This is a genomic window from Desulfobacter latus, assembly GCF_013389365.1.
Taxonomy (GTDB): Bacteria; Desulfobacterota; Desulfobacteria; order Desulfobacterales; family Desulfobacteraceae; genus Desulfobacter; species Desulfobacter latus.
In genome coordinates this window covers 1-51,421 of the sequence record NZ_JACADJ010000025.1, presented here as the reverse complement: position 1 = coordinate 51,421, position 51,421 = coordinate 1, and the positions used below count along the sequence as shown (strand labels likewise).

Here is a 51,421-nt window from a genome sequence, read left to right as displayed (position 1 = left end):
CTGTACATTGGTAGGATCGAGTTCTATTTTATGAGCCAATTGGATTATCATTACTCGGACGCCTCAATCATTGTTTTGATCTTTTTTTTATATTTACGAAGCCCGTACAATCTACAACTGAATGTATCGATAATTGCCATTAAATCCTCCACCATTTCCTGTTGCGGAGATAAAGATTCTTGATTTACCACCTTAATTTCACAGCCATGTTCCGTCGCCATATACTCAAAAAAATCAAATCCGAATCGACATAAACGATCTTTGTGAGCCACAAGCAGACTCTTAATTTCACCGGCAGATATTCTTGACATCAAAGACAGAAATTTTTTTCTTTTGAAGTTCATTCCACCGCCGATTTCCTGAATCCATTCATCTACTGGAATCCCGCCATTTAAACAAAATTGCTCCATGGCTGTTATTTGAGATTGAAGATCATCTTTTTGGTTGTGGGACGACACCCGGCAGTAAACAACAGTTTTTCTTTCAATATCTTTGATGCCAAATATCTTACGAACATCTGATTCATCATAATACCGCTGACCTGTCGGCGTTCGCTTGGCAACTAATCGGCCTTCAGCATCCCAGCGTCGCAATGTCGATGCAGATTTCCCTATTCTTTTTGCAAATTCGTTTATTCTGTAAATATTACTCATAATGAGTTAATATAGATAATAATAGATATAAAATCAATAACTGTTTACATCTCCTTGTTCTTCACATCATAACTCGCTTAAGGCTCATATTGGGCCCGGATACGGTCCAGCACCCCGTTGATGAACGATCCGGAATCCCGGGTACCGAATTTTTTGCCGATTTCGACCGCCTCATTGATGGATACCGATGACGGAATATCCGACAAATTAAGCATCTCAAACACTGCAATACGCATGACATTTCTGTCCACTGCCGGCATACGGGAGATTTTCCAGTTCTTGGCCCATTGCGCCAAAAGTGCATCTATTTTTTCACGATGCGCCAACACCCCCTCTATGAGCGTTTGAAAAAAAAGACGTGAGGGCTTGCTTAAATTTTCCCCGTGCTGTTCAAGAAAGTCATCCATTTGCGGTTGGGGATCAGCTTTATTCAGATCCAAGGCAAACAGCGCTTGCAGGGCCAATTCCCGGGATTTGCGCCTGTCACTCATGGTCTATTCCATCGTTGCGCACAGGTTTGCCATTTCAATGGCACCCATGGCCACATCAAAACCCTTGTTACCGGATTTTGTCCCGGCACGTTCAATGGCCTGTTCAATGGTTTCAGTGGTGAGAATACCAAACATCACCGGTACTTTAGCCTCAAGGCTGACGGAAGCAATACCCTTGGACACTTCAGCACACACATAATCATAATGCGTCGTGGCCCCCCGGATCACGGCGCCTAAACAGATAATCGCGTCATATTTGTTTAAGGCCGCCATTTTAGCTGCGGCCAAAGGAATTTCAAACGCCCCGGGCACCTTAACAATAGCAATATCCTGATCCTGTGCACCGCTTCTGATCAAACTATCCAACGCACCGGATACAAGCTTGTCCACAATAAAATCATTGAACCTGGCGGCAACAATGCCGAATTTTTTGCCCTTGGCATTTAAATTGGCTTCAATTATCTGAGGCATATTTATTATCCTTATTTAATATGTAATAGATGACCCATTTTTGCTTGTTTACACTTCAAATATCCCTGGTTGTAGGCATTGGGCGCCACTTCAATGGGCACTTGTTCCACAACACTCAGGCCGTAACCTTGAAGTCCCACCATCTTCTTCGGGTTATTGGTGAGCAGGCGCATTTTACGTACGCCCAGATCCACCAGCATCTGGGCACCGACACCATAATCACGCAAGTCAGCGGAAAATCCAAGTGCCTCATTGGCCTGAACCGTATCCAGTCCCTGGCGCTGGTATTCATAGGCTTTTAATTTGTTTACAAGGCCGATACCCCGGCCCTCCTGTCGTAAATACAGAATAACGCCGCAGCCTTCCTCATCCACCATTTTCATGGCCCGGTGAAGCTGATCCTGGCAGTCGCAGCGCAGCGAACAAAAGATATCTCCGGTCATGCATTCGGAATGCACCCGCACCAGAATTTCCTTTTCCGAATCGATTTCACCTTTAACCAAGGCAATGTGCGTCAGATTGTCAAGATCATTCTCATAGGCAATGATCCTGAATTCACCGCCTACCCGGGTCGGGATAACGGTTTCGGCAGCCCGCTTTACAAAACTTTCTGTTTTTAAGCGGTATTTAACAAGATCCGCCACCGTGCAGATGCCGATGCCGTGCTTTTCGGAAAATTTTTCAAGGGAAGGCATCCGGGCCATGGTACCGTCATCGTCCATGATTTCACAAATAACACCGGCGGGCTTCAAACCGGCAAGGCGTGCAAGATCCACAGAGCCTTCGGTCTGGCCGATGCGCACCATAACCCCACCGTCCCGGGCCCGTAAAGGAAAAATATGGCCGGGTCGTGCAATATCCCGGGGTCCGGTCTCATCATCCACTGCCGTTAAAATAGTGGTGGCACGATCTGCAGCCGAGATGCCCGTGGTTACCCCCCGTTTGGCCTCAATGGAAACCGTGAACCCGGTACCGTACTGGGACGTGTTCTGCTCAACCATCATGGGAAGATCAAGTTTGTCTGCAATACTTGAATCAAGGGACAGACAGATAAGCCCCCGGCCGTGGGTGGCCATAAAGTTAATGGCTTCCGGGGTTACGGCCTGGGCCGCCATGGTCAGATCCCCTTCGTTCTCCCGGTCCTCGTCATCCACCAGGATGACCATTTTTCCTTTTTTTATATCTTCAATCGCCTGCTCAATGCTTAAATGGGGCATGTTGTTATCCTTTACAAGAATCCGTTCCGGGCAAGAAATGACATACTGATGTCCAGGTCGGCATCAGCACCGGCATCATTGGCGCTTTTTGCACGTTTCCCCTGCCCTGATAAAAATTTTTTCACATATTTTCCCAGCATATCCGTCTCAATATTGACGCGATCTCCCACGGTTTTAAATCCGATGGTTGTAATTTTTGCGGTATGGGGAATAATACTTACCGAAAAACCGTTTTCCCAACATTGGTTGATGGTCAGGCTGATCCCGTCAATGGCAACAGAGCCTTTTTCTATCATCTCATCCGCCAGGTTCTCCGGCACCTGGATGTCATATATGATGGCATTACTCCGGGTCTCAATTTTTGAGACCGTACCGGTGCCGTCTATGTGGCCTGATACCAGATGCCCGTCTATGCGGTCCGACAACTTCAGCGCCCGTTCAATATTGACCCGGGCCCCGGGTCCAATAGCGTCAAATGTCGTACGGAACACGGTTTCCGGTGCCATGTCTACTTTAAACTGCCCTTTGCCAAGGCTTACAGCGGTCAGGCAGGCCCCGTTCACGGCAATCGAATCCCCGATGCCTGTACCGGAAAGATCCAGGTCACAGGCAATCACCAGAATTTTGCCCTCTCCATGGGTTTCCATACGCCGTATGGTCCCCAGGCTTTCTATGATCCCAGTAAACAAAAATTATCTCCCGCCGTTAATCAATCTATTCTATGCTTCAATATAGCCTGTGACCAGCATATCGGAATCAAAGTGTCGGGTAGTGACCCGGACCAGTTCAACCACGTCTTTTATCTTTTCCGGCCCGGATCCGTTAAACACCGGGATGCCGTCATTTCCGCCCATCATTTTAGGGGCAAGAAAATAACAGACCTTGTTTACAATACCTGCGGCCAGAGCCGATGCCGCCACACATCCCCCGCCTTCAATCAGAAGGCTTGTGATGGACAGCTTCCTTAACCTAATCATCAGGTCATTTAAATCAAGCAAATTTCCACAAACCCGGCATTCAAGAATCTGTGCGCCCTTGTCTTTGAGGCGCTGGATTTTGCCGGGATCACAGTCCGGGCCTGTCACAATGATGGTGGGGGCACTTGATTTTTGAACCACAACCTTGGCATTTTCCTGGATGGTCAAACGGGTATCCAGAATGATGCGGGCAGGATCCCGGGTCTGTTTCCCCGCTATTCTGGCGGTCAAGGAGGGATCATCCCCATGCAGGGTGCCGGCGCCAATCAGAATGGCATCATTTTGGTGACGCAGTTCATGGCCGAAATTTCGGGATGCGCTGGAGGTGATCCATTGGGAATCCCCGGTTCTGGTGGCAATATATCCGTCAAGGGTGGCAGCACATTTTAAGGTGACAAACGGCGTATGGTGGTTTTGTACATTCCAGACAAAATCTTCGATCAGGGTCAAAGCCGCTTGTTCCATAACCCCTGATACAACCGCAAGGCCTTTTCCCCTTAAAAAATCAATCCCGCCCCCTGCAACAGGGTTGGGATCTTTGCAGGCCACGACAACCCGGCCGATACCTGCGTTGAGAATTTTATGCGTGCAAGGCGGGGTTTTTCCGAAATGGTTGCAGGGTTCCAGGGTAACGTAGATCGTGGCATCGGCCAATTTTTCAGGGGCTTTTGCTGCGGCATCATCAATGGCCACCACTTCCGCATGGGGGCCACCGGCTTTGGCGTGAAAGCCCTGACCAATGATCTGACCGTTCTTTACCACCACGGCACCCACACAAGGATTGGGAGAGGTATACCCTTTTCCCCGGGCTGCAAGCGCCAAAGCCCTTGCCATATAGTCCGAATCAGTCATCCGTATCGACAGGGCCTTGCATACCGGAGTCGCCATCTTCGGCCCCATGCTCCTTATGAATCAGACTTTCAAGTTCCTGGATAAAATCCGTCACATCCGTAAACTCCCGGTACACGGAAGCAAACCGGACATAAGCCACATCATCCAGCTTCTTGAGGGCATTCATGATTTTTTCGCCCACCACTTTGGTAGACACTTCCCGTTCCCGGCTTTCCCGCAGGTCCAGTTCAATCTCATCTACAATCTGTTCGATCTGGTTGATGCTGATGGCCCGTTTTTCACAGGCTTTCTGAATGCCGCGCATCACTTTTTCCCTGTCAAACGCCTCCCGGCGGTTGTCTTTTTTAACGATCATGACAGGGACCTGCTCCACTCGTTCATAGGTCGTGAAGCGCCAGCCGCACGCCTGGCACTCTCTTCTGCGTCGGACCTCGAGCTCGATTTTGCCCGGCCGTGAATCCACCACTCTGGTATTCGGGTTATCACAATAGGGGCACTTCATATCAATCTCTTTTAATTATTCAGTCAAGCCGGATCAGTTCAACCCCAGCCTGGGCAAACATTTCCAGGGAAAGGGGGTCTTCGTATCCCGTCTTAAAGAACACTCTTTTAATCCCCGCGTTGATGATCATCTTGGCGCAGATGGAACAGGGCCGGGTGGTGCAGTACAGATCAGCACCGGCAACAGATATTCCGTGATAGGCCGCCTGGATGATCACATTCTGTTCCGCATGAACGCCCCGGCAAAGCTCGTGCTTTTCCCCGGAAGGCACCTTGCGCTGCTTCCGCAGGCAGCCGGTCTCGCTACAATGGGGGACCTGGGACGGCGCACCGTTATAGCCCGAGCATAAAATGCGTTTATCCTTGACCAGCACTGCCCCCACTTTTCGCCGAAGACAGGTAGACCGGGAGGACACAAGGTCTGTGATGGCCATAAAATATGCATTCCAGGAAGGACGGTCATCACCCGCAGCGCTTGCTGAATCCGGTGAAACAGGGGGCATCATCAACAGGCCGCGTCTCCATATAAAGGATACCGGGTGCATAGGTCTTTGACCTTGACGGCCACGTCCGGCACATTGGCCTCGTCATCCAGCACATCGCAAATAAATCCGGCGATAGCCCCTACAGCCGCTTCATCCATCCCCCGGGAAGTAACCAGCGGCACGCCGATACGGACACCCGAGGTAACAAAGGGGCTTCGTTTTTCATTGGGTACGGTATTTTTGTTCACCGTAATATTCGCCCTGCCCAGGCGATCTTCCGCATCTTTTCCAGTGATATCCAATCCGGAAAAATCCACCAGGACCATGTGGTTGTCCGTCCCATTGGAGACCAGTTTATACCCCCGTTCCATGAGGACGTCTGCCAGCACAGCGGCATTTTTAACCACCTGTTTCTGATACTCCGTGAACCCGGGCGACAACGCCTCTTTAAAGGCCACGGCTTTGGCTGTAATAACATGCATCAAAGGACCGCCCTGGATACCGGGAAAAATCTGGGAATTAATTTTCTTGCCCAGTTCAGCGCTGGAGAGGATCAGCCCCCCCCTGGGACCACGCAGGGTTTTATGGGTGGTGGAAGTAATAATATCTGCGTACCCCACCGGTGTGGGGTGTACACCGGCAGCGACAAGCCCTGCAATATGGGCCATATCCACCAGAAAAATTGCGCCGCAGGCCTTGGCAATTTCGGAAAAACCTTTAAAGTCAATGGTTCTGGGATAAGCCGACGCCCCTGCCACAATCATTTTAGGCTTATTGGCCCGGGCCAGGTCTTCCACCTGGTTCAAATCAATGGTCTCGGTTTCCGGATTTAAACCATAATGGGAAAAATTGAACAAACGCCCGGAAAAGCTCACCCCTGCGCCGTGGGTTAAATGACCGCCATGGGAGAGATCCATGGCCAGAATTCCGTCTCCGGGGGAGAGCACGGAAAGATAAGCCGCCATATTCGCCTGGGATCCGGAATGGGGCTGAACATTCGCAAATTCCACACCAAATAGTTTTTTTACCCGCTCAATGGCCAAATTTTCCGCCTGGTCCATGTATTGACACCCGCCATAATACCGTTTTGCCGGATATCCTTCAGCATATTTATTGGTCATGATGGAACCCTGGGCTTCCATGACTGCCCGGCTCACTGTATTTTCCGACGCGATGAGATTCAGCCCGTATTCCTGCCGACTATATTCACTATCAATAACTGAGGCAATCTCAGGATCACAAGATTTGATAAATTGTATATTTTCCATAATTCAATCGCGCGTTGGTGTTTGCCAACACGGCCCTTCTTATTTCTATTTCAAAATATGTCAGCCGGTATTCTCATCTCTACTTATCGATTTCACCCAATGTCATCCAACGAACGGATACGGTCCAGATGACGCCCCCCCTCAAAGGGGGTGGCAAGCCATTCCCTGACCAGTTCAAAGGCGAGAATATCACCGACCATACGACCACCCATGACCAGGATATTTGCATCATTATGCTGCCGGCTCAGCCGGGCGGAGAAAATATCCGAGCACAGCGCTGCGCGTACGCCTTTAAAGCGGTTGGCCTGCATAGACATGCCAATGCCGGTACCACACAAAAGGATACCCCGGTCGAATATACCGTTGGAAACCGCCCCGGCCACTTTTTTACCGAAATCAGGATAATTTACAGACGCAGTGCTGTGGGTGCCCACATCCTCAACTTCATAGCCAAGGCCGGTGAGCAGCTCCTTAATTTTTTCCTTTAGTTCAAACGCAGCATGGTCACTGCCGATGATGATTTGTTTACCCTTATCCATATCTACCCAGCCCTTATATTTATTATTTATGATTTCGATGCAATGAAATCATAAATATCCTGGACGGTTGACATTTTTTCAGCCTGATCATCCTCAATTTCAATTTCAAAAATTTCTTCCATTGACATAATAAGCTCAACGATGGTCAAGGAATCCGCACCAAGATCTTCGATCAAAGACGCCTGGGGAACCACATCCTCAACATCAATGCCGGGAATTTTTTCAGCAATAATTTTTCTTACTTTGGTTTCAATGGTCATGTCCTGACTGTTCCTTTCCTTGACGTGTCGTACGACCAAATTAATCGTCTGCATCCTTTTCAAGGATTACATTTCTGCCTTTGTATGCACCGCATTCAGGACATGCCGTATGGGGCAATTTAGGCTCCTGGCACTCGGGACACAGGGTTACCGTGGGAGCGCTGGTTTTATAATGGGTACGCCTTTTTCTGCCTCTTGCTTTGGAAATTTTCTGCTTGGGTACGGCCATGACTCTCTCCTAACTACATTATTTTATTTGGTTTTTATTTAATACCTGCCAAAATTTAAAACATATTTAATTACCCTATTTTTTATATGAAGTCAACCAAAGAATCCCGGCAAAAATTGCTGATTGCTTTAACCCCCGTAAATATGATAGATAAACCGTCGGTTTTATGCCTTTTTATACTTTTGGAGACCTTAATGGATACAATAATTACACGCTTTCCGCCCTCCCCCACCGGCTATCTGCATATCGGTGGTGCCAGGACGGCACTTTTCAACTGGCTGTGGGCCAGAAAAAACGCAGGGCGGTTTGTGCTACGTATAGAAGACACGGATGAAGCCCGTTCAACAAAAGCGTCTGTGGACGCCATCCTGGAATCCATGCAATGGCTGGGAATTGACTGGGATGACGGTCCCTATTTCCAGACCCGGCGTCATGATATTTACAGTGAACACATTGACCGTCTGGTTGAACAGGGCCATGCCTACTATTGCGACTGCACGCCCGAAGCGGTTGATGCCATGCGCGAAGAAGCCAAGGCCAAGGGGCTGAAGCCCATGTATAACGGCAAGTGCCGGAACCGCGGGCTTAAAAAAGGGGAAAACACCGTGGTGCGGTTAAAAACCCCGGACACCGGCGTCACCATTGTGGACGACATTGTCAAGGGCAGTACCGCGTTTCAGAATGCGGAAATTGATGACTTCATCATCCAGAGAAGTTCAGGTATGGCCATGTACAACCTTGCGGTGGTGGTGGATGACATGACCATGGGCATCAATACCATTATCCGGGGGGATGACCACCTGGTAAATACCCCTAAACAGATTCTGATTTACCAGGCATTGGGCGCGCCGTTGCCGGTGTTCGGCCATGTTCCCATGGTGCTGGGATCAGATAAGGCCCGGCTGAGTAAACGCCATGGCGCCATGTCCGTGGGTGAATATAAAAAGATGGGATTTCTGGCTGATGCACTGATCAATTATCTGGTGAGACTGGGATGGTCCCATGGCGACCAGGAATTTTTTGAACGCCAAGAGCTTATTGAAAAGTTCGACCTTGAACACCTTGGCCGGTCTGCCGGCATGTTTGACATGGACAAGCTGTATGCCCTGAACGCCAAACACATCCAGAAAAAGAAACCCATAGAATTGGGGGACGACCTTTTACCTCACCTGGCAGACCTTGGCATTGGCGCCCAGAATGATGCCTTTACCCAGGGGGTGATCGAAACGCTTCAACCCCGAAGCAAAACCCTTGTGGAAATGGCCCAGGGCGCGGCTTTTTATTATAAGGATGACATAGAATTTGAGGCGAAGGCAGCCAAAAAATTTCTGAAGCCCGAAACCCAGGATCTTTTAAACAAATGCGCCGATGCCTTTGACAGTCTTGGGGACGACTTCAGCCAGGCAGCCCAGGAAGAGGTCTTTAAACAGATCATGGAACAGACAGGGCTTGGATTTGGAAAAATTGCCCAACCCCTGCGGGTGGCGGTCACCGGCACAACGGTGAGCCCCGGCATATTTGAAATGTTTATCGCCCTTGGAAAAGAAAAAACCGTCCAGCGCATCAGAAAGGCGGCACAATTCTGTGCGGCCCAGGGCTGATAGAAACGAAGCGTGGTAGGATGGGCACGCTTTTTGTGCCCACCGGTTGTTCTTGAACCCATTTGATCTATTGTTCAGGTACAAAATTATACATAAAATGGTGGGCAACGCTGCGCTTTTGCCCACCCTACCTGATTACTCCTGGATTAAAGCCAGCAGTTCTTCGGCAGACATCTTCCCGCTTAAGTCGCTCCCCGTGAGAAGACTGTCCGCAAGTTTTCGTTTCCGGCGATGCATCTGCACAATTTTTTCTTCCACCGTTCCCCGGGTAATCAGGCGATAAATAGTCACAGGCCGGCGCTGACCAATACGATGGGCACGGTCCGAAGCCTGATCCTCCACCGCCGGATTCCACCATGGGTCCATGTGGATCACATAATCCGCTGCTGTAAGGTTCAACCCCACGCCCCCGGCTTTGAGACTGATCAAAAACACATCTCCCTGCCCGGATTGAAAGCCATGAATGGCCTTCTGCCGCTGGGCAGCCGGTGTACTGCCGTCCAGGTACTGGTATTTAATGCCGGCGTCATCCAGATATTTCCGGACAATGGTAAGATGCCCCACAAATTGACTGAAGACAAGCGCTTTATGTCCATTGGTGATCAGTTCATCCAGAACTTCAGAAAAAACCGCCAGTTTACTGCTGTCAATGGAAATTTCCTTGTTGACAAGTTCACTGTGGCAGCATGCCTGGCGCAGTTTTGTGATTTCCGCCAGTATTTTGATATGCTTTTGGCCGCCATGGCTCTCATCATCGCTTGTGAGTCGTTCCAGGGCCTGTTGACGCAGGGCTTCGTAAAATGCCATTTCTTCTTTGCTCAAATCGATATCCAGCACAATCTCTGTACGGGCGGGCAGTTCTTCCAGGACCTGGGCTTTGGTACGGCGCAGGATAAACGGCTGGAGCAGTCGCTTGAGATCTTTTCGTGCCTGGGCATCGCCTTGTTTTTCAATGGGAATGGCAAAGGTGTTGTTAAATTGCTCCAGGGTTCCTAAAAGTCCGGGATTGATAAACTGAAAAAGATTCCACAGCTCACCCAGGTGGTTTTCAATGGGCGTCCCGGTGAGAATCACCTTGAATACGGCCGTCAGCTCCATGACGGACCGGGATCTCTGGGTGGCGAAATTTTTGATTGCCTGGGCTTCATCCAGAACCACCATCTGCCAGGAGACAGCAGACAATAAGTCGGCCGTCTTTTTTTGCTGCATCAGGCCGTAACTGCATATCAACACATCAAAGCTGCCGGCATCGTCCAGACTTTTTTCCCGGTTCCTCCCGCCAAATAAAATCAGATTCAGACAAGGTGCAAAGCGGGCGGCTTCGGCAACCCAGCCGGCACAGACCGACGTGGGGGCAACCACCAGTGAAGGGCCTTGGGGGGCATGCTTGATGAGCATGGCCAGGGTCTGCATGGTTTTACCAATTCCCATATCATCGGCCAGACACGCGCCCACCCCCCAGTCTGACAGACAATTCAGCCAGTTGATCCCCTCTAGCTGATAATCACGCAACTCGGCATGCAGCGTGGAAGGCGCCGCCAGGAGTGGATCTGTCTGGGTTTGAAGCTTTGCAATGTGCGCTTTCCATGCCTTGTTGGAACGTAAGGTACCTACTTCCTGAAAAAAACCCTCCAGGGCCAGGGCGGCCAAGGGGTGAAACTTTACGCCTTTCCCATCTCTGACGGAGTATCTGTCAAGCGCCTGGAGCCTTTTTTGAAAAGCGCGTGTTAATTTAACGAATTGACCCGGCTTAATCTCCAGGAATCGGGTGCTGCTTTTTTCAAGATATTCCAAAAGCATTCCCATCTCCAGGGTCAGGTGTTCATCCACCAACACCTGACCGGTCATGGCAAACCAATCTTCTCCCCCTTTGATGTTGAGCCGGCAATTGGTGAACGAGACATCTCCCAGCAGTTCAAAGGATTTGCCTTCGGGCCACTCCAGCACAATTCCGTCCGCCGCTTCCTGTATCTCCAGTTCCTCCAGAAGCGCCAGGGACTCTTCCATCCCTGGAAAATGCCACTCCCCCTGATTCTCTTCTGCGGTGGCAAGGGTTGGACATCCATCAATCAACCGCGCTGCCAGCTCTTTTTCAATGTTCAGCTCCCTCGTGGTTTTCATCTGGATGCCATTCACCCGGGCAATGACATTTTTTCCTTTGCTGCCGGGGAAATAAGCCGGTCCCTCTTCACCCAGAGGACGGACAACCATGGAGAGTTTCAGCCCCTGTCCCAGGGGAGAGAGTTGAACATGGAGGGTTGAATCCGCTTTTGCCTCGGAAACAATGTCACTCCCTCCTTCTATATCCGAATGGATGGTGATATCCCCTGCCAGTGCATCCATGACCTGGACAATTTTATCTTTCGCAGATATCGGAAATGAAGCCTCTTTGCCGAGAATATCGGCAATGGCATGATATTTTGCGTCCAGCGATACTAATTTGATGCGAGTCGGGGTCTCCTCTACCACCACATGTTCCGCCTTAAAATGACGCCGGGGCCTGGGAGACAGAACAAAGGTAAATTGATCTTTTTCCTCTTTTGAAATTGTGAGTTCAGGCTTTCCATGGACCAGCTCCATCCGGGTGATGCCATCGCTTGAAAAGAGCAAGGGATGGCCAACGACATCAGGCATATACATGTCATCAAAAATATATTCCACCTTGGTGTACCACCCGTCTTTGTAACTGTTGGCATAGATATGGCCACAAATCTTTTTATCCTGTTCCGTCAGATAGGAAAATGTTCTTTTTTCACTGCACAGCCGTTTCAAGGCAACGGGGCGCCCTTTTGTCCAGACGCCTTTTGCATTTCTCTTCTGCTCCCTGGGGCTGATACTGCACTCACCGTTATTGTCGTAGTCAAGGAACCAGGCCATACGTTGATCGCTCTCTTGTTCCTGCTTTTTCCCCCGTGGTTTTGCCGGGGATGTTTCTGGGTTCAAAGCGAGCAGCGCATTTAAGGTCTGCTCCCAGATGTTGCTTTCACTGATCAGTCCAACCAGGACGGAAGGATTCTGCTTTTTACCGGTTTTGGGTCCCGGCCCGGATAGACTTTGGATAAGACCTTCAAGCTCTCCGGCAAACCAGGTATATTGCCTCTCTACTGCAAATTTATGAAGTTGTTTTATCTCTTCAAGTTTGTTTTTTGCCTCTGCCTTGTCCACCCAGTAGTAAGCAAACAAGGTGAAACAATCAATGGCCGGATGTGAGGGCGTACCCCATGAGCTAACCCAGACGTAGTGACGAAGAATACGATCCGCGCTTCTGGAATTGCCTTGCAGATAATCCAGAAGCCCACTTAACAAGCCCCATATTTTTTCAAAATCTACGCCCGCAGCCAGACACGCTCTGGCCCGGAGAAAGCTCTCATCACTGCCCTCTTTGATCAGGGCCAGAATATAAAAGAGCCCCATGAACCGGTTGAAAAAGACTTTCTTTTTCCCCTTTGTCCTTTTATTCAGAAGCGCCAATGCGTTGTCATACAATGAGATGGATTTTTCCGGCTTGCCTTTACAAAAAGCGATCCACCCCTGAAGACACAAACTGTTCTCAAGGTGTTCGCTTTTATTTCCATAATTTTTAAGCCAGGCGTCCAGACAATCCTGTTGACCGGTGAGCATCCATTTTTCCAATACCGCGGCCTCAAGTTCTGATTCACATTTTTCAGACCCCTGCATGACAAGCGATTCCAGGTAATCGGCATAGGCATCGTTCCGGTCCCAGCATTCTACTATCCTGAGATAAGACTCTTTTAAAAAACTTGTGTGGACATCCGGCGGCAAACGGCGGAACCAGTCCGGATCAAAGGGACGACAGCAGATATGTTCCCACACCATGAGAAGCGGCTCTCTGTCTAACACACGTTGGTCTTTAAATTTTTCATAAAGCTCAGCAGCCTGGGCCGTCTTTCCCTGATAAAAAAGAATCCGTATACCGGCCGTCAATTTCGCCATGGACAGAGGCTCTTCCTGTGCCAACCCCGCTTCCGTCAGATGAAGTGTATGTTGAAGGGTATTGATTAGGGTTGTGAACGTCTTCTCAGCAACAATGTGCCTGGTCAAAACCTCGATATAATCCCGGTTGATAAACAGAACACTGCGGGTTTTTCCATGCAATATATCTGTGCTGAGAAGGGCATCCAGCGGATTACGGAGTCGCTTGAACCTGGCGTTCTTTGCTCCGGAATCAAAGGATTTACCGTCTTCCGCTTTGATACCCAGAGCGACAAGACAGGCAATTAACTCGGTTTGAGTCAACTTGGCGTAGGAGATGGAAAGAATCTGCAGAATCTTTTTTTCGAGAACAGGCAAATTATGATATTTTTCCATAAAAGTCTGGCTTTCTAACGACATAGGGGTTTTTCCCTTCTAATTTTTTACACATCTTATGATTCAATTTTACTTATCGTGATAACTATATCACAGAGGGGCTCATGCCTTCTCATCTTATCTGTAATTTATCGGTCATTATCCACATATTTCTGCTGATAATACCATGAGTACTGACCTGAGCCAGTCAAGACGAAACATAAGAATTATTCACTTTGAAAATTTATATTGAACACCCTTCCTTCAGCGTTATTTTTTTACCCTGGCTGTAATCTCTGAGTGAAAAATAAATAGAGCTATGTTATTTGGGAGGAGAGTGAATAATAAAATTTTTTGGTTGATATTTCTAATTTAGGCTTGAATGATAGTGCAGTGAAAGTACAAGAATCGATAATTCAATTAAAGAAGAAATAATCAAGTTATTGAAGGCCCGTTCCTTAGTCAACTATGTGGCAAATTGAAAAAATTTTGCAAGCATTCTAAAGAGATAAGGAGAAAACTGAGTATGAATAACAGCGAAACCTCATTGAAAATTGGCGATTCGGTCAGGGTAAAACCGGATGTACTTGATCCTGATACCGAAGCATTCAGCCTTGAAGGATGGCAGGGGAGAATTCTTGACATCAGACCCCAGGAAGATGGGGCAACGATCATCGATATTGAGTGGGATAGTATCACGCTTCGAGAGATGCCGATATCATCCCTTGAAACCTGTGAGGAAGAGGGATTAGACTGGACTCAAATGGGATTGTATCCTCATAACGTGGAGGTGACAACAGCAAGAGATACTGAACAAGACGTGAAGTATGCCCAAAATGAGCTTAAGCTGGTTTTGGACCAAAGCTATAGCTGGTTAGGTGACGTAGGCAAACGGATTCAGCAGATTTTACGCGGAGTTGATCATGGAAACGAGATGGCGATGATGAAACGATGGGGAGCCTATCTTGAAGAGCATTTGACCTTCCCATTTGACGCTGAGGTTGATGAATGGCAGGAACGAGGACCATTGCGGTCAGGGGATCGGGTGAGCGTCAAAAAAATTTCGTTAATTGATGACTTGTATGGTGTTATTGCGACACTGCGGTTGGGTCGCAGAAAATATGAGTGTCCGCTCTGTGACTTAGCGGTAATTAACAAGCAATCAGCCAATGCTCAACTTATCCAGGATTATCGGGTGTGGTTTGCGAACCGCTGAGAAAATCCACTGAATTTCATTTTGAACAGGAACACATGGACAACATCGAACAAATCGAAAGACGACTGTGGGAAGCCGCCGACCAGCTGCGGGCAAACTCAAAACTGACCTCTACTGAATACGCCTTGCCCATATTGGGGCTGATTTTTTTGCGACATGCCTACAATCGTTATCTGATCGTTGAGAAAGAGATCAAGAAAAATCTGCCGTCCCGTGGCGGCAAAACACGTCCGCTTACCAAAGATGACTTCGTTCAAAGAAGCGCGTTGTATCTTCAGGAAGAGGCTCAGTTCAAGTATCTGCTTGAGCTGCCTTCAGGTGAGGACATTGCCCGGAGGATTATCCATGCGATGACACTTATTGAGTCCGACTATACGGGACTCCAGGATATCCTGCCCAGGGAATACCACATCTTTGATAACGAACTGCTGAGCAAGATGCTGCGGATCTTTGATGATGAGGCCCTGCGTAACGGCAATGGGGATCTCTTTGGCCGGATCTATGAGTACTTTCTCATGAAGTTTGCCATGGCCGGTGCCCAGGATTCCGGGGAGTTCTTTACGCCGATCTCTCTGGTTCAGACCATTGTGAATGTCATTGAGCCGGACCATGGAACCGTGCTGGACCCGGCCTGTGGCTCCGGCGGCATGTTCGTTCAGACGTCCCATTTCCTCAATCAGATCGGCAAGGCAACCCAGGAGGCCGTCACGTTTTATGGGCAGGAAAAGACCGCGCTGACCATTCGTCTTGCCAAAATGAACCTTGCCGTCCACGGTCTTGAAGGTCGGATTCTCGAAGGCAACACCTTTTACGAAGACAATCATGAGCTCAGGGAAAAGGCTGATTTTGTGATGGCCAATCCGCCGTTCAATGTAGATAAGGTGGACGCCGAAAAAATCAAGGCTGATCCCCGGCTGCCATTTGGGTTGCCCGGTGTGAATAAAAACAAAGAGGTCAGCAACGGCAATTACCTGTGGATATCCTACTTTTACAGCTATCTGAATGAGACGGGCCGGGCAGGCTTTGTCATGAGCTCCCAGGCGTCAAGCGCCGGTAACAAAGAGGCTGCCGTCCGGGAGAAGCTCATCAGAACCGGCCATATTGACGTCATGATCGGTATCCGGTCCAACTTCTTTTATACGCGGTCCGTACCCTGTGAGCTGTGGTTTTTCGATAAGTCCAAACCCGAGGCCATGACCGATAAGGTGCTTATGCTGGATGCCCGGAATGTCTATCGGAAGGTTACCCGGAAGATATATGACTTCACGCCGGAACAGTTGAAGAATCTCACGGCAATCATCTGGCTGTACCGTGGTCGGACAGACCGATTCCTGGGGCTCATCAAGGCGTATCTGGAGACCCTGGTCACTGAAAGTATGACAATCGAGGATGCGCTCAAACATTTTATCGATGGTCATGAACCGCTGCTGGCACAGCTCAAGGTCTTCCAGAAGGGTGTTCAGGACAGTGGGTTGACCGAATCAATCAATGAGACATCCGAGCGGGTCGCGCAGTACAAGGCCCATGGTGAGAACCTGGTGTCCGACATTAAGGCGTTCAAAGCCGAATACGCCGAGATACCCGGCACGAATGCCCGCCAACACCAGGCCCGTGAGGACTTTGGGTCGATCCGCGCACAACTGAAGGCATTGACCCGACAGATTGACCTTTTGTTTAAACAGACGGTACGGGGAGTTGACATCGCCGAAAAGGACCTGGACGCTAAGGCCGATGATGCGTGGGATCATCGCGGGGTCAACCGTCTCAGAAAGGAACTGGATCTCCTTCGGAAAGAGGCGATCGGGCAGTTGAAGAGACCGGGGTATTACTATCGGCAGATTGACTGGCTGCAATCCCGTTTCCCTGACGCCCGGCTTGTTGATGTTGAAGGTCTGGTAAAGCTGGTCGATCAGTCGGAACTTGAGGCCAATGACTGGAGTCTGACACCGGGGAGGTACGCTGGGGTTGCTCCGCCCGTTGAAGATGAAGATTTTAACTTTGAGGAGACCATTCGGGAGATCCATCTTGAGCTTGAGGGGTTGAACCAGGAGGCGAGTGAGTTAGCAGGAATTATTCAAAGCAACTTTGAGGGGCTTAGGATATGAGGCATGAAAAACGACCAATCAAAGCATTTGCGGTTGGTATATATGATGGCCCTCATGCGACACCTAAAGAAGCCAGTGAAGGTCCTATTTTTTTAGGCATAAAGAATGTGACCCCCGGAGGACGGCTTGATCTCGAAAATGTTAAGCATATTTCACCGGGAGACTTTCCTAAATGGACCAAACGAGTTCAGCCACAGGAAAATGACATTGTCTTCTCATACGAGGCAACTCTTCACCGATACGCTTTGATCCCGAACGGTTTTCTGGGATGTTTGGGACGTAGGATGGCGTTAGTGAGGCCGGACACTACGAAAGTCAATCCCAAGTATCTTCACTACTATTTCTTGTCATCCGAGTGGAGGGCAACCGTTGAATCTAATGTTATCGTTGGTGCAACCGTTGAGAGAGTTCCAATCAAAAGATTTCCCGACTTTGAGGTTTACATCCCTCCTCTCGACACCCAAAACAAGATAGCCTCCATCCTCTCCGCCTACGACGACCTCATCGAAAACAACAACCGCCGGATAGCCCTCCTTGAGGAATCCGCACGTCTCCTTTACCGTGAGTGGTTCGTGAGGTTGCGGTTCCCTGGGCATGAGAACACAAGGATTACCGATGGTGTGCCTGATGGGTGGGAGATTAAGCAATTGAAAGATGTTGCTGCATTGACAATGGGGCAGAGCCCGAAATCCGAGTACTATAATTCATCGGGCGAAGGGTTACCATTCCATCAAGGAGTAACCGACTTCGGGTTTCGTTTTGTTTCACATAAAAAATTTAGCACTGCCGGTAATCGTATCGCTGAACCTGGAGATATCCTTTGTAGTGTTCGAGCACCCGTCGGTAGGCTTAATCGAACTGTTGATAAAATCATACTTGGGCGTGGGTTGGCTTCAATACGAAGCAAGGCAGGGTATCAATCGCATCTTTATTACCAATTAAGGAACCATTTTTTTCAGGAGGATATCATTGGGGGAGGGGCCATATTCGCCTCTGTAACCAAAAAGCTCTTATCAGAACAGGGGTTACTTACACCACCTGAGAATATTATTAAGCAGTACGAAGATATATCCGCTCCAATTGATCAACAAATTTTAAATCTTACATTGCAAAACCAAAAGTTAAAAACCGCCCGTGACCTCCTGTTACCCAAACTCATAAACGGAGAAATCCCCGTATGACAGGAGCAATGACCGAAGACCGGCTCGTCCAGCAGACCACTGCCGAGTACTTTGAGACGGAACTGGGCTGGGACTCAGTGTATGCCTATCATGCTGAGGACTTCGGTCAGGACTCATTGCTGGGCCGCAACGATGACACCGAGGTGGTGCTGGTGCGTTATCTGCTGGCGGCCCTGAAGCGATATAACCCCGATTTACCCGACGTTGCCTATGACTCAGCCCTGACAACAATTACCGCTGCCGGCGTCAGCAAGTCGCCCCTCCAGGCGAACCGGGAGAAATACGGGCTGTTCAAAAGCGGCGTTCCCGTCAAGTTCAAGAACGATAAGGGTGTCATCGAGGAGCGGCATCTCAAGGTTTTTGACTTTGAAGATCCGCTGAACAATGATTTCCGGGTGGTCCGGGAACTGTGGATCAAAAAAGTGCCGTATCGGCGGCGTCCGGACATCATCGGGTTTGTCAACGGCATTCCCCTGTTGTTCATCGAACTCAAGAACGTCCACAAGGATATACGCCGGGCTTATAACGAGAACCTGAAGGACTACAAGGACACCATCCCCCATTTGTTTGATCACAATGCCTTTATCATGCTGTCCAACGGGGATCAGGCCAGGATGGGGTCGCTGTCGGCCAGGTACGGCCATTTTAAAGAGTGGAAACGATTGGATGAGGAAGCACCCGGGGTGGTTGACTTTGAGACCATGCTCAAGGGCGTGTGCGCCAGGTCGAATTTTATGGATCTCTTTGAAAACTTCATCCTGTTTGACCAGGGCGCCGGAACCCTTGCCAAGATCGTTGCCCGGAACCATCAGTATCTTGGGGTAAACCGGGCCATTCGATCCGTGGCGGATCGTGATACCCTTGGGGGACAGCTGGGGGTGTTCTGGCATACCCAGGGATCAGGCAAGTCCTATTCCATGGTGTTTTTCTCCCAAAAGGTACACCGTAAGCTGACCGGGAATTTTACCTTTCTGATTGTCACGGATCGTGAGGATCTGGACACCCAGCTCTACAAGACCTTTGCCGGATGCGGCATTGTCGATAACGATAAAGATCCCTGCCGGGCATCAAGTGGTGCCCACCTTCGGAAACTGTTCTCTTCGACCAAAGCGTATATCTTCACAATGATCCACAAATTCAACCAGGACGTTATGGGACCCGAAGATATCTACTCTGATCGGTCCGACATCATTGTCATCTCTGATGAGGCCCATCGTACCCAGTATGGCCGGCTCGCCCTGAATATGCGCAATGCCCTGCCCAACGCCCATTACATCGGGTTTACCGGGACCCCGCTGTTCAAGGATGATGAGATCACCAAAAAGATATTCGGGGGGTATGTATCGACCTATGACTTCCAGCGGGCCGTTGAGGATGATGCAACGGTTCCGCTCTTCTATGACAGCCGTGGGGAAAAACTCAAACTGTCCACCACGGACATCAATATGCAACTGGCTGAGAAACTGGAAGCCATCGAGCTTGATGCCGACCAGGAGGCCCTCCTGGAAAGGGATCTGTCCAGGGCCTATCATGTGATTACAGCGGCCGGGCGGCTTACGGCCATTGCCCGGGACTTTGTTACCCATTACGCAACCGCCTGGGAAACCGGTAAGGCCATGTTTGTCAGCATCGACAAGATCACCGCCGTACGGATGTATAAACTGGTTCAGTTTTTCTGGCAGGAGCATATTAAGAAAACCGAAGCTGACCTCGAAGCGGCCTGCGACGAACAGGAAACCATGGAGCTGCGGCGTAAAATTGAATGGCTTAAAGAAACCCGGATGGCGGTTGTCGTCAGTGAGGAACAGGGGGAGATCGAGAAGTTCGAACGGTGGGATCTGGATATTGTCCCGCACCGGACCCTCATGAAAGCCGGCTTTGAGACGCCCGATGGCAAGACCCTTGAAATGGACGCCGCATTCAAGCGGGAGGATCACCCGTTTCGTGTCGTCTTTGTCTGTGCCATGTGGCTGACGGGTTTCGATGTCCCAAGTCTGTCAACCCTTTATCTTGACAAACCCCTCAAGGCGCACACGCTGATGCAGGCCATCGCCCGGGCCAACCGGATTAACGAGGGTAAAAACAACGGCTTGATCGTTGACTATTGCGGTATCCTGAAGAATTTGCGGGAAGCACTGGCCACATTTGCCACCGGCGGCGGGGCGGGAACGGACGGCAGCCCGGAACCGCCGGTTAAACCCGATGAAGAACTGCTTGGGGAACTGGCCGAGGCCATTGATCATACCAGGACCTTTCTGAAGGAGCGAGGGTTTGCACTTGAGACGGTAACCGTGAACACAGGATTCGACAAAATCGCAGCCATAAAGGATGCCAAGGATGTGATCCATCAGAGTGAAGAGACCCGGAAGCGGTTCGAGATCCAGGCACGGATGGTTTTCAAGAAATTTAAGGCCTGTTTGAACATCAAAGCCGTTAACGACTTCAAGGCGCCTCACGACGCCATCAACATTATTTATAAGAAGCTGCAGGGAGATCGGGAGACCGCCGACATCAGCAGGATCATCCAGGAACTTCATAAGGTTGTGGACCAGGCCGTAGAAGTAAGGGAGGCCGGTGCGGGCGACGATGATTACCTTTATGATATAAGCAAGATTGACTTTGGGCTGTTGCAGGAAGAGTTTGCCAAAAAGAAACATAAAAACACAACGGTCTACTGCCTGAAGGAGGCCATCGAAAAGAAGCTGGCACGGATGCTGAAACGCAATCCCCTGCGGACCGACTTCAACAGGCGCTATCAGGAGATCATCAAGGAATACAACGCGGAGAAGAACCGGACTACCATTGAAAAGACCTTTGAGGAACTGATGACGTATTACCGGCACCTATCCGAGGAAGAGAAGCGGGCCGCGCGTGAAGGCCTCACCGAGGAGAAACTGGCGGTCTTTGATTTATTGTTGAAACCGCAGATATCCAAGGCGGATCGGGACAAGGTAAAGCAGATTGCCGGAGAACTCCTTGAGGGTCTGAAAGCCGAAAAGCTGAAGGTTGAGAACTGGCGGGAGAAAGAGGTAACCAAGGCCGCGGTTAAGACCTTTATTTACAACTACCTGTATGATGAGAACACAGGATTGCCCGATCCCTTCTACAGCATTGATGACGTTGAACAAAAGACCGGTGTCGTGTTTGATCACGTTTTTATGCAGTACCAGAATGATGTTCATAGTGTTTATGCGGCGTCTTGACTCCTGAGCCTTAGCAGGCAAATATGAATCAAGTCCTGCCCGGGTCAATTGCCCGGATAAATTCAAGGACAAGGGCATATGAGATACGCTCCTGCTCCAGTCTTAGATTTTGGGCGTATATATTCCGGCAAAGGGCATTATAGACGTTTGCTTCATCAGGTGTTAACAACGGCAGATCCCGCTGCGTCGGCGAGGGCTCATTCCCCCAGAAAGCGTTATGGGCCAGAAGTGTGTCTTCGTCCATGAGAAAGGAACGGGTTTGGGGCAGATAGTGTCGAATACGGTCCAGCATGGCAAAACCGTGGGTATCCAGATCCCCCCAGTACCAGACATGACGTCTGTTGATCCAGGGCACATGGGAAAGCACGGACAGCCCGTATCCAAGACCGATGATCATCACCCCATCAGGAAAAGGGGGAAAGGCAAGACCGGTGATTTCATTTTCCACCACAAAGACAGTATCCGGTTTTAAATTCAACTCCCGGAACTGATCTTCCGGGACTTCGAGATCGGTGAGCCCCATGACGGAAAGGGCGGGATCAAGGATTCGCAAACGAATCCGGGCAGGTTTGCAGCGAAAACCAAAGCGCTGTTCAAAGGCGTGTTTTCCTTTTACTCCCTGGTTAACGGCGTCGGGCGATAGCACGGCGGTCAGCAGCCGGGTTAAAATATCTTTGTGGGTTTCTATAAATTTGGTGTCTATCCCGGCAATTTCCAGCTGACGAAGATAAATTTGTGGCCTTGGGTGGACTTTCATCCAGGATACAACCGCCAGCAGTTTGTCCCATACCGATTCGTGGGCAAGGACCAGCATGGGCTTTTTCAACAAAGGGGCTTTAAGTTCCGGAAGCCTGGCCACAATTTTATGGAATAATGCTTCAAACCGGCGGGCCTGATCCTTTTTGCCAAGATAGGAAATAACATCTTCCAAGGCGTAAAACACCACAGCTTTGGGGATTTTATTTTTACCCAGAACCCGGTGGTTTATCGTCTGCCATTCAATGGAAAAGCCGGGCTTATTCTCCCCTGCCCCATGGCGAACCAGATGCGCCATCCACTCCCGGGCTGCCTCAAATTCGCAAGTCAGTTCACCGGCATTGGGCCGTTTCAACGGCATACGAAAGGGATCAAAAGGGTCGGCTTCCACAACCTTTACAAGAAACTGCCCCTTGTCCCACCTTTTTTCAAGGTTACGTTTTATATCTTTATTTCGGGTCCAGGGTTTCATGGTGTATTCCGTTCTTTGGATTGCCTGTATTCTTCCACACTCATATTGCGCAGCCTTGCCGTTTGTCCGTCCCGGCTGTAGACCAGACCTACGCTGGATACATAGGGCTCAATGATGTGAATCTTCTGTAACGGTGTGACAATGAGCAATTGCAAATTCAATTTTTTGAACAGTTCCAGGCTGAACCGGGTGGAGTCGTCCGATCCCCTGCCGAATGCTTCGTCAATGGCCACAAACCGGAAGGTCCGGGAGCGGACACTGTTCCATTCCAGGCCGAACTGGTAGGCCAGGCTTGCCGCCAGCACGGTATAGGCAAGTTTCTCCTTCTGGCCGCCTGATTTTCCGCCGGAATCGGCATAATGCTCATATTCGGTGTGGTCTTCGCACCAGCGTTCCGAAGCGGCGAATACAAACCAGTTGCGGACATCAGTGACCTTTTTCGTCCATCTGCGATCCAGGTCGATTGTGCCTTCCCGTCCCCTGAATCGCTGGATCAGTGTCCGCACCTGTAAAAATTTGCCCTCGGAGTAATGATCTTCATCAGATCCTGTTAACGCCCCTTCGGTGCAGGCTTTAAGCTGCTGCAGAAAGTCCCGGATCTCCATATCCGCATTGAGCTGGGCCTCAAGCAGGATATACCGTCCCGGGTTATACTTGATATCGGACAAAGAGTGGTTGATCCGGTCAATCCGTTCTTTGATGGTTTCCCGCTCCCTGGCAAGCTGTGACTGGAAATTGGCCACCTCCCGGATGGTGTTCTCATTGAGCAAGGCCTTGAACCGGGACTCAAACCGGGGCAGATTGTCGCTCTGAAGCTGGTCCAGCATGGACTTATATTCCGGTCCCGAGGCCACAGCATCGTCGATCTCCATGGTTTCCGACCGAAAATCCCGGCGAAACCCGTTCATATTTTTGATGATTCTTTCTTCCAGCCTGCGGATCCGTTTATCCAGATTATTAATCTGTCCCTGAATGATATCCCTCAATTCCTTTTCCCGGTTGGCACAGGATTCAACCGTGAGAACATGGGTGCCAAACTGCTTCCGGCGCATGTCTTCCAGCTCTTTGAACAGAAATTGACTCTTTTCAGGGTCCATGTCCGGAGCAGGTTTCATGTCTGATTCACAGAGTTTTTTACCGGCATGGGCCTGGTCCTGTTTTTCCAGATTTCTCGCCAGCTCATCCCGGATACCTCTTTGTTGAATTTCTGTCTCTTTGATCCTTTTTTCCAAGTCTTTGAGTTGACGGTTCAATGTGGAAAGGATATTGGAGGCGGCTTCCAGCTCTTTTTGTTCCTGGGCCAGCCGGGAAATGTTCAAGGCAACAGACTGCCAGTCCAGATCGGAAAACGCTCTATATTCACCCAGTCGATCCAGGTTGGATAACTGTGCTCTCACATTGCTCTGACGGGAATCAAGGGATGCAATTTTATCTGCAGCCGTCTGCATCTGTTTTTCCAGGGAACGGGCCTGGTGTTTCAACGCCCGGATCTTGGCCTCGTTGGTCCAGCCCAGGATATACTGGGAGCGGTCGTTGATACGTTTTCGATCATTTTTTTCATGACGGATGCCTCCTGTTTTGATCTGGCCGGCACGGGTAACGGCCATGAGCTCTTTGCGAAACCGCTGCATCTCATCACAACAGACATAGTTAAACCGCCGGACAAGCTCGCGCTCCACCCATAAATAGAAATCAGATTTGCTTTGCAGTTCCAGTTTGTTTACCAGGGATTCGGGCGGAAGATGAATTGACGTATCTTTGATATCTGTTTTAACCAGGTAATAGACGAGCCTGCCATTAAGTGAGGTCGCGTCCACCCATGCGGCCACATTCGGGTAAAGGGCATCTGTTACCAGCAAAGAGAGCCCAAAATTATGAAGCAGTCTTTCCACGGCCCCTTCCCAGTCGCTTTGATCATCCCGGACCCGGATCAGCTCCCCGGCAAAGGGCAGCTGTCTCTCATCCACGCCCAGATGGGTGCAAAGACGGTTCCTGATTTCAATCTGCCGGACATGGATATTACTCTTTCTGCCGGAAAGGGATTCAAGCTCTTTTTCAAGTTCCTGGTAGGCGGATTTCAGATCCCTGAATTCAACCTCGGTATCGGTACGCTCGTTTCTTAAGTCGGCTGCTTCCTGTTTCAGCTTTTTTCGACGCGCCTTGATCTTTTGGGCATTGTCGTGGAAATCATCCCGGGTTTCGACCACTGCCAGGTCAAGATCCCGGGCCAGCTCCCCATATCTTTGGGCTTTGCCTTGCCTGTTCTGTTTTTCCTGAGCCAGGCGGTCCAGATCCGCCCTGATCCGCTCCAGCCGGTCTCCCCCATTTTCGCTAATGGCCTGTTTCAGCCCGTCCCGATCACCTAAAAGCCCACTATGGTCCAAGTCCAGGGCATGGATTTTATTTTCCAACCGCTCCTGCTCATCTGCCAGATTTTTCAACCGCTTCCGGAACAAGGTCCATTTATGGGTGGCAAAAAAGGGGGTCAACGCATTTCGGCAGTCGCGCAGCAGCCCCTGCTGGTCCAGCACCTCCTGATGGGTTTGACAGTCCTTGACCAGAGGCACAAGTCGTTCAATCTGATGTTTAGCCTTTAATACCGCCTCATGGGCCCGGTTCAGATCGTCAAAATGGTGGATCAGGGCATCAATGCGCGGCCCTGTATCAAAGGGTTCCAGCATATGCTGCCGGACAAAATCGTTGAGATTGCCCACGGATTTCATGGAAACGGTCTGGTGAAACAGGGCCAGGGCCTGCTCATTTTCAATACCGAACCTGCGCCTGAAAGCGGCCCCATATTTGGGAAAGGCGTCAAAAACCGTTACTTTATCCTGTTTTTTCAGCCGTTTTTTCAACAGACCGATATCTGTACCGAATTCACTAAAATCTTTTGTGATGGACAGTTTGCTGTCCGCCACAACATAAAACCGATCGGGCTGCCCTTTAATCTCCTTTGTCCAGAACACCTGGGCCAGGGTGACTTCCTGGGTAAAACCCTGGTTTTTAAATACCCCTAAAATCACAGAAAAACTGTTGTGCTCCCTCAAGGCCACGGATTTTGAGGCATGCCCCATGTCGCTGCGCTCGGACTTGTAATACCCCTGGACGTATGAACGCAGGCTGCGCTCTCTTGTATCTGCGCCGGCAGCCTTGTTGTAGGCGATGCGCTGGGCCGGGACCAGCAACGTGGTCACCGCATCCACCAGGGTGGATTTTCCCGAGCCGATGTCCCCTGTGAGCAGGCCGTTTCTGCTGTTAAGGTCCAGGCGCCAGACCTCTTTGTGAAAGGTGCCCCAGTTGTAAACCTCCAGAGCGTCAAGGCGGAAACCGGCAAGGGCATCGCTTTGGACAAACTCCAGCATTCCCTGTTCCATATTATCCGGTTTCACTTAATCCTCATTTTCGTTTTCATTTTTCTTCTGATATTCCTTCAACCGCTCATCAAATTCATGGAGCCACTGGGCATCCACAAAGGCTTTTATGATTCGGATCACCTCAATTTTGTCCCTGTGTCCTTTAAGCCGGCGGATAAACCCAAGTTCTGCTATTTTATTTAAATGGCTTTCGATGCGGTCCAAAAATTTGGCCTCATTGCTGCCCGAAGCAAAAAAGATCCGGACCATGTCTGCAATCTCGTCCACGGAAAGAATCAACCTTGGATCTTGTCCTGCGGCATCATTTTCCGCAAGTTTTTTGCGCAACAGCGCAATGATCAGGCTTACCGGGTAAGAGAGTTTTCTGCGGCCCACAATCCGGGGCAAAGGCTCTTGTCCTTCAACCGGTTCCATAGTTTTAAGCCAGGCATACCCTTCGGATTCGTCCAGTACCAGTTCAAGGCCCAGCACCCGCACATACTCGCGAACGGCAATCTGCCCCTCTTCCAGATCCTGCCACAGGGACGGGTCCTTTTCCCGGAACACCACCCCCTTCATCAGGGCAATGAGCGGCTTGCTGATATTTACAGGATAAAAATCAGGGGTTTCCATATTGTTTACCGGTTAAAAATAACTTTACAAAATTCGGCCCGCCGGGGCGTACCTGAAGTATCGGTCCAGAAGGCCTGCTGGATGTCGCTGTCGTCGAAGACGGCTTTTTCATCCTCTCCGGCAATGCTCAGATAGGCCACAAGTTCGGCCAGACCTTTTTCCAGGGGATGGTTATCAAGGATCTCCCCTAAGCTGATCTGATCCTTTGCCTGGAGAAGGGCCCGGATACGTCGTTTCAACTTGAGCCGGTCCACAAACACCCCGGAATGGAGGATGTCCGAAGGAATATCCGATCCATCCCCAAGGGCAACGGTCTCCCGGATCACAGGTTTGATGGGAAAGGTATACATGGGGCGCTCCATGGGCAGGGAGACCCCGGGCGCGGCGTCATCAATGCTGATGAAATCATTTCCCGGCGGATCATCCTTCACCTGAACGCTTCGGGTCTCAATGGACTGGATCACCTGCATGATCCGCTTGTTTTCCAGAAACGCCTGGTCATCCAGATACCGCCGAAGCTGTCCGGACAGCTTGGCCACGGTGCGCTGGGTATGTTCTCCGGCAAAAAGCCAGTCGTAATGAATCCGTTTCAGACGCGGGTCGGGAGACAGGGATCGGACAGCGTCAAGCTCAAACACCCGGAAGAGCAGATCCGTGAGCTCCTCCTGCCTGGCCGGAGACATGAGTAGGTCCCAGAAGGAGGTAAAGCTTTTGCCCTGGTCTGATTCGGCGATCATGTCCCGTTCCCCGAAAAAATCCTCCAGCAACTCACCTTTACTGCCCTCCCACAGGGTGATCCGTTCCCGTATTTTCTGATCCAGATCCCGGAAATTGTACTCCACCTCCCTGAAATCACTGAGCAGTTCCCGGGCGGTTTTATTGACTTGAAGAAACCGGTCCTTAAGCGCCGTGTCGTCCAGCATATCTAAATGACCCTGCCGGGCCAGTTCAAGCTTGGCCTCAATATCGGCCTTTTGTTTTTCAAGGCTTTTAATTCTTTGGGCCGCATCCGCCTGGGTTCCCCTGACCATCTGCTCCAGCAGTTCAAAAATAGTCATAAGCCGGGATTCGGTCCCGATAAAGGCCCTGGAAACAAGGCTCTCAAGCCAGGTCACCGCCTTTTCCACCCAAGGCATAAGATCATAGTGGACCTCATCCGAATCCTGGGGATAAAATTTTCTAAGCCACCCTTTCTCATCAGCGGCCCAGTCATCCAGATAGGTTTCGGCATTTTTGGGAAAGGCATCCTGTCCCTGGGTTTCCCTCAGGACAAATAGATAGTCCTCCAGGGCTGAAGCCAAATCTGCCCGGCTCATGCTCCGGTGGTTTGGCAGGATAAAGGCCCTGTGAAGAAAAGAGACAATCAGCGGGGCATGATCGGCGGCCAGCAGCTTCCATGCCGGGTGGTTCTTTCTTAACGCCTTGAGGGTGTGGTAATCAAATGCCATTTACAAAATTTCTTCTTCCAAAACGCTATGTACCAAAAATCATACCGCAATATCCCACAAAATCGGCGTTGGGGTCTAACGGATCAAAACTTGAGGCGTAGTCAAGGCAGACGCCTTTGACTGCGCCCATTTTCTTTGCGGCAGCGACAGCCGCACAGGCCGCCCCGGAACAGCACATGTTATGGCGGGACAATCCCTGATGAATAATCTGCTTTTCATCCATGGCTGTTAATGCGTTAATGGCAGCCGCGTCATTTTCCTTTGCCACCCAGTCAAATGCAGCCCTGCCTGACCCAGCCGGTTCAAATCCGAATCGCGGCCCGTAATGGGTCATGTCGGTGGAACCCACCACCGCCAGGGAGCGGTTCAACTCTTCTGCCGCCACAACTGCGGCCACTCCCAACGCCTGCGCCGCATCCGAAGGCGGTACGGCGCACACCACAATCCGGGCTTTGGGGAAAAAATATTTTATAAAAGGATATTGCAGTTCCAGGGTATTTTCTTCGGGGAAGCGCCTGGGCGTCAACTGTTTTATGTCAACACCTGCGCCTGTGCCCTGCTGAACCAGGGCATCTGTAAGTGCCCGGTCAATCTCAATGCTCCCTAAAGGGGTCTCTACAGCAGTGCCGTCTAAAACAAAGGCCGGGGAATCGGCATGCATGTGAACCCCGAAAAGAACGATGGTATCCACGAGCCGATTGCCATGGGTCAATGCGGCAAATACCCGGCAGGCCAATTTCCCGGAGTAAATCCATCCTGCATGTGGAACAATGCCCGCCACTGGGTTATCCGGGATTTTTGTATCGTCTTCTGTCCTAAAATCATCGGTAAACTGTTTAATAGCAGACCGGCACTGGTCAGCTGAGCCCGGATACCAGGATCCGGCAAATGCTATTTTCTTTACAGCCATAATTTATCTCCCAATTTTAATTTTCTGGTCGAGAAGTCTCCTTCCGAATCTTTGATTCGGAAGGAGACTTCTCGACCCATTGGCTGATAATTGTTTGATTTTTGCATATCAGTGATACCTCCCGCAAATTGACCTGCTTGTATTTTTTCATTGGATTTTTGATATAATTGCCTTTGATATCTACAATATAGCATGACGATGAGCCTGTGAATCCGGAGATAAAACCGACTTTCCCTTTGTACTGCACCGTATCCCAGCGACTGAAACCTTTCAGGGTAAATACATTCTTGTTATTCCGCTTCTGGGTTCGATTCGGTGTTTTCCTGCCTTTTCTTGCGGTTGCTTCATGCAGGCTTCTTTTCCGTGACTGCACATGTTTTGTCTGTATATACCGGTCCAAAGGATCTGCCTGTTTATCTGCAATAACAACCGCATCATTGACGTGGGATTTTTGGATTCCCGCCTTATTTCGATAGTGAGCAGTGATATACCCGAATGTCATCCGTAACGGCACGATCCGGGACAATTCCGCTTGCAGATAGTTTTTACCTTGTTGAACATGCGCGGCTGAAATGTAAAAAGTGCTTTCCTGCCTGGGAAGTTTCAGACCGTCTTTATGGTGCCTTTCATGGCAACCTTCACATAATGTCATCAGGTTCGACAACTTGTCCGTGCCGCCGTTGGCTTTTGGCTTTATATGATGGCATTGCAGTCTTGATTCTGCGCCGCAGACACGGCATTTAAATTTGTCACGCACCAGACATGCCTGCTTGAAATTCTTGTGATACAATAACTCTCCATGCTGATATTGCCTGCCTGAAATATCGGGATTCTCCATTGCCTGAAAATCAAAACAGGCATCCTCAAGGATAATCCGGGAAACCGGTAACGGAATTTGCTTTACCGCCCGGATTATCGCCTCTTTCTTTGCCTTGATTGACGGGGGGATTTTGAATACTTTCTTTGGGATTCCCGCATATTTTTGATGAATACCCTTTACTTTTCTCAGACAGACCCGGCAGATCACCTGGGATGCCGGCGCATTACCGCCACAGACTTTGCATATGGGAATGGACGACTTTCTGTTCAGGAATCTTGACTTTCGATATCGAGTCTTCCGGTTCCTCCGGGATCTCCGGTATTGCCTTCGAGTGTCTAACTTTAATTTGATATCCGATCTCAGAGTGATTTCTTGTTGAAACAGAGACTTCCCCTTAGATACCGCAGAGATACCGACTTGAATCCCCCCGTCATCTATGCCGACAGTAACCGGCTGTACATGCTCTGTCGTCTCATAAAGCAGTTGAATGGCAAACGGTGTTCTCTGAATCACTTTTGCCTCTCCCTGCTTCAGCAAAATTCTTGCATTTGCCGGATTTGTCGGCATCAGCCATTTGCCGGATTGTGATCTGACATACACTTTCATAAAAAACCTTTCGGTTATGCACACCCTCCGAAGAGGGGTAAGGTTCACTTCGCCAATGTTCAGCAGGCTTTATAATGCGGTTGACCGCCCCTACCTCACAGGGCTTTTACAGGGCCGCGACAGGGCAACGGACTAGTGAATACATCCGAGGGTGTCTATTTCCTGCCGAACGTAGTCCCCAATAAAGAGACTCAGGCTAGTCAACTTGGGCTTTTACAAGCCCCTTCTGAATCTTTGATTCAGGAGGGGTAGTTGACCCTTAGTGCGCAACCAAAAGAGCCAGGGTTCAATGCCCTCCCCGGTCTTGGCGGACAGCTCAAACACCGGCATACCCGGATGGACCTTGTCCATATTTTCCACCGCCAGGGCCGCATCAAAATCCAAGTAAGGCAACAGATCTATTTTATTTAAAATAGCAGCATCCGCCACCTGGAACATGAGCGGATATTTTAAAGGCTTGTCCTCGCCTTCAGTGACACTTAACACCACGGCCCTTGCATCCTCGCCAATATCAAATTCCGCAGGGCAAACCAGATTACCGATGTTTTCCACGATAAGCAGGTCAAGGTCATCGCACCCCAGAGCCCTGGCCGATGATTCAATCAGATGGGCTGCCAGATGACAGTCTCCGCCGAACTGGTCCGTGTTGATCTGGGTCACCTTGGCCCCTGTTACGGAAAGCCGGTCCGCATCATTGGTGGTGCAGATATCGCCGACAATCACCCCCACCCGGATATCGGGCATCAGATTTTCCAGGGTCCGGCACAGGACCTCGGTCTTGCCGGATCCCGGCGATGACATCATGTTCAGGACAAACACCTGTTTTTCTTTAAAAAAGGCCCTGTTTCGATCCGCATCGGATTCGTTTTTTGCCAATACCCGTTTTTGTATATTTACTTCCATATTCCTCTTTTATATGAAAACGTTTAACCACGGAAATCACTGAAGACACTGAAAATAAAATTCTGTGATTTCTGTGTGTTCTGTGGTTAAAATGTTTTTCAGTTATCTGCCAGTTCGATGGATGTGATCTCAATCTCCCGTCCCGAAATCATGGTCACCTGCCCGTTGTTGCATGCAGGGCACCCAAAGGCCGGGATCTCGGTCTGCCATTCATGGTTGCAACGTTCGCAGCGCAGGCACACCGGCACCTCGTCGATGATCAGTTCAGCGCCTTCAAGGGGGGTGTCCTTGGTCATTACCTCCAGGCAGAAGGAAAGACTGTGTTCCACCACGGCAGCCAGTTTGCCGATCCGTAAATTCAGTTTTTCCACCCTGGGGTTTTCAATGTCATCGGGGATGGCATCCAGGGCGATGGTTACCATCTGTTGGGCAATACCCATCTCATGCATGCTTATTATTCCTGCCTAGCCTTAAAAAATTGCTCTCTAAATTCAGGAAATCGATCCTCTTGTATTGCATGACGCATTTTAGCCATAAGGTCAAGATAATAATAGAGATTATGAATGGTGTTCAGACGATAGGACAACAGTTCCCGGGATTTATACAGATGGCGCAGATAGGCCCGGGAGTAATTGCGGCAGGTGTAGCAGCCACAGGTTTCATCAATGGGGCGCTCGTCTGTCTTGTATTTGGCATTGGGAATATTAACGGTACCGGTATGGGTAAAAAGCTGGCCGTTTCTGGCATTTCTGGAGGGCATCACACAGTCAAACATGTCGCAGCCCATGCCCACCAGGGTCACCAGATTTTCAGGCGTACCCACCCCCATAATGTACCGTGGTTTTTGTGACGGCAAAAGCGGCAGGGTGTGGTCCGCCATCTCATACATCACGTCGGTAGGCTCTCCCACGGAAAGACCGCCAATGGCAAATCCGGGAAAATCAATGGCGGTGATCTGTTCTGCGGATAAAGCGCGCAATTCTTTAACCATACCGCCCTGGACAATACCGAACAGGTTATTGACCGCACCGTTTTCCTGCCAGAAATCAAAGCCTCTTTTGGCCCAGGCCGTGGTCTTATTCAAGGCGTCAGCCACCTGCTGGTCCGTGGCCGGATACCCCTGGCACCAGTCCAGGGACATCATGATATCCGAGCCCAGAATCATCTGGATCTCAACGGCCCGCTCCGGGGAAAAAAAGTGCCGGGAGCCGTCAATATGAGATTGAAAATGCACCCCTTCATCGGTGAACCTGGCCAGTTTTGCCAAAGAGAAAAACTGGAACCCCCCGGAATCGGTGAGCATGGGCTTTTCCCAGGCCGTAAAGGTGTGAAGCCCTTTCATGGTTTTAATGACGTCGACGCCCGGCCGCAAATATAAATGGTAGGTATTGCCAAGAATAATCTGGGCCCCGCAATGTGCCAGATCCTCCTTTGACACGGCTTTCACCGATCCCAGCGTACCCACGGGCATAAAAATAGGGGTGTCAACAATACCGTGATCCGTGGTGATCCGCCCCAACCGGGAGCGATCCCGGGCGTCATCTTTTTTACGATTATCTTTTATCAGGTCAAATGTAAGCATCTTTGATTCTCACTCTATAAACATGGCATCGCCATAACTGAAAAACCGGTATTTCTCAGCCACGGCCACCTTGTAGGCATTTAAAATCCGTTCCCGGTCATAAAAGGCCGAAATCAGCATAAGCAGCGTGGATTCAGGCAAGTGGAAATTGGTGAGCATGGCATCCACGCATTTGAACCGGTAGCCTGGATAGATAAACAGATCACAGCGGCCCTGACCGGCCGACATCCGCCCCCCAGGGTCGGTACAAAACTCCAGGGTGCGCACCGCAGTGGTGCCCACGGCAACAACCCTGCGCCCGGCCCCACGGGCCTGGTTAATCGTTTCAGCCGTCTGTTCATCTACAATAAAATATTCCGAGTGAATCTGATGATCCCGGATATCCTTAACCCGCACCGGGACAAAGGTGCCATACCCCACATGCAGGGTGATTTGGACCACCTCCACACCCTTGTCGGAAAGCGTTGCAAGCAAATCGTTTGTAAAATGAAGCCCGGCCGTGGGTGCAGCCACGGCCCCTTCGGCGTTTGCATAAACTGTCTGGTAATCGTGCCGGTCATTCTGCTCATCCATTTGCGCCGGTGTGCCGCTCCCCTGCCCCGGATTCTGATCCCGTTTTATATAGGGCGGCAAGGGCATTTTACCTGCTTTTTTTAACCGGGATAAAAAATCAGTGCCCCCGTCAAAACAGACCACAGAGATCCGGTCCCGGTGTTCAATCACAGTGGCCTTGATACCCTCGCCCAGATCAAGCACCGTGCCCGCTCCCGGTCTGCGTGAGGCCCGGATCAGGCAATCACACTGAAACCCTCCGGTATCGGCCAGGTGTTTCATGCCGGCCGCATAGTCAATAATGAGGACCTCTACCCGTCCCCCCGTGGATTTATGCCCCAAAAGCCTTGCCGGCACGACCCGGGTATCATTGACCACCAGCAGATCACCGGGGCGCAGCAGATCAGCGATATCAAGAAACCTGCGATGGCTGATGCCATGGCGCCTGCGGTCCAGGTGCATGAGCCGGGACAGACTTCTGTGTTCACAGGGTGTCTGGGCAATCAAGGATTCGGGCAAATGATAGTGGTAATCCTCCAGATTGTACATCAACCGGCCCCCATGGCAAGGTATACGACCGCCAGACCCGCAAGCATCATAAAGAAGCCGAATCGCCTTAAGCTGCCTTCGGGCATTTGCTGAATCAGCATTACCATCTGCTGCATTTTATGCGGCGCGATGAAATAGGGCAACCCTTCCACAATCATGACCATGCCCATCACACAGAAAAAAAACTTCATTGAAATGATTTCCTTCTATTCTATTTAGGAGATATTCTTGATAATTAAAAACATCAAGGTTATAAAGGAAGGCTGTTAAGAACTCAACCCCCGGGTGTGATGCCGTCATGCGCCGGGCACCCAAAGGAACCAAATATCACATGGCATTTGAACCCGTTATCGGACTAGAGGTCCACGCCCAGCTTAAAACCAAGACTAAAATTTTCTGCAGCTGCTCAACCGCCTTCGGCAAGTCCCCCAACGCCAATACCTGCCCGGTATGCACCGGTATGCCGGGGGTTTTACCGGTACTGAATAAACAAGCCGTCACCTTTGCGATCAAAGCCGGTCTTGCCACCAACTGCACCATCAACCGGGAAAGCCGGTTTGACAGAAAAAATTATTTTTACCCGGATCTTCCCAAGGGGTACCAGATCTCCCAGTTTGCCATGCCCATTGCCGAACACGGCTTTCTGGATATTGAAGCAGATGGAACGGAAAAACGCATCGGCATCACCCGCATTCACATGGAAGAAGATGCCGGAAAGCTGATCCACGATCCCCTGCGCGGGAAAAGCATGGTAGACCTGAACAGAACAGGGGTACCCCTTATCGAAATTGTCAGTGAACCCGACCTTCGCACGGCATCCCAGGCCGGTGCATACCTGAGAAAACTGCACGCCATTTTAAAATACATTGATGTCTGCGACGGCAACATGGAACAAGGCTCATTCAGATGTGACGCCAATGTTTCCCTGCGGCCCGTGGGGCAGGAAAAATTCGGCACCCGCACCGAGCTTAAAAATCTGAACTCCTTTAAAAATGTGGAAAAAGCTATCCTGTATGAAATCCAGCGCCAGACCTATGTATTGGAAGAGGGCGGAGAGGTTATCCAGGAGACCCGCCTGTGGGATCCGACCAAAAACCGCAGCGCATCCATGCGGGGCAAGGAAGAGGCCCACGATTACAGATATTTCCCTGATCCCGACCTTGTACCGCTGATTGTGGACGATGCCTGGATCCAGGACGTTCGTGCCGGCATGCCGGAACTGCCTGAGGAAAAAAAGCAACGGTTTATCACGGCATACAATCTGTCTGAGTATGATGCCGCTGTGTTAACCGCGGACCTGGACATGGCCAATTTTTTTGAACAGACCATTACGCCGCTGAAAAACATCAAGCAGGCCGCCAACTGGATCATGACCACCCTCATGGGCATGCTTAACGCCAAGGCCATTGAAATCAGCGAGTCACCTGTTTCTGCTCATGAATTTTCAAAGCTCCTTGGACTTCTGGAATCCTCCCGAATTAATGCCAATGCCGCCAAAACCGTTTTTGAACAAATGATTGAAACCGGCCAAGATCCTGAATCCATCGTCAAGGAGAAAGGCCTTGAACAGGTATCGGATCAAGGCGAACTTGAAGGCATGGTGGATGAAATCATCCAGGAAAACCCAGACGAAGTTCAAGCATACAGGGACGGAAAAACCAAGCTGTTCAGCTTTTTCATGGGTCAGGTCATGAAAAAAACCCGGGGCAAGGCAGACCCCAAAGTGGTCACGCCCATGCTTAAATCAAAACTGTAACGGAAAAAATAAATGAATAAACCACATACCGTTATTAAAGTGATTTTGTCCGTCTTCATCCTCGGCGGATTGATCTTTTCATGTACGGCTGTTGCCGCTACGCCTGAAACCCTTGCCGTGCTTTCCTTTAACATCAATGCCGATAAAAATCTGGACTACATTAAAAAAGGGATCTCAACCATGCTCTATTCCAGGCTCACCTGGCCTGAAAAAGTCGTTGTTGTGCCGCCCAGAAAAATGGCCTCCCTTCAGGCTGGGTTAAAAGAATTTTCCGGTAATAAACTGGTCCATAAAACGGCCGAAAAAACCGGATCCAGGTATGTGCTTCACGGCACCATCACCAGCCTTGCAGGTGCCTTCAGCATTGATGCCAAAGTATTTGACACCGCTGAAAAAAAGTATATGGCTTTTTTTGAACAATCCAAGAACAGTGACGACCTGATAAAAAAGGTGGACCGCATTGCCGCTGCCATAAACCATAAAGTATTCAACCGTACCACCGTCACCTGGGAAGAGATGGAACAGGAAAAGCAGAAAAAACGCAATGCGTTAAAAAATCAGAACCCGGAAAACCTCATGCAGATGCCGACCGGATGGCAACCCGAAGAAAAAATCGGCTGGAAAGTCTGGAAATACCTGTTCTAAAATTAACCACGGAAGACACGGAAAGGCACGGAAATGAGATTGAGCGCTTTGCGCGCTAACTTTCATTGCTTTCCGTGTTTTCCGTGGTTCACAAAGACGAGTCTCTGTACCATTTTAGCGTGTTCCTCAGAAGAGTCTGTACCATTTTACGACAGCACTAAAAATAGTCCTTGATCGAAAACAAAATTCAGATTATTTTCAATGCAAATAAAAAAATAGGATATTGCCTGGGCAAAATTTTTACACACTGCCTTTAATTGGGGTTTGGTCATAACATCGGCCACAGCGTAGGTTGGGTTGAACGAAGTGAAACCCAACAACTTATTGGCGTTGGGTTTCGTTCCTCAACCCAACCTACCGGAAATCCGTATGGCCTAAAATATGACCAAGGCCTTTAATTGTATAGCTGTTTAGCAGGAGTCTCTTCATGCAAAGAATTTACAATGACCTGATCAGGGAACACCTTGTTCAAAACAGGCAAATGGCATTTGTCAGTGGACCAAGACAGGTGGGAAAGACGACATCTGCACAAATGATTGATGAAAATGCATTGTATATTAACTGGGATAACCAGGGGGATCGGCTGAATATAACCAAAGGGCCAGATAACCTGGTCCGGGTTTACAACCTTGACGCCCTGGGTAAAAAAGACAGTTTAATTATTCTGGACGAAATCCATAAATACGGCAAATGGAAACAATTTTTAAAAGGTTTTTTTGACAGTTACGGCACCGATTTCAAAATTCTGGTGACGGGCAGTGCCCGGCTCAATATTTATAAAAAGTCCGGTGACAGCCTTATGGGCAGATATTTTAACTATCGCCTTCACCCGCTATCCGTTGCTGAAACAATTCATTCAGATTTAATTGAAAAAGAGATAAGAGAACCACAAAATTTTCCAGACCAGACCATGAAAGATCTGCTGGAATACGGTGGTTTTCCGGAACCTTTTTTAAAAGCGGACAAACGATTTTATAATAGATGGCGCAGGCTGCGCACGGAACAGTTTTTTTATGAAGATGTAAGAGATCTGACCAATGTACAGGAAATCTCTTTAATAGAAACTTTAGCGGAAATTCTAAAACATCAAACCGGCCAGCTCACCAACTACAGCTCACTTGCACAAGATCTTAACATTTCAGTTGATACGGTAAAAAGATGGCTGGTGATTCTCGAAAGACTTTATTATTGTTATTCGATCCGGCCCTATTTCGTGAATATCCCTAAGTCGTTGAGAAAGCAACCTAAATACTTTTTGTGGGATTGGTCGCTCATACCGGACAAAGGCGCACGACATGAAAACATTGTGGCGTCACACTTGCTGAAAGCCGTCCATTACTGGTCAGATGCCGGCTTTGGAGACTACGGACTTTTTTATCTGAGAGATAAAATGAAAAGAGAAGTTGATTTTCTTATAACCAGGGACAATACCCCTTGGATTCTTGTTGAAGTTAAGTCATCTTCGTCGAAGAGAATCTCTCCCCATCTTGAATATTTCAGTCATATTCTAAAAACGGACCACACATTCCAAATTGAGTTAAATGCAGATTATGTTGATGAAGATTGTTTCTCTGTCAAAAGACCGGTGAAGGTACCTGCAAAAACCCTTCTTTCCCAACTTGTATAAAACGGTTGACTCCAATTATCAATCAAGCCCCTCATTTCCGTGCCCTTCCGTGTCTTCCGTGGTTCAAAAAAAAATCATCCCATATAATCCACCAGGCTCATCCCCATCACAGAGGATGTCGAACTTAACGCCGCCTGATAAACGGTCTGGGCGGATTTAAGATTCATAATGGCCTCCACGGTATCTGCATCCCGGACCGTAGAGCGCTGGGTGGTCAATGTTAAATCCGTATCCAGAATAGTGGCTTCGGTGGTGGTTGTGCTGCTGTAAATCCGGCCCACCGTTGACATGCTTGATGTAAGACTTTCATAATGATTGTCCAGCCAGTTCATTGCCCGCTGAATGCCGTCCACATCATTATTTTCCAGGGCGTTTTTAAGATTAAAAACAGTATCCCATACACTCCAGGTGGCTTCTTCGCCCTCCAGGGGTTTTGAAGAGACATCCTCGGCATTGAAGCCAAGATCGCCGGCAGCACTTGAGTCGGCATGGGTACCCGAGGAGAACAGCAGGTCAAAGGACTCAAGCTGCCGGCCGGTGTCCGTATCCTCGCTGATGGTAAAGGAAGCGTTGTTATCTTCGTCATATGCCACTGACACTGAATAATTGACCCGGTTGCCGTTTTCCGCCGAGGCGGTTTCAAGGGCCTTTTCAACCGCTTCAGCATAGGATTCAGGATCTGAATATGTGTCGGCCGCTATCTCGGCAGTCAGTTGAACCGAGGTGCCGCCCCCATCTAAAAGGGTTTCGGTGAAATCAATGGTATCATTAGTGTCATCCACCGTCACCGGAAACGAACTGTTTTCCACTGGAACATCACTGGTAACCGTCTCAAGGATTACGCTGTCACTTTCAAACCCCAAATCAGGCAAAATACTTGCATTTTCATAGCCTTCCACAATATCAAAAGAGACCGTATCTCCCGCTTCAGGCGTCCCACCCAGATTTACAACAATGTCTGCTTTCCCGTTATCATTTACGTCGATTTCTATGGATTCATCGCCTGGATCAACTTCAATCTCGGCAGGCAGCCCATACCCCGGATCGTTGGACACTTTCCAGGTGTTGTCTTCGGTGTAGGTGAACGTTAATGGCTTTGTCCCCTCGGGAACCGGCGTGTATTCGGTCACAGGCGTTTCATTAACGATATTGATTTTTACATCTTCAAAATTTGCACCATCCGTTTTAAGATTCGAGGTCCTGGCGGTTTCCGTCTGGATCGCTTCAAAGGTCACACGCATGGGGGTGTCAAGACTGCCGTCAGTGCCAATGGAAAATGTATTGGTGTCGTCATCATATGCCACCGCGTAGATAATACCATATCCCTGTTCCTCGCTGACGTCGTTCAGGCTGTCTTCAACAGCAGCGGCAAGTTCTTCTTTACTGTAGGTGCCGCTGGTAATGGTTGCCTCATGGGTGATGATATCATCGTCACCTGTGCCGGGGTCTTCGATGAAAACAATCTTGTTGTTGGTGGGATTAACGGTGATATGATCTTCATAAAACAGGTCACGGCCACAGCAATCCAGGGATATGGTGGTGTTCCTGGAGGTGCTGATATTGACCAGGTCACTGCTCCCGTTGTAGGTTACGCTGGTGGGATGATGATCATCATCACAGGTAAACGGGGTTGTCCGGTTATTGTCACCACCAAACACATATCCGCCATAGGCGTCGGTATTGGCAAGGTCCAGAAGGCTAGCAAGATACCCCGGCATGCTCTCGGCAGCGTTGGATCGCTCCTGGTAAGACGCGGACGCATTGGTCAACGCCGAGCATAAGAGCTTCATTTCGGACAACTGATCCGCCATGGTGTCAAGGGCGGTTTCAGCCGTGGTCAGCACGTTCTGGGCCTGGTCTACATTCACCTGATACTGGTCCAAGGCGGCCAGGTCGGAATTGATGGTCAGCACCTGCTTCATACCCGATGGATCATCAGATGCGGAACTGATTTTAATATTGCTGGAGACGACTTCATTGGCCTCGTTTAAATCAGAGGTGAGTCGTCCAAGCTGATATGTGGCCTGTTTGTATATGCTGATGGTTGCGACTCTCATGGCAGACTTCCTATAAAATGGGTTTATCAACGCGTTGCAAGCAGGGCGTCGAACATTTCCTGCACAGTTGTCAGCAACTTGGCCGCGGCAAGATAGGCCTGCTGCTGGGCTGTCAGGTTAATCATTTCTTCATCCAGGGACACGGCGGAGATTGAATCCCGCTGGGCCGTAAGCTGGAACATCAGGCTTTCGGAATACTCCAACGCGGAATTAATACCGGCCGTCGTGGACCCGATGGTAGAGACCAGGGATGCCTGATAATCATCCAGGGAGGTGGTGGTGACCGAAACCCTAACCCCCTTTCCCCTGGTATATGTATACGCTTTCATGTCAACACTGTCGTAACGGGTGTCGGCCATGGCCATGGCATTGGTATTATCGCCGGCGGCAAGCGCAAAGGTTTCAGTATCCAAAATGCCTGACGCCAGCAGATCGGTGTCGGACAACACGTCATTCACACGGATGTCTGATGCCTTTGTACCGGTAAAAAAGGTATTCACCCCAAGGGCGGCCGCAACCCCGCTGTCCCCGTCTTCATTCCCTGCAAAGGCATAGGAGAGATCATCTGCGTCCCTGGATTTCAGATCCATGCGGATATACCCGTCACCTGAAACCGGCTGGCCAAAGGTGATTTCAATATCCCCGATAGCGTTACCGGTCAGATCAATCTGAAACCCGTTATCATCACCACCGTCCGGAATAATTTTCATGGTGCCCGTGGGGTCGTTTTCAACGTCCCAGGTGACGCTCCCGTCGCCCGGGTCCGTCGTGCGTACAAATTCAAGGCCCTCAGCCTCAAATTCCAGGGCGCTATAGTTCAACACCTTGATTTCCAAATTTTCTTGGTCAATGTTATTACCGCCTGAACAGGTGACGTTTTCAATGGCGCAATAGTCATCATGGGTATCAAACACAATGCGATTGTCCCGGGTGACCGACACATTCACACCACCTGCGCTGCGGTTAAACTCGCCGGCAAAGGCGTCAAGGGTCCAGTGCCATTCCGAAAGGGTCTGTATGGTATCTCCCACGGCTTTCCCATTCTCATCCGTGGCGATATAAAAGACCTCCCCGTTCACCAGGGTGCCGCTGTCAAAGGCGATGGTCATGCCGTCCACGTCCGCGGTAATCCGGCGATTTTCATCCTTATCATCCTTAAGCTCAATGGTGCCTGAACCGGTTTCAGACGTCCATTGGATCACAATATCATCTTTATCATCCGGCAGGGTGCCGCCGGAAGTAACCGTAAACGCATACATATCATCGACACTTGCGGCCTTTCCTGTAACCGAACCTTGAAGAATGTCGGCGTTTCCGGCGGCATCGGTATTGATCCGCAGGGTGTTTCCGGCCACAAGACTGCCTTGGGAAATGTCAAAACTTACGGGTGTCCCTGTGCTGTCAATCTCAACCGCACCGGATTCATCAATCTCAACATATCCGGACTGGCCGGAGGCATTGCCCTTATTGTCAAAAATTTCCCAGTAAATAGTGGCAGGGTCACCAAATGTGGCGGCGGTGGTCGAATTTTTTGTAGCTGAGCCGGACACCAGGGTCTCATTTTCCGGCGATTCACTGCCGGAGCCAGTGCCGGTAGAGACGCGCAACACCGCATCACTCCCCGTGTCGCTGAAATCTGAAATCACAATGGCATCTGTATCAGTTGCATCCATTTTTACGATGGATACGGATGATCCGTTTCTGATAATCTCATAGCTTGCCAGATCCAGGGCCGCTGAAAGGGCACCTTCTAACTGCTGGGCCTGCTCGGCATCCGTGGTGCCTGCCGGGGCTGCCACGGCATAAGAGACAGGCTGGCCATCCAGTTCAAATGTAATGTTTTCCCCGTCATCAAACCCGTCATATCCACCGGCGCCACCCAGGGTAATCATGCTGGTGCCGGTCACAGGCGTTCCGCCGGCGCCGAACAGTCCGGCAGCGGAAGTTTCGTCAGAACTGATTTGCATACCCGGATCCATGACAATACTCACGGAACCGACGATGGCTAGGGCATCGGTTGCCCCGGAGTCGGTTTCATCCAAAGATCGGGGTTCGGAACCGCCGGCATCCATGGTAACCCCGAGTACATCTCCATCTGAAAAAGTGGCCTGGGCACCTTCCTCGTCTGATCCGTCAAAAAGGAGTTGTCCGGTATCTGTTAGAACCGAACTACCGACTGCGACAACATCAATGACGGCATCATTTCCTGTACTCTCGGAAGCCTTGGACAGGGACACATTGGAGCCGTCGGTGGTCAAAATGGTCAACTCGTCTGTGCCCTCATCAAGCTCAACCGCAAGGGTTTCGTTATCTGTCAATGTGTTTGAGATGGCATCGTAAAACGCCTGGGCCACTTCAGCAGAGTCGGTGGTATCCACATCCGTCAGATCCACGGCAATATCGATGTCCTGGTTTGTTGTCCCGGTGGTGGACAAGGTCAATGAAACAGAAGCATCATCCGTATCAAAATTTTGAAAGTTGGAAAGGGTGATGCCCGCATTGTTCACGACATTAAAATCATAAATCCCGAGGGTGGCACCTGACGTACTTTCAATGGACATGTCGCCCACAGCCAGATCCGTGTTCCGGTTGATTTCATTAATGGATTGGGCCCCGGCTTTAAGCGCATCCTCAAACTGTTCTGAAAGAGAAAGTGACGTATCCACAGTAAACTTGACATCTTCTTGTACCCCGTCAACATCCAAAGTAAACGTCACAATATCACCGTCGGCAGCCGATAAAATATTGGAAACATCAAAATAGGCTGAGGTCGAAGAAGCATAGGCATCAATGCCGTCAATGCCGGACAGTTTTTCGGCAATCTGAGCAGCGGACCGACCGGCACCGGAACCCGTGTCGGAAATATCCAGAGTCTGTGTATCAGACCCATGGGTAATGGTAAGGGTTTGTTCCGCCAAAGCCGCATCCATGGCATTGGCAATACCGCCTGGGTGATATGACACATCGCCCAAAAGCGTTCCACTGGACTGCACCACGGTCTTATCTCCCAGGGTCCCCTCATCAATCACCGTGAGTTCATAAATGGCGTCAGCCTTTCCGGGTCCGGTAATATTAGAGATGCCGGCTGTGGATATCCCCATATCCACATTTACGGTCTGGTATTCCGAGGTGGTGTCCGTAGCATCCTGGATCACCATGGAAAAATCCCTGGTGTAGTCAATTTCATCCCCGTAATACAGACTATCAAACGTCCCGCTCTCCCCGGCCTCGTAGGTGCCCGCCAGGGCGCCGGAAAAATAGGTCTGCCCTGCCCCCTGGGAATGCTGAGCGTTCAAGGTCCAGATCAGATTGGTGGCAAGTTCATCAAATTCAGCCTGGGTTTCGGGAATCATCACATCCCTGACCTCAAGCCATCCGGCAATGGCACCACCGGGTATATCATTGGTAATATCATAGGTGTTGCCGGATTTGCCGGTCCAGTACACACTGCCCTGGTCCAGGCTTATATCGTATGAAATGCCGTCCTCCACCAGCGGCAGGCCGCAGCTGGTGATCAGGTAGGAACCATCATCTTTCGCGATAACATCCACGTCAATGCGTTTTCCAAGATCGTCCACCAGGGCGTTTCGTTTATCCGCAAGGTCATTGGCATTCCCGCCGATACTTTCGGCATTGATCATGGCCAGATTTAACCCCGCGATTTGCTCGGAAAGGCTGTTCACTTCGGTAACGGCCGAAGAGATTTCGCTGTCCAGGTCATCGGTCAGATCAGACAGGGCCTCTTCAATGGCATTGATGCGTTTGGTAAGGGCAAGACCGGCATCATATACGGCATTTTGTTCGGTTTCACCGGACGGGTTGTTGCTCAAATCCTCCCAGGCGGACCAGTAGGCATCCAAAAGGGTATTCACGCTGTCATCACTGTCTTCGGAAAACAGGTCTTCAATAGAAGACATATAGACCTGTGCCTCTTCCAGAGCCGCCTGACTGGACAGTTCAGAAGTCAACGTATTTTCAATGAGCTGGTTTACGAAACGTGAAACAGAGGCAACCGTAACCCCTGTACCATAAATATTGCCCCCCGATGTCACGGTGGGTGTGGTGGACAACTGCGCAGACTGGATGCTGTAATCCTCATTGTCCGCGTTGGCAATATTCTGGCCCGTCACGCTGATGGCGGCCTGATAGGCCGTAACGGCATTGGACGCAGTATTTAGTATGGCATTAAGACCGCTCATGATTCCACCCTATTTGCTATCGTTTCATACCTATAACCGTGTTCATCAGTTCATCCACGGTGCTGATGATCTTAGCATTGGCCTCATAGGCCGTCTGCAGGCCGATCATGTCAACAAATTCCTCGGAGATATCCACATTGGACATCTCAAGGGCATAGGATGACAGGGTGCCCAGTCCGTTTTCCCCGGGTTTATTGGTGATGGCTGCCCCGCTGTCTGTTGTGGCTTGATAAAGATTGCCGCCCACATTTTCAAGGCCGTTTGGATTGTTAAAGTCCGCCAGCGCAATCTTGAACAAGGCAATATTCTGGCCATTTGAATAGGAACCGCTAATCAGGCCATTGGATTCCACCCCAATCCCGGTGAGATCCCCGGATGCATACCCGTCTGAATCCTGGTATGTCGTGGAAGAAGATCTGGCGTACTGGGTAGAGGATAACGAATCATTAATCCAGTTGCTGCCGTTAAATTTTGACCCGATATTAAATGAGATGTCGGTTTCCGTGGTACCGAATTCCCCGCCGAGGAAATCAGCCGTAAACTGGTAATACCCTGTCTCTTCCACCTCATCGGTTGTCACCGTGCGCCATGCTGTCGAGCCTTCAATATCAAAAGTGATCGAACTATCCTCTATAAGTTCTTCGCCAAACGTGAAGACAATATCGTCCTCATCGTCATCATTGCCGGACCCGTCCAGGTCAATGGAACAATATGTGGCATCGCCTGAAAGGGTTGCGTTGCTGTATTCATCCGGTAAGGCATTCGGCGGCGTCACGTCAAAGGAAAAGGTTGTTCCGTCTGTTAAAGCTGCGTTAGCACCACTATTTCTTACATCGATTGTGACATCCGCACCACCTGTTCCGTCAAAGTCAATCTCAACAAGGTCACTGGCACCAGTGGTAATAGTCATACTGGAATATTCGCTGGGCGCCGTACTATCGAAAACCCATTTACTGTTAGTACCATCATATTTCAAGCTGACAGTGGCGGCATCGGTTATCGCCTCTTCGTTGTTAATGGTAATCAAAGAGGCATCCGTACTCACTTGGGGTGGATCCACGTTAAAGGAAAAGGTTGTTCCGTCTGTTAACGCTGTGTTGGAACCTCCGTTTGTTACATCTATTGTGACATCAGCCGTACCATCTCCGTCAAAGTCAATATCAACACTGTCATTGGTACCAGCGACAATTGCGACACTGGGATATTGGGTGGTAGGCCCCGTACCCGTAGGCGCACCTGAACCATCATTGAAACCCCATTTAGTGTTAGCAAAGTCATATACCAAGCTGACCGTGGCGGCAGTGGTTATAGCCTCTTCGTTATTAATGGTAATCAAAGAGGCATCCGTACTCACTTGGGTTGTGTCGCTTGTGGTCAGGGAACTGACCTCGGGAGTTGAGTGATCTGAGTTCAGGTTATTGACTGCATCTCTACCAAAGCTCCAGATTTCCTCAGTCGCATCCCAGCTAATGGACATATCTTCAACTGATGTTGTTATGACACTGGGATCGTTAATGGCTAATGTTGTGTTGTCGGCCGTCACACCACCATCGTAAACCACATTTCGAATATCCTGAACGTGGAGTTCCATGGGATCGTTAATATCAAAGGAAATGATATCCTCTATGGGTTCTTCATCCAGAGACATTTTTAAATCCGCTTCGCCGTCGTTATTAAGATCGATATAAATTTTTTTCGCACTAGACTCAGGGAGAATAGCTGCAACGTCGTAATTATTGGGAACCGCATCAAGGGTCCAGCCATCGGCCTCGGCATATGACATTTTAAAGCCGTAACCATCCTCTTGAATGGCGGCGGAGTTTTCAATTTCAAAATGAACATCTGCTATGCTATTATATCCTTCAGATACATCCACGTTGCCAATCACACCTGTAAATTCTTCCATGGTCATGGAAACGATGTCACCGGAACTTTCGGAAAAGGAAATCGTCCCCCTTGCCAAAAGCCCTGCAGAATCCGTATTTGCCGCAAGGGTGCGCGCGTCTTCATCCGGACCACAGGCAATGACGTATTCCCATTCGGTATCGGATTTCTTATCGTAGTAGACAGTGACTTCATGGGAAGCGCCCAGGGAATCATAGGCCGTAACCACGGTCTGGTATTCATAACCATCCGAGTTCATCGTGGTACCGTCGTCCGCATCATATTTAAAATTGTTGGACAAAACGATGGATTCGGACTTGGCATCGGAATCCAGGTTGGTGATTACGGTAATTTCATTTGTATCATCCGGTGGGCTTGTAAAACCGCTCAATATCAGGTCGGTAACGGCCCCGTATTCTTCTCCGGTATCGCCTTCAACCTCCCATCCTTGTAAAACATACCCTTCGGACGTGACGAGCGCGCCGCTTTCATCGAATGAAAAATTACCGGCCCTTGTATAATAATTTTCGTTAGAGTTTAATTCGGAAACAACAAAGAAACCATCCCCGCCAATGGCAAGGTCTGTGGCATTGCTTGTGGTTTCAAGGGAGCCGTCGGTGAACACCTGGGCAACATTGTCAACGTTCATACCAAGCCCCACCTGGGAAGTACCGGCATTGGTGCCGATAGTCTGGTAAAGGGTATCCGAAAAGGTGGCGTTCCCTTTTTTAAACCCAAGGGTATTGATGTTTGAAATATTATTACTTGTGACTTGGAGTGCATTGCCGGTGTTGCCCAGGCCGCTGGTGCCGGCATAAAGGGAACTGGTTAATGACATGGGTTTCTCCTTCGCATGGGTAAGATTTTTATAAGAAACTAGAGACAAGATACAAGAAACAAGAGGTCGAAGCGCCTGGGGCGCTCATTTTAGCCTGCATTGTTGCTGTCTTTAGTTTCATTCTGTATATTGTATCCGTCAGGACATGGCTGTTATTCAACAGCAGTTATGGTTGATACAGATACCAGACGCCCGGTATCTCCAATTTCAAGGTACTGGACACCGTCCACGGCGGTGATGGCACTGACCTCTCCGGAAATGTCCATGTCGGCTGTTCCGGTATCGGCTGTAACCGTATAATAATAAAGTCCGTCAGCGCTCAGCTCATCGCTGCTTGTCATCCCGTCCCAGACGACCTCATTTTCTCCGGTGGTTGTCTCTTGGGCTGATATGTCAATCGTATCAACTTGTTCATCATTGGTGTTATATATTGTCACCGTGACATCGGACGCAGCAGTCAGGTTAAAGCCCAGTGCATCCCCCTGGACCTCGCCCGCTGCCACCTGGACGATGGGGTGACTTGAAGATACCGTGGTGCCAAGATATTCAATAACGGACGGCGAGTCACTGGAAGAGGCGGCGGAAGGGGAAGACGCGCTTACCGTTGTCACATCGTCCGGGTTCACCAACACGCCGTTGACCACCAGGTATCCTTTTCCATTCTGGTAAGATATCGCCTCCACAGTTCCGGACAGATAGGATGTCACCTCTTTGTAGCCCTTCCCGGAATTGGCCATCACCACATAGGAATATTCACCGTCATCCAGAGTGTTACCCGCATCATCCGTGCCATCCCAGGAGACCAGATAAGCTCCGGCCTCAACTTCGCCCTGGGGCAGGGTCGCCACCTGGGTGCCATCGGCATCATACACATACACAATCACCTCAGCAGAGTCATCAACCTCATAAAACCCGGAAGTAACAGCGCCGTCATCAATGGTCATTGAGTTCACGGTTGCCGTAACGGTCATTCCTGCAAATGAGTTGACATCAATATTACCGTCAGACCCCTCAGCATCCGCCATCATCTCATCAATCTTATCATTGACATTGATCAGCTGCTCAACCTGGCTGAACTGGGCCAGCTGGTCGGTGAACTGTTCCGTATCCGCCGGATCTAGGGGATTCTGATTTTCAAGCTGGGCCACTAAAAGCGTTAAAAATTCTTCGCTGCCCAATGACGTTCCCGAGCCGGCGTCACTTTTCTTTGAGGTCTTCTCAGTATCATACGCCTCATAGCCGTTAACCAATGATGAAAGAATGGATGAATTATCAGACATGTCTGTCTCCTGTGGCTGTTACTACTTAATTCTTTAATGATAGCGCCGAAGCCATCTATCCTGGACATGGATATATACAAGAAGCGTGCCGGAAAGACTTGAACATAAGGAGATACAGCACGTACAACATACATAGATAAAGGCTTTAAGCCTATATTTCGCCCTTAAACAGCCAATCATATTTATTACAAACTATCTGAAGGGTCTATTTTCAGGGCGATGAAGAATTAAATACCCGGAAGAATTTGCCGGTTAACGGCGGATAATTTTTTCTTTCTACCAGTTGTTGGGTTTCGTTCCTCAACCCAACATCGATTGCCAACATGTCACTCTTTTCCAATCGTCTCATCAAACAAAAATCTCTCGCCAGCACCCCAATCAATGGGATATTTTCCCTGTCGAACATACCGGTGAAGGCTTGAATACGTCCAATTCCCCGGCACGTCAACCAATCCATGTTTCACGGGATTGTAATGAATATATTCGACATGGCGGATGAAATCTTCCTCATCACGTATCAAATGTTCCCAATAACGTCTTTGCCAGATCGCCTGTTCCTGTTTTCTCGTTCGGGATTCAAAAGCTACATGTCGATATTTTGCGTTCACGTTGCGGGTAAAATAGCTTTTAATCAATCGCCACCGGGTCGGGAAATCATCGTCCCCACGGGGCAAGGTCCACATGCAATGCAGATGTTCCGGCAACACCACCATCGCATCAATTGTAAATGGATGATTTTCCATCACATATTTAAACGCCCTCCGCAGGAGATTAACATTTTCAGGTTGCGTTAATATTTCCAAGCGGTTGCATGTAACCACCGTAAAAAAATAAGTTCCTCCCGTTATTCGGGCCCGGCGATAATACATACCATTAACCATCATTCATTCGTGTTGATTCGTGGTCATTTGTAGGTTGGGTAGAGTGCAGCGAAACCCAACATCAATCTACCATTCCATATACTCGCTCAAGTATGGGGTGTCTAAATGCACGGGTTTAGTTTACGGCTACCTACCTAAAGCGGGACAAAATGTCCTGCTAATTTGAAAAAAACATGCTCATCCTTGCATTTGTTTCATTGATGATTACAACAAAGATTGGAGAATAATTTTTCATCCGGTACTGATATTTAAACACAAATGAAAAATGAAAGATGATAATATGAGCATTCGAACAAGATGTACTCAAGTGTTTTCATTTTTTCAAAAAAATAAATCTGATACAATCAGAAAAGCTGCCGCTGCAACTGGGATATCCAAAAGCAGTGTTCATAGACATAAACAGGCAATCAGGAATCGAAATCGATATCCGGAATCTCTCTCATGGGAAACAGAAGCCGGTCAGGTCTGGTTTACAATTCTGGTATGTGCAACGCTTTATGTCTTTGGAATTCGTTGTGGTGTGGGTATGGAAACGATTTCCGAATTTTTCAAGATCCTTCGCCTTGAAAAGCATATCGGAATCTCTGCCACCAGCCTTCACAGGAAGGTTGCTGAGATTGAAGGCCTTATTTTGAAATACAAAGAGACTTTTGAAAAAAATAGCGGTGGAACTGCCAAAGTTATTGTGGGAGCCGATGAAACTTTTTTTGATAAGATGATACTGGTAATGATTGAGTTGAGTACCGGTTATATTCTTATCGAAGAACCGGCTGAAAACCGAACCTGTGAAACCTGGAAAGAAAAAGCGGTTCATGCTTTGGAAAGGTTAGGATTAAAGGCTGCATATATGGTCAGCGATAACGCAAAAGCTCTTGTAAAGCTTGCATCTTCAGGAATCCAGTGCAGCAGAATTCCCGACTTGTTTCATGCAATGAATGAGATAGTCAAAGTTATGGGAACGCGTTTTGCAAATAAGGCAGCCCGGATTCATGGAAAAATTTCGAAAGAACTTGCTGCTCTGGAACTGCTTATGGAATCAGGTAAAAGTCCTGAAAAAGTCACCAGAAAACAGAAACAGATCGAAGCATTAAAAACGGAGCATGAGGTTATTATGGAAGGTCAGACACGATATTATGATCTTCTGCACAATTTTTCCAAAGCAGTACATCCGTTTTCAACTGATGAGAATGGTCCTCTAACCTCGGAAGATGTTGTTGAGAAACTTCTGGTGACTCTGTATGCGCTGAAAACTTTGGCTGTAGAGTACGAAATTAAAGACAATAAAAATGCTCTTGATAAGGTTGAAAAGCAGATTCGTGAGATAGCAGCATTGATTGATATATGGTGGATCTGGGTCAAAGAAACTATTGCACATTATAATCTGGATGCTGACAAAACAGATTGGCTCCTTTATACTTACTTACCGGTTATTTATTGGGAGATTCAATTGAAACGAACTTCATCAGAATCCCTTTCAAATTCATATGAACAGGCTTACGAACGAGTTCAAAGTGTTCTGAATGATCATCCTCTGACTGCCCATGTTCCTAGTGAAGAAATAAAACAATGGCAAAGCTGGGCACATTGGATTGCAACAAAATTCCAAAGAACTTCTTCTGCCGTAGAAGGAAGGAATGGAGCCTTGTCTCGAATGAACCATAATCAAAGATCAATTCCATTAACAAGGCTGAAAGTGCTCACTGTCATCCATAATTTCGGAATAAAAAGGCAGGATGGTACAACAGCAGCCCAACGATTGTTTGGGCAAAAATTTCCTGACTTATTCGAATGGATTGTTGAAAGGGTCGGAGAACTGCCCTGCCCGAGAGAGCATTCGGTAACCCATTGATATGTTAGCTTTGTCCCGGCTTAGGTGGGTAGCCTAGTTTACCCGTGATTTGACCAGATTGCTTATGGGCGCATTCCCATTTTCCCGGTTTTAAAAAAGCCTATCTTTTTATGAAAAAAGCATGATATGAACTCTCAAAACAATACTATCTGAGGAGCAAATATAATGGAAATGAAGAAAGCCGAAGACTGTGAAACTGTAGAAGAAGTTCAAGCCTACCTGAAGGTACTGGATGAAGATAATCGGTTAATTCAAACTCCAGAA

Annotated in this window: 38 protein-coding genes; 9 read left to right on the top strand and 29 right to left on the bottom strand. The window is 49.3% G+C overall.

Annotation, left to right across the window (positions count from 1 at the left end):
• Window positions 1-50: 50 nt before the first annotated feature.
• The 12 genes from HXW94_RS09165 to rpmF form a co-directional block, all read right to left on the bottom strand.
• A complete protein-coding gene (locus tag HXW94_RS09165; protein WP_178366589.1) occupies window positions 51-653 on the bottom strand; it encodes an IS607 family transposase in 603 nt (200 codons plus the stop codon).
• Window positions 654-730: 77 nt separating this feature from the next.
• Entirely contained in the window at window positions 731-1,144 is a 414-nt protein-coding gene (nusB, locus tag HXW94_RS09160) for a transcription antitermination factor NusB (protein ID WP_178366588.1), read from the bottom strand.
• A gap of 3 nt (window positions 1,145-1,147) precedes the next feature.
• On the bottom strand, window positions 1,148-1,615 hold the full coding sequence (gene ribH, locus HXW94_RS09155) for a 6,7-dimethyl-8-ribityllumazine synthase (RefSeq protein WP_178366587.1): 468 nt from the start codon (window positions 1,613-1,615) through the stop codon (window positions 1,148-1,150).
• Window positions 1,616-1,626: 11 nt separating this feature from the next.
• Window positions 1,627-2,832: a bifunctional 3,4-dihydroxy-2-butanone-4-phosphate synthase/GTP cyclohydrolase II gene (locus tag HXW94_RS09150; RefSeq protein ID WP_178366586.1), complete on the bottom strand. Its 1,206-nt coding sequence runs from the start codon at window positions 2,830-2,832 to the stop codon at window positions 1,627-1,629.
• An 11-nt stretch (window positions 2,833-2,843) separates the two neighbouring features.
• Window positions 2,844-3,521 carry a riboflavin synthase gene (locus tag HXW94_RS09145; protein ID WP_178366585.1) on the bottom strand — a complete coding sequence of 226 codons (678 nt, stop codon included), beginning with the start codon at window positions 3,519-3,521 and terminating at the stop codon, window positions 2,844-2,846.
• A 30-nt stretch (window positions 3,522-3,551) separates the two neighbouring features.
• Window positions 3,552-4,661, bottom strand: coding sequence for a bifunctional diaminohydroxyphosphoribosylaminopyrimidine deaminase/5-amino-6-(5-phosphoribosylamino)uracil reductase RibD (gene ribD, locus HXW94_RS09140; protein WP_178366598.1), 1,110 nt, complete (start codon window positions 4,659-4,661; stop codon window positions 3,552-3,554).
• On the bottom strand, window positions 4,654-5,163 hold the full coding sequence (gene nrdR / locus HXW94_RS09135) for a transcriptional regulator NrdR (RefSeq protein ID WP_178366584.1): 510 nt from the start codon (window positions 5,161-5,163) through the stop codon (window positions 4,654-4,656). Before nrdR ends, ribD begins: the two co-directional genes overlap by 8 nt.
• A gap of 19 nt (window positions 5,164-5,182) precedes the next feature.
• Window positions 5,183-5,665: a deoxycytidylate deaminase gene (locus tag HXW94_RS09130; RefSeq protein WP_178366597.1), complete on the bottom strand. Its 483-nt coding sequence runs from the start codon at window positions 5,663-5,665 to the stop codon at window positions 5,183-5,185.
• A 2-nt stretch (window positions 5,666-5,667) separates the two neighbouring features.
• Window positions 5,668-6,915 (bottom strand): serine hydroxymethyltransferase, encoded by a 1,248-nt coding sequence (glyA, locus tag HXW94_RS09125; RefSeq protein WP_218576643.1) that lies wholly within the window; start codon window positions 6,913-6,915, stop codon window positions 5,668-5,670.
• 92 nt (window positions 6,916-7,007) lie between these two features.
• Complete coding sequence (gene rpiB, locus HXW94_RS09120; RefSeq protein ID WP_178366583.1) at window positions 7,008-7,454, bottom strand: ribose 5-phosphate isomerase B; 447 nt, start codon at window positions 7,452-7,454, stop codon at window positions 7,008-7,010.
• 26 nt (window positions 7,455-7,480) lie between these two features.
• Window positions 7,481-7,714 (bottom strand): acyl carrier protein, encoded by a 234-nt coding sequence (acpP, locus tag HXW94_RS09115; protein ID WP_178366595.1) that lies wholly within the window; start codon window positions 7,712-7,714, stop codon window positions 7,481-7,483.
• A gap of 40 nt (window positions 7,715-7,754) precedes the next feature.
• Window positions 7,755-7,943, bottom strand: a complete 189-nt coding sequence (gene rpmF, locus HXW94_RS09110; protein ID WP_178366582.1) for a 50S ribosomal protein L32 — start codon at window positions 7,941-7,943, stop codon at window positions 7,755-7,757.
• 194 nt (window positions 7,944-8,137) lie between these two features.
• On the opposite strand from rpmF, the gene gltX reads away from it, so the two are divergent.
• Window positions 8,138-9,544, top strand: a complete 1,407-nt coding sequence (gene gltX, locus HXW94_RS09105; RefSeq protein ID WP_178366581.1) for a glutamate--tRNA ligase — start codon at window positions 8,138-8,140, stop codon at window positions 9,542-9,544.
• Window positions 9,545-9,679: 135 nt separating this feature from the next.
• Here the strand turns inward: gltX and HXW94_RS09100 are convergent, their stop codons facing one another.
• Window positions 9,680-13,873, bottom strand: coding sequence for a DEAD/DEAH box helicase (locus tag HXW94_RS09100; RefSeq protein ID WP_178366580.1), 4,194 nt, complete (start codon window positions 13,871-13,873; stop codon window positions 9,680-9,682).
• Between the two features lie 505 nt (window positions 13,874-14,378).
• Between HXW94_RS09100 and HXW94_RS09095 the strand changes: the two genes are divergently transcribed.
• From HXW94_RS09095 to HXW94_RS09080, 4 genes are read left to right on the top strand one after another with little or no spacing between them, the layout of a single operon-like run.
• Window positions 14,379-15,068, top strand: a complete 690-nt coding sequence (locus tag HXW94_RS09095) for a calcium-binding protein (protein WP_178366579.1) — start codon at window positions 14,379-14,381, stop codon at window positions 15,066-15,068.
• Window positions 15,050-17,173 carry a class I SAM-dependent DNA methyltransferase gene (locus tag HXW94_RS09090; RefSeq protein ID WP_218576642.1) on the top strand — a complete coding sequence of 708 codons (2,124 nt, stop codon included), beginning with the start codon at window positions 15,050-15,052 and terminating at the stop codon, window positions 17,171-17,173. The genes HXW94_RS09095 and HXW94_RS09090 overlap by 19 nt, the downstream gene beginning before the upstream one ends.
• The gene (locus HXW94_RS09085; RefSeq protein ID WP_178366578.1) at window positions 17,170-18,354 is read left to right on the top strand and encodes a restriction endonuclease subunit S; all 1,185 of its coding nucleotides are present in this window, start codon (window positions 17,170-17,172) and stop codon (window positions 18,352-18,354) included. Before HXW94_RS09090 ends, HXW94_RS09085 begins: the two co-directional genes overlap by 4 nt.
• Complete coding sequence (locus tag HXW94_RS09080; protein ID WP_178366577.1) at window positions 18,351-21,557, top strand: type I restriction endonuclease subunit R; 3,207 nt, start codon at window positions 18,351-18,353, stop codon at window positions 21,555-21,557. The genes HXW94_RS09085 and HXW94_RS09080 overlap by 4 nt, the downstream gene beginning before the upstream one ends.
• A 28-nt stretch (window positions 21,558-21,585) precedes the next feature.
• Here HXW94_RS09080 and HXW94_RS09075 read toward each other — a convergent pair whose 3' ends face one another.
• The 11 genes from HXW94_RS09075 to HXW94_RS09025 form a co-directional block, all read right to left on the bottom strand.
• Complete coding sequence (locus HXW94_RS09075; protein ID WP_178366576.1) at window positions 21,586-22,785, bottom strand: Wadjet anti-phage system protein JetD domain-containing protein; 1,200 nt, start codon at window positions 22,783-22,785, stop codon at window positions 21,586-21,588.
• A complete protein-coding gene (locus HXW94_RS09070; RefSeq protein ID WP_343054565.1) occupies window positions 22,782-26,174 on the bottom strand; it encodes an ATP-binding protein in 3,393 nt (1,130 codons plus the stop codon). Before HXW94_RS09070 ends, HXW94_RS09075 begins: the two co-directional genes overlap by 4 nt.
• Window positions 26,175-26,771: a DUF4194 domain-containing protein gene (locus HXW94_RS09065; protein ID WP_178366575.1), complete on the bottom strand. Its 597-nt coding sequence runs from the start codon at window positions 26,769-26,771 to the stop codon at window positions 26,175-26,177.
• Window positions 26,772-26,776: 5 nt separating this feature from the next.
• Window positions 26,777-28,219, bottom strand: coding sequence for a DUF3375 domain-containing protein (locus HXW94_RS09060; protein ID WP_178366574.1), 1,443 nt, complete (start codon window positions 28,217-28,219; stop codon window positions 26,777-26,779).
• Between the two features lie 25 nt (window positions 28,220-28,244).
• Window positions 28,245-29,129 carry an AmmeMemoRadiSam system protein B gene (gene amrB / locus HXW94_RS09055; RefSeq protein WP_178366573.1) on the bottom strand — a complete coding sequence of 295 codons (885 nt, stop codon included), beginning with the start codon at window positions 29,127-29,129 and terminating at the stop codon, window positions 28,245-28,247.
• A gap of 16 nt (window positions 29,130-29,145) precedes the next feature.
• Window positions 29,146-30,555: an RRXRR domain-containing protein gene (locus HXW94_RS09050; RefSeq protein ID WP_178366572.1), complete on the bottom strand. Its 1,410-nt coding sequence runs from the start codon at window positions 30,553-30,555 to the stop codon at window positions 29,146-29,148.
• A gap of 213 nt (window positions 30,556-30,768) precedes the next feature.
• The gene (hypB, locus tag HXW94_RS09045) at window positions 30,769-31,458 is read right to left on the bottom strand and encodes a hydrogenase nickel incorporation protein HypB (protein WP_178366571.1); all 690 of its coding nucleotides are present in this window, start codon (window positions 31,456-31,458) and stop codon (window positions 30,769-30,771) included.
• Between the two features lie 98 nt (window positions 31,459-31,556).
• Window positions 31,557-31,907: a hydrogenase maturation nickel metallochaperone HypA gene (gene hypA, locus HXW94_RS09040; RefSeq protein WP_178366570.1), complete on the bottom strand. Its 351-nt coding sequence runs from the start codon at window positions 31,905-31,907 to the stop codon at window positions 31,557-31,559.
• Between the two features lie 5 nt (window positions 31,908-31,912).
• Entirely contained in the window at window positions 31,913-33,040 is a 1,128-nt protein-coding gene (tgt, locus tag HXW94_RS09035) for a tRNA guanosine(34) transglycosylase Tgt (protein ID WP_178366569.1), read from the bottom strand.
• 9 nt (window positions 33,041-33,049) lie between these two features.
• On the bottom strand, window positions 33,050-34,141 hold the full coding sequence (gene queA / locus HXW94_RS09030) for a tRNA preQ1(34) S-adenosylmethionine ribosyltransferase-isomerase QueA (RefSeq protein WP_178366568.1): 1,092 nt from the start codon (window positions 34,139-34,141) through the stop codon (window positions 33,050-33,052).
• A complete protein-coding gene (locus HXW94_RS09025; protein WP_178366567.1) occupies window positions 34,141-34,332 on the bottom strand; it encodes a DUF2065 domain-containing protein in 192 nt (63 codons plus the stop codon). Before HXW94_RS09025 ends, queA begins: the two co-directional genes overlap by 1 nt.
• Window positions 34,333-34,472: 140 nt before the next feature.
• Here HXW94_RS09025 and gatB point away from each other — a divergent pair, with 140 nt between their 5' ends.
• From gatB to HXW94_RS09010, 3 genes are all read left to right on the top strand, one after another.
• A complete protein-coding gene (gene gatB, locus HXW94_RS09020) occupies window positions 34,473-35,897 on the top strand; it encodes an Asp-tRNA(Asn)/Glu-tRNA(Gln) amidotransferase subunit GatB (protein ID WP_178366566.1) in 1,425 nt (474 codons plus the stop codon).
• A gap of 12 nt (window positions 35,898-35,909) precedes the next feature.
• Complete coding sequence (locus tag HXW94_RS09015; RefSeq protein ID WP_178366565.1) at window positions 35,910-36,542, top strand: hypothetical protein; 633 nt, start codon at window positions 35,910-35,912, stop codon at window positions 36,540-36,542.
• Window positions 36,543-36,969: 427 nt separating this feature from the next.
• Window positions 36,970-38,169 (top strand): ATP-binding protein, encoded by a 1,200-nt coding sequence (locus HXW94_RS09010; RefSeq protein ID WP_218576641.1) that lies wholly within the window; start codon window positions 36,970-36,972, stop codon window positions 38,167-38,169.
• Window positions 38,170-38,243: 74 nt separating this feature from the next.
• Here HXW94_RS09010 and HXW94_RS09005 read toward each other — a convergent pair whose 3' ends face one another.
• The 5 genes from HXW94_RS09005 to HXW94_RS08985 form a co-directional block, all read right to left on the bottom strand.
• Window positions 38,244-40,226: a flagellin N-terminal helical domain-containing protein gene (locus HXW94_RS09005; RefSeq protein ID WP_178366564.1), complete on the bottom strand. Its 1,983-nt coding sequence runs from the start codon at window positions 40,224-40,226 to the stop codon at window positions 38,244-38,246.
• Window positions 40,227-40,252: 26 nt separating this feature from the next.
• Window positions 40,253-44,425: a flagellar hook-associated protein FlgK gene (flgK, locus tag HXW94_RS09000; protein WP_178366563.1), complete on the bottom strand. Its 4,173-nt coding sequence runs from the start codon at window positions 44,423-44,425 to the stop codon at window positions 40,253-40,255.
• A 16-nt stretch (window positions 44,426-44,441) separates the two neighbouring features.
• Window positions 44,442-47,147 carry a flagellar hook-basal body complex protein gene (locus HXW94_RS08995; RefSeq protein ID WP_178366562.1) on the bottom strand — a complete coding sequence of 902 codons (2,706 nt, stop codon included), beginning with the start codon at window positions 47,145-47,147 and terminating at the stop codon, window positions 44,442-44,444.
• Between the two features lie 152 nt (window positions 47,148-47,299).
• Entirely contained in the window at window positions 47,300-48,427 is a 1,128-nt protein-coding gene (locus tag HXW94_RS08990; protein WP_178366561.1) for a FlgD immunoglobulin-like domain containing protein, read from the bottom strand.
• 326 nt (window positions 48,428-48,753) lie between these two features.
• Entirely contained in the window at window positions 48,754-49,296 is a 543-nt protein-coding gene (locus HXW94_RS08985) for an REP-associated tyrosine transposase (RefSeq protein ID WP_178366591.1), read from the bottom strand.
• A gap of 277 nt (window positions 49,297-49,573) precedes the next feature.
• Here HXW94_RS08985 and HXW94_RS19230 point away from each other — a divergent pair, with 277 nt between their 5' ends.
• Window positions 49,574-51,157: a DUF6399 domain-containing protein gene (locus HXW94_RS19230; RefSeq protein WP_218576640.1), complete on the top strand. Its 1,584-nt coding sequence runs from the start codon at window positions 49,574-49,576 to the stop codon at window positions 51,155-51,157.
• Window positions 51,158-51,421 lie beyond the last annotated feature (264 nt).

Bases quoted from the DNA above. Each gene is read 5' to 3' on its own strand.
- HXW94_RS09165 (WP_178366589.1), bottom strand. From the start codon at position 653: ATGAGTAATATTTACAGAATAAACGAATTTGCAAAAAGAATAGGGAAA.
- nusB (WP_178366588.1), bottom strand. From the start codon at position 1,144: ATGAGTGACAGGCGCAAATCCCGGGAATTGGCCCTGCAAGCGCTGTTT.
- ribH (WP_178366587.1), bottom strand. From the start codon at position 1,615: ATGCCTCAGATAATTGAAGCCAATTTAAATGCCAAGGGCAAAAAATTC.
- HXW94_RS09150 (WP_178366586.1), bottom strand. From the start codon at position 2,832: ATGCCCCATTTAAGCATTGAGCAGGCGATTGAAGATATAAAAAAAGGA.
- ribD (WP_178366598.1), bottom strand. From the start codon at position 4,661: ATGACTGATTCGGACTATATGGCAAGGGCTTTGGCGCTTGCAGCCCGG.
- nrdR (WP_178366584.1), bottom strand. From the start codon at position 5,163: ATGAAGTGCCCCTATTGTGATAACCCGAATACCAGAGTGGTGGATTCA.
- HXW94_RS09130 (WP_178366597.1), bottom strand. From the start codon at position 5,665: ATGCCCCCTGTTTCACCGGATTCAGCAAGCGCTGCGGGTGATGACCGT.
- glyA (WP_218576643.1), bottom strand. From the start codon at position 6,915: ATGGAAAATATACAATTTATCAAATCTTGTGATCCTGAGATTGCCTCA.
- rpiB (WP_178366583.1), bottom strand. From the start codon at position 7,454: ATGGATAAGGGTAAACAAATCATCATCGGCAGTGACCATGCTGCGTTT.
- acpP (WP_178366595.1), bottom strand. From the start codon at position 7,714: ATGACCATTGAAACCAAAGTAAGAAAAATTATTGCTGAAAAAATTCCC.
- rpmF (WP_178366582.1), bottom strand. From the start codon at position 7,943: ATGGCCGTACCCAAGCAGAAAATTTCCAAAGCAAGAGGCAGAAAAAGG.
- gltX (WP_178366581.1), top strand. From the start codon at position 8,138: ATGGATACAATAATTACACGCTTTCCGCCCTCCCCCACCGGCTATCTG.
- HXW94_RS09100 (WP_178366580.1), bottom strand. From the start codon at position 13,873: ATGGAAAAATATCATAATTTGCCTGTTCTCGAAAAAAAGATTCTGCAG.
- HXW94_RS09095 (WP_178366579.1), top strand. From the start codon at position 14,379: ATGAATAACAGCGAAACCTCATTGAAAATTGGCGATTCGGTCAGGGTA.
- HXW94_RS09085 (WP_178366578.1), top strand. From the start codon at position 17,170: ATGAGGCATGAAAAACGACCAATCAAAGCATTTGCGGTTGGTATATAT.
- HXW94_RS09080 (WP_178366577.1), top strand. From the start codon at position 18,351: ATGACAGGAGCAATGACCGAAGACCGGCTCGTCCAGCAGACCACTGCC.
- HXW94_RS09075 (WP_178366576.1), bottom strand. From the start codon at position 22,785: ATGAAACCCTGGACCCGAAATAAAGATATAAAACGTAACCTTGAAAAA.
- HXW94_RS09065 (WP_178366575.1), bottom strand. From the start codon at position 26,771: ATGGAAACCCCTGATTTTTATCCTGTAAATATCAGCAAGCCGCTCATT.
- HXW94_RS09060 (WP_178366574.1), bottom strand. From the start codon at position 28,219: ATGGCATTTGATTACCACACCCTCAAGGCGTTAAGAAAGAACCACCCG.
- amrB (WP_178366573.1), bottom strand. From the start codon at position 29,129: ATGGCTGTAAAGAAAATAGCATTTGCCGGATCCTGGTATCCGGGCTCA.
- HXW94_RS09050 (WP_178366572.1), bottom strand. From the start codon at position 30,555: ATGAAAGTGTATGTCAGATCACAATCCGGCAAATGGCTGATGCCGACA.
- hypB (WP_178366571.1), bottom strand. From the start codon at position 31,458: ATGGAAGTAAATATACAAAAACGGGTATTGGCAAAAAACGAATCCGAT.
- hypA (WP_178366570.1), bottom strand. From the start codon at position 31,907: ATGCATGAGATGGGTATTGCCCAACAGATGGTAACCATCGCCCTGGAT.
- tgt (WP_178366569.1), bottom strand. From the start codon at position 33,040: ATGCTTACATTTGACCTGATAAAAGATAATCGTAAAAAAGATGACGCC.
- queA (WP_178366568.1), bottom strand. From the start codon at position 34,141: ATGTACAATCTGGAGGATTACCACTATCATTTGCCCGAATCCTTGATT.
- HXW94_RS09025 (WP_178366567.1), bottom strand. From the start codon at position 34,332: ATGAAGTTTTTTTTCTGTGTGATGGGCATGGTCATGATTGTGGAAGGG.
- gatB (WP_178366566.1), top strand. From the start codon at position 34,473: ATGGCATTTGAACCCGTTATCGGACTAGAGGTCCACGCCCAGCTTAAA.
- HXW94_RS09015 (WP_178366565.1), top strand. From the start codon at position 35,910: ATGAATAAACCACATACCGTTATTAAAGTGATTTTGTCCGTCTTCATC.
- HXW94_RS09010 (WP_218576641.1), top strand. From the start codon at position 36,970: ATGCAAAGAATTTACAATGACCTGATCAGGGAACACCTTGTTCAAAAC.
- HXW94_RS09005 (WP_178366564.1), bottom strand. From the start codon at position 40,226: ATGAGAGTCGCAACCATCAGCATATACAAACAGGCCACATATCAGCTT.
- flgK (WP_178366563.1), bottom strand. From the start codon at position 44,425: ATGAGCGGTCTTAATGCCATACTAAATACTGCGTCCAATGCCGTTACG.
- HXW94_RS08995 (WP_178366562.1), bottom strand. From the start codon at position 47,147: ATGTCATTAACCAGTTCCCTTTATGCCGGCACCAGCGGCCTGGGCAAC.
- HXW94_RS08990 (WP_178366561.1), bottom strand. From the start codon at position 48,427: ATGTCTGATAATTCATCCATTCTTTCATCATTGGTTAACGGCTATGAG.
- HXW94_RS08985 (WP_178366591.1), bottom strand. From the start codon at position 49,296: ATGTATTATCGCCGGGCCCGAATAACGGGAGGAACTTATTTTTTTACG.
- HXW94_RS19230 (WP_218576640.1), top strand. From the start codon at position 49,574: ATGAAAGATGATAATATGAGCATTCGAACAAGATGTACTCAAGTGTTT.